56 protein-coding genes and 1 pseudogene (2 of these 57 running past the window's edge) are annotated in these 54,656 nt (G+C 67.7%); 18 read left to right on the forward strand and 39 right to left on the reverse strand.

What is annotated here, in order from left to right:
* Positions 1-780 carry the 3' portion of a tyrosine-type recombinase/integrase gene (locus AC1DMS_RS03005; RefSeq protein WP_018906962.1) on the forward strand. 243 nt of this gene lie to the left of the window's left edge, so 780 of the gene's 1,023 nt are visible here — the last part of the coding sequence; its start codon lies beyond the left edge, outside the window; it ends in the stop codon at positions 778-780.
* A gap of 3 nt (positions 781-783) precedes the next feature.
* Here AC1DMS_RS03005 and AC1DMS_RS03010 read toward each other — a convergent pair whose 3' ends face one another.
* Positions 784-1,158, reverse strand: a complete 375-nt coding sequence (locus AC1DMS_RS03010) for a YbaN family protein (RefSeq protein WP_369664630.1) — start codon at positions 1,156-1,158, stop codon at positions 784-786.
* Between the two features lie 132 nt (positions 1,159-1,290).
* Between AC1DMS_RS03010 and AC1DMS_RS03015 the strand changes: the two genes are divergently transcribed.
* Complete coding sequence (locus tag AC1DMS_RS03015; protein ID WP_062365292.1) at positions 1,291-1,641, forward strand: hypothetical protein; 351 nt, start codon at positions 1,291-1,293, stop codon at positions 1,639-1,641.
* Positions 1,642-1,651: 10 nt separating this feature from the next.
* Here the strand turns inward: AC1DMS_RS03015 and AC1DMS_RS03020 are convergent, their stop codons facing one another.
* From AC1DMS_RS03020 to AC1DMS_RS03035, 4 genes are all read right to left on the reverse strand, one after another.
* The gene (locus AC1DMS_RS03020) at positions 1,652-2,224 is read right to left on the reverse strand and encodes an RNA polymerase sigma factor (protein WP_062365291.1); all 573 of its coding nucleotides are present in this window, start codon (positions 2,222-2,224) and stop codon (positions 1,652-1,654) included.
* Positions 2,221-2,436, reverse strand: coding sequence for a YgaP family membrane protein (locus tag AC1DMS_RS03025; RefSeq protein WP_018906958.1), 216 nt, complete (start codon positions 2,434-2,436; stop codon positions 2,221-2,223). Before AC1DMS_RS03025 ends, AC1DMS_RS03020 begins: the two co-directional genes overlap by 4 nt.
* A 766-nt stretch (positions 2,437-3,202) precedes the next feature.
* Positions 3,203-4,081, reverse strand: coding sequence for a hypothetical protein (locus AC1DMS_RS03030; RefSeq protein ID WP_062365290.1), 879 nt, complete (start codon positions 4,079-4,081; stop codon positions 3,203-3,205).
* On the reverse strand, positions 4,069-5,151 hold the full coding sequence (locus AC1DMS_RS03035) for a type IV toxin-antitoxin system AbiEi family antitoxin (protein WP_062365289.1): 1,083 nt from the start codon (positions 5,149-5,151) through the stop codon (positions 4,069-4,071). The genes AC1DMS_RS03030 and AC1DMS_RS03035 overlap by 13 nt, the downstream gene beginning before the upstream one ends.
* A gap of 428 nt (positions 5,152-5,579) precedes the next feature.
* On the opposite strand from AC1DMS_RS03035, the gene AC1DMS_RS03040 reads away from it, so the two are divergent.
* On the forward strand, positions 5,580-5,954 hold the full coding sequence (locus AC1DMS_RS03040) for a TonB-dependent receptor domain-containing protein (protein WP_018906954.1): 375 nt from the start codon (positions 5,580-5,582) through the stop codon (positions 5,952-5,954).
* A 74-nt stretch (positions 5,955-6,028) separates the two neighbouring features.
* Entirely contained in the window at positions 6,029-7,801 is a 1,773-nt protein-coding gene (locus tag AC1DMS_RS03045) for a RecQ family ATP-dependent DNA helicase (protein WP_062365288.1), read from the forward strand.
* A 22-nt stretch (positions 7,802-7,823) separates the two neighbouring features.
* Here AC1DMS_RS03045 and AC1DMS_RS03050 read toward each other — a convergent pair whose 3' ends face one another.
* Positions 7,824-8,312, reverse strand: a complete 489-nt coding sequence (locus tag AC1DMS_RS03050) for a DUF2231 domain-containing protein (RefSeq protein WP_018906952.1) — start codon at positions 8,310-8,312, stop codon at positions 7,824-7,826.
* 196 nt (positions 8,313-8,508) lie between these two features.
* Between AC1DMS_RS03050 and AC1DMS_RS03055 the strand changes: the two genes are divergently transcribed.
* Both AC1DMS_RS03055 and AC1DMS_RS03060 read left to right on the forward strand, forming a co-directional pair.
* Entirely contained in the window at positions 8,509-8,955 is a 447-nt protein-coding gene (locus AC1DMS_RS03055; RefSeq protein ID WP_062365423.1) for a low affinity iron permease family protein, read from the forward strand.
* Positions 8,952-9,371: a DUF6766 family protein gene (locus AC1DMS_RS03060; protein ID WP_015866315.1), complete on the forward strand. Its 420-nt coding sequence runs from the start codon at positions 8,952-8,954 to the stop codon at positions 9,369-9,371. The genes AC1DMS_RS03055 and AC1DMS_RS03060 overlap by 4 nt, the downstream gene beginning before the upstream one ends.
* Positions 9,372-9,409: 38 nt before the next feature.
* Here AC1DMS_RS03060 and AC1DMS_RS03065 read toward each other — a convergent pair whose 3' ends face one another.
* The 11 genes from AC1DMS_RS03065 to AC1DMS_RS03115 form a co-directional block, all read right to left on the reverse strand.
* On the reverse strand, positions 9,410-9,844 hold the full coding sequence (locus tag AC1DMS_RS03065) for a universal stress protein (protein ID WP_369664631.1): 435 nt from the start codon (positions 9,842-9,844) through the stop codon (positions 9,410-9,412).
* A 13-nt stretch (positions 9,845-9,857) separates the two neighbouring features.
* On the reverse strand, positions 9,858-10,553 hold the full coding sequence (locus tag AC1DMS_RS03070; protein ID WP_015866313.1) for a TerC family protein: 696 nt from the start codon (positions 10,551-10,553) through the stop codon (positions 9,858-9,860).
* Positions 10,554-10,705: 152 nt separating this feature from the next.
* Complete coding sequence (locus AC1DMS_RS03075) at positions 10,706-12,097, reverse strand: sensor histidine kinase (RefSeq protein ID WP_062365286.1); 1,392 nt, start codon at positions 12,095-12,097, stop codon at positions 10,706-10,708.
* Entirely contained in the window at positions 12,084-12,758 is a 675-nt protein-coding gene (locus tag AC1DMS_RS03080; RefSeq protein ID WP_015866311.1) for a response regulator, read from the reverse strand. Before AC1DMS_RS03080 ends, AC1DMS_RS03075 begins: the two co-directional genes overlap by 14 nt.
* Before the next feature lie 65 nt (positions 12,759-12,823).
* A complete protein-coding gene (locus AC1DMS_RS03085; protein WP_062365285.1) occupies positions 12,824-14,653 on the reverse strand; it encodes a tannase/feruloyl esterase family alpha/beta hydrolase in 1,830 nt (609 codons plus the stop codon).
* A gap of 222 nt (positions 14,654-14,875) precedes the next feature.
* Positions 14,876-15,781 carry an ADP-ribosylglycohydrolase family protein gene (locus tag AC1DMS_RS03090; RefSeq protein ID WP_015866309.1) on the reverse strand — a complete coding sequence of 302 codons (906 nt, stop codon included), beginning with the start codon at positions 15,779-15,781 and terminating at the stop codon, positions 14,876-14,878.
* On the reverse strand, positions 15,778-16,854 hold the full coding sequence (locus tag AC1DMS_RS03095) for an NUDIX domain-containing protein (RefSeq protein ID WP_062365283.1): 1,077 nt from the start codon (positions 16,852-16,854) through the stop codon (positions 15,778-15,780). Before AC1DMS_RS03095 ends, AC1DMS_RS03090 begins: the two co-directional genes overlap by 4 nt.
* 10 nt (positions 16,855-16,864) lie before the next feature.
* The gene (locus tag AC1DMS_RS03100) at positions 16,865-18,565 is read right to left on the reverse strand and encodes an NAD+ synthase (RefSeq protein ID WP_062365282.1); all 1,701 of its coding nucleotides are present in this window, start codon (positions 18,563-18,565) and stop codon (positions 16,865-16,867) included.
* 4 nt (positions 18,566-18,569) lie between these two features.
* The gene (gene pncB, locus AC1DMS_RS03105; protein WP_062365281.1) at positions 18,570-19,757 is read right to left on the reverse strand and encodes a nicotinate phosphoribosyltransferase; all 1,188 of its coding nucleotides are present in this window, start codon (positions 19,755-19,757) and stop codon (positions 18,570-18,572) included.
* Between the two features lie 25 nt (positions 19,758-19,782).
* Positions 19,783-20,646, reverse strand: a complete 864-nt coding sequence (locus tag AC1DMS_RS03110) for a cysteine hydrolase family protein (RefSeq protein WP_062365280.1) — start codon at positions 20,644-20,646, stop codon at positions 19,783-19,785.
* A gap of 72 nt (positions 20,647-20,718) precedes the next feature.
* Positions 20,719-21,453 carry an NUDIX hydrolase gene (locus AC1DMS_RS03115; RefSeq protein WP_018906944.1) on the reverse strand — a complete coding sequence of 245 codons (735 nt, stop codon included), beginning with the start codon at positions 21,451-21,453 and terminating at the stop codon, positions 20,719-20,721.
* Between the two features lie 154 nt (positions 21,454-21,607).
* Here AC1DMS_RS03115 and AC1DMS_RS03120 point away from each other — a divergent pair, with 154 nt between their 5' ends.
* The 5 genes from AC1DMS_RS03120 to AC1DMS_RS03140 all read left to right on the forward strand — a co-directional run bounded on the left by AC1DMS_RS03120 (position 21,608) and on the right by AC1DMS_RS03140 (position 25,177).
* Entirely contained in the window at positions 21,608-22,309 is a 702-nt protein-coding gene (locus AC1DMS_RS03120) for a GntR family transcriptional regulator (RefSeq protein WP_015866303.1), read from the forward strand.
* Positions 22,310-22,366: 57 nt separating this feature from the next.
* Entirely contained in the window at positions 22,367-23,458 is a 1,092-nt protein-coding gene (locus tag AC1DMS_RS03125; RefSeq protein WP_062365279.1) for an isocitrate/isopropylmalate dehydrogenase family protein, read from the forward strand.
* 72 nt (positions 23,459-23,530) lie between these two features.
* A complete protein-coding gene (locus AC1DMS_RS03130; RefSeq protein ID WP_062365278.1) occupies positions 23,531-24,499 on the forward strand; it encodes a tripartite tricarboxylate transporter substrate binding protein in 969 nt (322 codons plus the stop codon).
* A gap of 23 nt (positions 24,500-24,522) precedes the next feature.
* A complete protein-coding gene (locus AC1DMS_RS03135; protein ID WP_062365277.1) occupies positions 24,523-24,816 on the forward strand; it encodes a putative quinol monooxygenase in 294 nt (97 codons plus the stop codon).
* A gap of 82 nt (positions 24,817-24,898) precedes the next feature.
* Positions 24,899-25,177, forward strand: coding sequence for a type 2 periplasmic-binding domain-containing protein (locus AC1DMS_RS03140; protein ID WP_162269823.1), 279 nt, complete (start codon positions 24,899-24,901; stop codon positions 25,175-25,177).
* A 75-nt stretch (positions 25,178-25,252) separates the two neighbouring features.
* Here AC1DMS_RS03140 and AC1DMS_RS03145 read toward each other — a convergent pair whose 3' ends face one another.
* From AC1DMS_RS03145 to AC1DMS_RS03200, 12 genes are all read right to left on the reverse strand, one after another.
* Positions 25,253-25,576: a hypothetical protein gene (locus AC1DMS_RS03145; protein WP_310649287.1), complete on the reverse strand. Its 324-nt coding sequence runs from the start codon at positions 25,574-25,576 to the stop codon at positions 25,253-25,255.
* 23 nt (positions 25,577-25,599) lie between these two features.
* Complete coding sequence (locus AC1DMS_RS03150) at positions 25,600-26,214, reverse strand: hypothetical protein (protein WP_155736606.1); 615 nt, start codon at positions 26,212-26,214, stop codon at positions 25,600-25,602.
* A gap of 57 nt (positions 26,215-26,271) precedes the next feature.
* Complete coding sequence (locus AC1DMS_RS03155; RefSeq protein ID WP_062365274.1) at positions 26,272-26,541, reverse strand: hypothetical protein; 270 nt, start codon at positions 26,539-26,541, stop codon at positions 26,272-26,274.
* 202 nt (positions 26,542-26,743) lie between these two features.
* On the reverse strand, positions 26,744-27,652 hold the full coding sequence (locus tag AC1DMS_RS03160) for a beta-1,6-N-acetylglucosaminyltransferase (protein ID WP_062365273.1): 909 nt from the start codon (positions 27,650-27,652) through the stop codon (positions 26,744-26,746).
* A gap of 199 nt (positions 27,653-27,851) precedes the next feature.
* Positions 27,852-29,282 (reverse strand): aldehyde dehydrogenase family protein, encoded by a 1,431-nt coding sequence (locus AC1DMS_RS03165; RefSeq protein ID WP_062365272.1) that lies wholly within the window; start codon positions 29,280-29,282, stop codon positions 27,852-27,854.
* A gap of 13 nt (positions 29,283-29,295) precedes the next feature.
* On the reverse strand, positions 29,296-30,318 hold the full coding sequence (locus AC1DMS_RS03170) for an alpha/beta fold hydrolase (protein WP_018906938.1): 1,023 nt from the start codon (positions 30,316-30,318) through the stop codon (positions 29,296-29,298).
* A gap of 140 nt (positions 30,319-30,458) precedes the next feature.
* The gene (locus AC1DMS_RS03175) at positions 30,459-31,496 is read right to left on the reverse strand and encodes a Gfo/Idh/MocA family protein (protein WP_062365271.1); all 1,038 of its coding nucleotides are present in this window, start codon (positions 31,494-31,496) and stop codon (positions 30,459-30,461) included.
* Positions 31,493-32,611 (reverse strand): ABC transporter ATP-binding protein, encoded by a 1,119-nt coding sequence (locus AC1DMS_RS03180; RefSeq protein ID WP_062365270.1) that lies wholly within the window; start codon positions 32,609-32,611, stop codon positions 31,493-31,495. The genes AC1DMS_RS03175 and AC1DMS_RS03180 overlap by 4 nt, the downstream gene beginning before the upstream one ends.
* A 52-nt stretch (positions 32,612-32,663) precedes the next feature.
* On the reverse strand, positions 32,664-33,554 hold the full coding sequence (locus AC1DMS_RS03185) for a carbohydrate ABC transporter permease (protein ID WP_015866290.1): 891 nt from the start codon (positions 33,552-33,554) through the stop codon (positions 32,664-32,666).
* A 4-nt stretch (positions 33,555-33,558) separates the two neighbouring features.
* Entirely contained in the window at positions 33,559-34,521 is a 963-nt protein-coding gene (locus tag AC1DMS_RS03190; RefSeq protein WP_015866289.1) for a carbohydrate ABC transporter permease, read from the reverse strand.
* A gap of 25 nt (positions 34,522-34,546) precedes the next feature.
* Positions 34,547-35,878 (reverse strand): ABC transporter substrate-binding protein, encoded by a 1,332-nt coding sequence (locus AC1DMS_RS03195; RefSeq protein ID WP_015866288.1) that lies wholly within the window; start codon positions 35,876-35,878, stop codon positions 34,547-34,549.
* Positions 35,879-35,943: 65 nt separating this feature from the next.
* On the reverse strand, positions 35,944-36,864 hold the full coding sequence (locus tag AC1DMS_RS03200; protein ID WP_015866287.1) for a dihydrodipicolinate synthase family protein: 921 nt from the start codon (positions 36,862-36,864) through the stop codon (positions 35,944-35,946).
* Between the two features lie 168 nt (positions 36,865-37,032).
* Here AC1DMS_RS03200 and AC1DMS_RS03205 point away from each other — a divergent pair, with 168 nt between their 5' ends.
* Complete coding sequence (locus AC1DMS_RS03205; protein ID WP_041945825.1) at positions 37,033-37,911, forward strand: LysR family transcriptional regulator; 879 nt, start codon at positions 37,033-37,035, stop codon at positions 37,909-37,911.
* On the opposite strand, the gene AC1DMS_RS03210 is transcribed toward AC1DMS_RS03205, so the two are convergent.
* The 5 genes from AC1DMS_RS03210 to AC1DMS_RS03230 all read right to left on the reverse strand — a co-directional run bounded on the left by AC1DMS_RS03210 (position 37,899) and on the right by AC1DMS_RS03230 (position 43,447).
* Positions 37,899-38,771 carry an amidohydrolase family protein gene (locus AC1DMS_RS03210; RefSeq protein WP_015866285.1) on the reverse strand — a complete coding sequence of 291 codons (873 nt, stop codon included), beginning with the start codon at positions 38,769-38,771 and terminating at the stop codon, positions 37,899-37,901. The genes AC1DMS_RS03205 and AC1DMS_RS03210 overlap by 13 nt on opposite strands.
* A 1-nt stretch (position 38,772) precedes the next feature.
* A complete protein-coding gene (locus AC1DMS_RS03215) occupies positions 38,773-40,527 on the reverse strand; it encodes an IlvD/Edd family dehydratase (protein WP_015866284.1) in 1,755 nt (584 codons plus the stop codon).
* A gap of 40 nt (positions 40,528-40,567) precedes the next feature.
* Positions 40,568-41,566, reverse strand: a complete 999-nt coding sequence (locus AC1DMS_RS03220; RefSeq protein WP_015866283.1) for a Bug family tripartite tricarboxylate transporter substrate binding protein — start codon at positions 41,564-41,566, stop codon at positions 40,568-40,570.
* A 199-nt stretch (positions 41,567-41,765) separates the two neighbouring features.
* Entirely contained in the window at positions 41,766-42,578 is an 813-nt protein-coding gene (locus AC1DMS_RS03225) for a class I SAM-dependent methyltransferase (RefSeq protein WP_015866282.1), read from the reverse strand.
* Between the two features lie 104 nt (positions 42,579-42,682).
* A complete protein-coding gene (locus tag AC1DMS_RS03230) occupies positions 42,683-43,447 on the reverse strand; it encodes an IclR family transcriptional regulator (protein ID WP_015866281.1) in 765 nt (254 codons plus the stop codon).
* Positions 43,448-43,633: 186 nt separating this feature from the next.
* On the opposite strand from AC1DMS_RS03230, the gene AC1DMS_RS03235 reads away from it, so the two are divergent.
* The 3 genes from AC1DMS_RS03235 (at position 43,634) to AC1DMS_RS03245 (ending at position 46,035) form a co-directional block, all read left to right on the forward strand.
* Positions 43,634-44,626 carry a Bug family tripartite tricarboxylate transporter substrate binding protein gene (locus AC1DMS_RS03235; protein ID WP_015866280.1) on the forward strand — a complete coding sequence of 331 codons (993 nt, stop codon included), beginning with the start codon at positions 43,634-43,636 and terminating at the stop codon, positions 44,624-44,626.
* 14 nt (positions 44,627-44,640) lie between these two features.
* Positions 44,641-45,612 carry a D-2-hydroxyacid dehydrogenase family protein gene (locus AC1DMS_RS03240; RefSeq protein WP_015866279.1) on the forward strand — a complete coding sequence of 324 codons (972 nt, stop codon included), beginning with the start codon at positions 44,641-44,643 and terminating at the stop codon, positions 45,610-45,612.
* Between the two features lie 147 nt (positions 45,613-45,759).
* Complete coding sequence (locus AC1DMS_RS03245; RefSeq protein WP_015866278.1) at positions 45,760-46,035, forward strand: hypothetical protein; 276 nt, start codon at positions 45,760-45,762, stop codon at positions 46,033-46,035.
* Positions 46,036-46,056: 21 nt separating this feature from the next.
* Here the strand turns inward: AC1DMS_RS03245 and AC1DMS_RS03250 are convergent, their stop codons facing one another.
* Positions 46,057-46,890, reverse strand: coding sequence for an alpha/beta fold hydrolase (locus AC1DMS_RS03250; RefSeq protein ID WP_015866277.1), 834 nt, complete (start codon positions 46,888-46,890; stop codon positions 46,057-46,059).
* Positions 46,891-47,144: 254 nt separating this feature from the next.
* Here AC1DMS_RS03250 and AC1DMS_RS03255 point away from each other — a divergent pair, with 254 nt between their 5' ends.
* Positions 47,145-48,233 carry a helix-turn-helix transcriptional regulator gene (locus tag AC1DMS_RS03255; RefSeq protein ID WP_015866276.1) on the forward strand — a complete coding sequence of 363 codons (1,089 nt, stop codon included), beginning with the start codon at positions 47,145-47,147 and terminating at the stop codon, positions 48,231-48,233.
* Between the two features lie 19 nt (positions 48,234-48,252).
* Here the strand turns inward: AC1DMS_RS03255 and AC1DMS_RS03260 are convergent, their stop codons facing one another.
* The 4 genes and pseudogenes from AC1DMS_RS03260 to pedF all read right to left on the reverse strand — a co-directional run bounded on the left by AC1DMS_RS03260 (position 48,253) and on the right by pedF (position 51,944).
* Complete coding sequence (locus AC1DMS_RS03260) at positions 48,253-48,708, reverse strand: hypothetical protein (RefSeq protein WP_015866275.1); 456 nt, start codon at positions 48,706-48,708, stop codon at positions 48,253-48,255.
* Positions 48,709-48,829: 121 nt separating this feature from the next.
* A pseudogene (locus AC1DMS_RS03265) lies at positions 48,830-50,489 on the reverse strand (acetate--CoA ligase).
* Positions 50,490-50,581: 92 nt separating this feature from the next.
* A complete protein-coding gene (locus AC1DMS_RS03270; RefSeq protein ID WP_015866273.1) occupies positions 50,582-51,439 on the reverse strand; it encodes a substrate-binding periplasmic protein in 858 nt (285 codons plus the stop codon).
* Between the two features lie 10 nt (positions 51,440-51,449).
* Positions 51,450-51,944 carry a cytochrome c-550 PedF gene (gene pedF, locus AC1DMS_RS03275; RefSeq protein ID WP_015866272.1) on the reverse strand — a complete coding sequence of 165 codons (495 nt, stop codon included), beginning with the start codon at positions 51,942-51,944 and terminating at the stop codon, positions 51,450-51,452.
* 280 nt (positions 51,945-52,224) lie between these two features.
* Between pedF and AC1DMS_RS03280 the strand changes: the two genes are divergently transcribed.
* Both AC1DMS_RS03280 and pqqB read left to right on the forward strand, forming a co-directional pair.
* A complete protein-coding gene (locus tag AC1DMS_RS03280) occupies positions 52,225-54,351 on the forward strand; it encodes a sigma-54-dependent Fis family transcriptional regulator (RefSeq protein WP_062365260.1) in 2,127 nt (708 codons plus the stop codon).
* Between the two features lie 159 nt (positions 54,352-54,510).
* Positions 54,511-54,656: the beginning of a pyrroloquinoline quinone biosynthesis protein PqqB gene (pqqB, locus tag AC1DMS_RS03285; RefSeq protein WP_015866270.1), read on the forward strand. 787 nt of this gene lie beyond the right edge of the window; 146 of the gene's 933 nt are visible here — the first part of the coding sequence; the start codon lies at positions 54,511-54,513; its stop codon lies off the right edge, out of view.

Genomic DNA, 54,656 nt, shown 5'->3' on the forward strand with positions numbered 1-54,656 from the left:
GACGACCTGTCGCTGTCGCCGCGCTATGCGCTGCGCCTGCTTCGGCTGATCGACCGGGTGCTGCGCCACCATGCACAGACGCACGACGTTCCCGTCAACACCGCCGCCGCGGACTGGATCGCAACGCAGCCGGAGATTCGCTATGCGGATTCGGTGCGGGCCGATCCGCTGCCGGAATTCCTCTCGGTCTCCGAGGCCCGGCATCTCATCGTCTTTCTCTCGAGCGCCCGGCCACGTCCCGGCGCGGCAGGCGACCGGCATGCCCAGGCCGCGCTGAGCTGGCAGGCGCTGCGCAACCGCACGGCCGTTGCCCTGCAGCTGGGCGCGGGGCTCACGCCCGGAGACGTCCGCCTGCTGCGGCTCGATGCGCCCACATCGCAGATGGCCGGCCGGCGCGATCGGCCCTGGAAGGTGGCGGTGCCGGGCAACGGCAATTCGCCGGCGCGCGAGGCACCGGTCGCTCCCTGGGCCGGCGAACTGCTGCAGCACTGGCTCAAGGTACGCGCCGAGCTGTTGATCGCGGGCGAGTTCCTGTTCCCGGCCACGCGCTCCGGCAAGCCCTGGAGCAAGGAGGCGCAGTACGTTGCCGCCAAGCAGGTGCTGCAGGATGCGGGCATCGAGGCCGCCGGCGGCGGCTCCTTCCTGCTGCGCCACACCTTTGCGCTGCGCCAGTTGCGCAGGGGCGCCACGCTCGATCAGGTGGCGCGCTGGCTCGGCGTGGAGCCCGAGGCGATGGGCAAGTACCAGCGCGTGCTCACCGGTCCGGCCGAGATCGTCTGACGATCAGTCTTCGGGCCGGCTCCACAGCCAGATCGCGACCGCCGCCATGAGCACCGGCGCGCCGATCTTCACGGCGATGGGTGCGGCGGCGGCCAGCAGCACGGCCGAGCTCAGCGCCATCATGGCCGTCGCGGTCCATTTCGCGCGGCGCGGCACCGCTCCGCGTTGGCGCCACTGGCGGATGTGCTTGCCATAGCGGGGGTGCCCGAGCAGCCAGTCTTCGAGCGCGGGCCAGCCGCGCCCGGCAGCCCAGGCGGCCGCGAGCAGGAACGGCACCGTCGGCAGAACGGGAAGAAAGGCGCCGATCAGGCCGAGGGCGACGAACACCAGCGCCAGCGCGCGCCAGAGCAGTCTTGCGACGGGGCCGGCCGGCCTCATGAAGAAAGGCACCCTTCGGGGCGATCCGCCGGAAGTTGCGAAAGAGGCATCGGCGCATCCTAAGCCAAGGCTGCTCGAGAGCCGCCGACGGCCATGCGTGATCTGAACCCCGTTCTCCGACAAAATCGGGGTATGAAGGAGATCGACAACCTGTTCGGCAAGGAGCCTCGCGCGCTGGAAGATTGGCGCGGCAGCGTGGCAGATGCCATGGCAAGGCGCGACGTGCAGGTCGACCAGGCCATCGACACGCTTCGCCGTGCAGCCGGCGGTGCCGCCGCCAGCGTCGCCGCCTTGATGCACGCCGTGAGCCCGGAGGCTTCGCACCGGCCGGCGAGCCCGGCCGCCGCCAGGACGGAGGACCCCGCCGGATTCACGACTCTTGCCGAGCAGCTGCACGGCATTGCGCTCCAGCTGCGCGAGCTCGAATCTTCGGTGCGCAGCCTGCTGACGCGCACGCGCAAGGACCCGGCGTTGGACGAGTGAAAAAAGAGGGCTACCCGATGTCCGCCCGCGGACCCGGCCTCGATTCGCCATCCCGCTCCCAGTAACCGCCGTTCATCAGGTTCTCGCGCACCATCGCGCGGGCGCGATGCAGCCGGCTCTTCACGGCCTGCACGCTCAGGCCCAGGCTTGCCGCGACTTCGGGGGCGGTCAGTTCCTCCACATCGCGCAGGATCAGCGCGACGCGATAGGCCTCCGGCAGCGCGGCAATCGCTTTCGCAAGGTCGAGGCGCAGGTCCGTGGGAATCGGTGGCGCGGCCAGTTCCTCTGCCAACGGCGCTGGAAGGGGCGCCTTGGCGGCACCGCGCTTGAAGATCCGGTAGCACTCGCGCTCGACGATGCGGAACAGCCAGCTGGCAAAGGCCGCCACGGTGCCGAGCGTGCCGATCTTGCGGTGCAGCTGCCACAGCGCCACCTGCACCGCATCCTCGGCGTCCTCGCTGTTCGAGCAGGTGCGGCGCGCGAATCGCCGGAGGTCGGGTTGGCAGGCGCGCAGCAATTGCGACAGCGCCCGCTCGTCCCCGGCGCAGGCGGCTTCGATCAGCGCGGCGGACGCGCCGATCATCGGGCCGGGTCCGCGGCCTTCCGGCCGAGCATTGCGCAGGCGGGACAGAACCCGACGATGGCCGTGGCCGCGAGCATTCCCGCGGTGCCGAACCCCAGCATGCGAAGCGTCCCGGCGGGCAGGAAGTAGAAAGCGCCGAGGGCGGCGATGACGCCGAGACACAGCCGAACTGCGCGCTCCCATGACGGGAGGTTGCGCTTGAGATGAAACATGGTGCGGGCTCCGGTGATTGTTGACCCTTGCATGGAGGCCACTCCAGGGCCAAAAGGATTCGGCGCCGAAAAGAATTCCGCAGGACTTTTTCTATGGCCCGGCCGTGTCCCCCGCCTGGTCCTTGCCGCCGAGGGCGCCGCGCGTCTCCAGCATGCGCCGCGTCTTCTCCAGTTCGCTCTGCAGCTGCTCGGCGTTCCAGCAGGTGCGTTAGTTCGCGGCCATGATCTTGCCGGAGAACGTAGGCGGACCAGGCAGCGTGCACATCGCGCAAGGTCTTCCAACGGTCGCGGTCCGGGAGCGCCGGCAGAATCGGCGCCGGCGAGCGACGGCCCATCAGACGCCAGCGCAGCATGTCCCGGCGGCAGTGCCGGAGATTCGCCAGACGGTGCCTGGCGAATCGGCCAGGTCAGGGAGGACGAGCGCGTCTGGCGCGGGTTGCGCTCGATCAGCTGCTCGCTGTAGCCCCGCCCGCTGGCGGCGAGTGCATCGACTTCGGATACCGACGACATCACGGCCAACTTACTAGCCATAGCGAATGTCGGCACGCCTGCCCCAAACCGCGGCAATGTCATGCCTTGGTCCACGTGCATTGCATCTGGGTCGGCCAGGTGCTGATCGATCCGGTACTCGGAAAGAACCTCATCGAGGGCTTCATCGGGCAATTCCACCTCCGCCGCCACGAGCCCGCTCAGAACGAAATGTTGCCAACCTGGTAGCGTCTCGCCCCAGGCAGACAGTGCATCGAAGATGCTGAACGTTGGTGAGTCATGGGGCCGCCTCCCTCAACCCGAGTGCGCGCAGCCAGGCGTCGACCTGACCGAAAGCATCCTGCTGCCACTGCTCCGGACTGCGATCTCCGAGGACATCCGTTTCTTCGACGAAGCGACGTACACATGTCGGCCCAAAGCCCTCGACGGTGTCGAACTTACCCGCAATGAAGCCGTACCCCTCCGCGCCGCTGGCATGACCGAGCAACGGGCGGCACTCCTCGGCGAGCGCCTCTGGGCCTCCCGGGTAGTTGCGGACGCAGTAATAGATGTCGTAGGCGTCCTTCTGTTTGTAGCGTCCTTCGATTGCATGACCCTTCATTGCCAGAAGCGCTGGGATCGAGCAGACGGCGATCTCGACGCGGTTCGTCCCGCCAGCCGGCATCGAACCGGTGATCGCCACCAACCGATAGAAGTGAAGGGCCAGATCGGCACCGTCCGCTCTTTGCACTGCAAAGTCGCTGATCAGAGGCGGCACGTTCTTGACGATCTCGGCGTTACGGGGCATCAGGAAGTCGACAATGACGTCAATCGGAGTACCGCCGTCCTGGGTAGGAACTTCGCGAACGAGCTGAAAGCGTCGGAGTTCGCGGCGCTGCTCATAGCCGTGGCCCTGTAACGCCTCAATGAGCATGGCATATTCGCCGTCGCCTAGTGCGCCTGCGTCCAGGCCGAGATCCACATCCAGCGTGCCGACGTGCGGCATGTCTTGGTTATCGAGCAGCAACCACGGTACAGCGCCGCCGACGATGGCGAACTTGCCCTTGAAGCTCCCAAGGATCTGACCAATCTCGACAAGCACCGTTTTGACGGCCGCTGTCGTGCGGTCGTCGTAGTCGGCGGCGGACTGTGGCTCGCCCTGCGTCATTTCGGCCATGTCAGCCATTCTTTTCGTAGATGCTCGGCTGCTTCCCGCCCTCGCTCCCCGGCCGCAGCGAGATCGAGGTACGTCTGGACCGGGCTGGTGCAGATGACGCCAGGTGCTGGCTCCACTGTATCGCGGAAGACACCGAGGTCCTTGAGCACAGTCACAGTCACGTTCTCGCCTTTCGAAGTCGACGACAGCTTCAGGCCCGCGAGCAAATGTTCAAGGCCCGCATCGTCCGCGTAGAAATACTGCATTCCCGTGCGGCCATATGGGGCGAGCCACTGCGCTGCAGAGAAAGACGCCAATATCGCCCGACCGGCTTCGCGATCCGCATGCAAAACCCGCCGCGCAGCCGCCTCCAACGGACCACCGTGCAAGGTCGTGTAGAAGTTCATTCGCGGGCCAGCCGGTGGTTCGTAGGCGTCGCGCCACTCGTCCAAAAGCGCGTCGGGCTCAGACAAGTGCATGCCTTCGTCGGATATTTGCGCCCACTCACGATCGAGCAGGCCGGTGCGCACATTGCTCACATGGCCCAAGCTGACATCGGCGACCTGAGCGAGCTCCGTGACGCGCCACGCTCGGTTGGGATCACGAAGCATTGCGCGCAGCACCTGTGCTGACTTCGGCTTGAACAGCGATTTGAGCTCCCGCCGCTCGGCAACTGGCTTGCTGGCAACTTGGCGCTCGATGAAGATGCCGTCAAAGACTAAGCGGGCATTGCCCTCGAAATCGAGAAACCCGACTTCCTGCTCGCGACAGAGTGCTTGGGCTTCCGGGGTCAGATACGGTGCGATAAAAACCGGCGTGGCGTCTGGTGCCTGATGAGCGATGTAATGGCGCAACTGAAGCAATGCCATTCGAACATGGCGCGGCTGCCCACTCGACTTCACTTCGCAAACCAGGACACGCCGCGCGCCCGACACGTCGATGTGCGCCACGATATTGATCCCGAAGTGGGGATCCCGGGTCCCGTGCTCAATGTCCAGCAGTTGGATCGCTGACACCTGTTCGAGCAGCGTTCGGAGGGCGTCCGCAGCTTGGCAAGCTACCTCTTTCATCGACTCGATCGCTTTCAACATTCGCTGAAAGTAGCCTTTTTGGTGAAAATGTCAAGAAATTTCATCGGCAAAGCTAATTTCAGCAAGCGCTGAAACACCCTATTGGTGAAAATTGCTTGTTCGAGGTTCGGACCTGCGTCCAAAGTGAGCGTGGCCTTTCGAGATGCCCCAGGGCTCATGGCGTCGTTAGTACGATCAGTGCTGAAGCAATCCGCTGTGGCAGGACCCGATTTCTGGCGCTCTCCATACCAGATGCGGACCTCGCCTGAATACCAACACGCACCCAGGCGTGTCCTCTCAAGCCATCCTTGACTCTCTTTGAATCGCCCCGGATTGTGGGGCTCAAAGCTCTCGGGAGAGGATTGAGCCATGAAGAAGTCGAAGAAGTTCTCACCCGAGGTGCGTGAGCGCGCGGTGACGCTAGTGCAGGAGCACCGTGGGAAAACCCATTGCGATCGGCCGCGATCATCACCAAGGCGACCACGAGTGCGCTGGAAGGCAGGAAGGCGATCGGCGTGCCGGACTGGCAGTTGAACCTGGGCGCGGAATGGGACATGCTGTTCCTTCCGGGCCTGACGCTCACGGGCCGCATGATCCACACGGGCAAGACCGCCGTCGATCCTGCCAACACCCTGCACATCCCCGGCTGGAATCGTTTCAATGCCGGCGCGCGCTATGCGACGCGGCTCGGCGGCAAGCCCGTCACCTTCCGCATGAACGTGGAGAACCTGTTCGACAAGGACTACTGGGGCACGTCGGCCGCGGGCTACCTGTTCGTCGGTTCGCCGCGCACGCTGAGCCTCTCGGCCAGCATCGACTTCTAAGACCCGGCCGACGCGGCGCATGGATGTGCGCCCACAGGGCGGCGTTCGCCCGGCGGGCAGATTGGCGCTCACGCATGCCAGAGCACCACCAGAAGCCACCGCCGAAGAAAGCGAAGCCGACGACGCGGGCCGCCGTCCGCAAGCAACGCACCCGCGCCGCCTCTGAAGCACCCGTTGACCGCGTGCTGCACGAGGTGTTCGGCCATCGGCGGCTGCGGCCCGGGCAGCGCCGCGTGATCGATCGCGTGGTCGGCGGCGAATCGACGCTCGCCGTCATGCCCACGGGCGCCGGAAAATCGCTGTGCTACCAGGTGCCCGCGGTGCTCGCGCCGGGGCAGACGGTGGTGGTCTCGCCGCTGATCGCGCTCATGAAGGACCAGTGCGAGAAGCTGAACGCGACGGGCGTGAGCGCCGTGCAGCTCAACAGCCAGTGCACCGCACAGGAGATCGACGACGCACAGGCCGCCATTGCCGACGGTTCGGCGCGCGTGATCTTCAGCACGCCGGAGCGCCTGGCCGACGCCGATTTCCTCGCGCTGCTCCAGCGGCACCCGACCTCCTTGCTCGTGGTCGACGAGGCGCATTGCATCTCGCAGTGGGGGCACGACTTCCGGCCCGCCTACCTCGAGCTGGGCGCGGCGGTGCGCGCGCTGAACCATCCGGTGGTGCTGGCGCTCACGGCCACGGCAAACGGCGAAGTGGCCGGGGAGATCATGGAGAAGCTCGGCATTCCGCGCGCCGGCCTCGTCGACACCGGCGCGTACCGGCCCAACCTGCACTACGCGGTCGAGCCGGCGATGCGCGAGGAAGACAAGCTGCGGCGCGCGCTCGCGCTGGTGGCGGGCCTCAAGGGCAGCGGCATCGTCTACACCGCCACGGTGAAGGCGGCCGAGGCGTTCTTCGCCGAACTGGCGGCCGCCGGCGAGTCCGCGGGCCTGTACCACGGCCGGCGGCGCGCCGGCGAACGGCGCGCCGCACAGGACGCGTTCATGGCGGGCAAGCTGCGCGTGATGGTGGCCACCAATGCCTTCGGCATGGGGGTCGACAAACCGGACATCCGCTTCGTGCTGCACTACCAGATGCCCTCCAGCCTCGATGCCTACTACCAGGAGTCGGGCCGCGCCGGCCGCGACGGCGAGCGCGCCGACTGCATTCTTCTGTACCTGCGGCGCGACCGCGCCGTGCAGCAGTTCTTCCTGGCCGGCTGGCTGCCCGAGTTGGCCGAACTGCGTGCGCTGCAGCAGCAGCTGCTGCCGATGCCGAACGCAGCCGCGGCACCGGGCTGGAGCGAGGCGCAGCTCCAGCAGCGCGCGCGCCTGCCGCGCGGCAAGCTTCGCGTGCTGCTGAGCCTGCTGCGGCAGCAAGACCGGGTGGCGCGCGACCGCGAGGGACGGCTGCACTGGCGCGGGAAGCCGCCCCTCGAAGACGCCGAACTCGATGCGCTTCTGGACGAACACCGCGAGAAGCGCGAGCAGGACCGCGAGGCGCTGGAACGCATGACCTTCTATGCGACGACCGGCCTGTGCCGCTGGCAGGTGCTTCTGTCGGGCCTTGGAAGCGATGCGCTCGCGCAGCGCTGCGGCGCCTGCGACAACTGCGTGCGGCTGGCCCGCCACGAGCGCGAGCGCCGCGCGGCTGCGCGAGACGCGGCAGCAAAGGAAGAAGCAGACCCGCCGCAGCACGCCGCCGCTTTTGCCCGGGGAGCGTCGGTGCGCGTGCCGCGCTATGGGGTCGGATGCGTCACGGCCGCCGATGCGGTCTCCGTGACGATCGAATTTCCCGACGGCAGCCAGCGCTGCTTCCGGCCCGAGTTCGTGCGCCCGGTGCCCGCGCTTCGCCGGGCCTGAGGCCGGCGCGCAGCGCGAAAGCCTACTTGCCCGCGATCACGTGCCGCTTGTGCAGCGAGCTCGAAGCGTTCATGCCGGCGTCTTCGTCGACACCGATGCCCAGCCGGTCCACCAGCTCTCCGCCGAGCCAGGCCGTGACCATGGCAAGGGCCGCGCCTGCGAAGGACCAGGCCATCTGGCCCAGTTGCGGCGCATAGTCGCGGTCGCGCAGCAGAAAGCTCGCAACGAACAGCAGCAGGACGAGCACGTTGCCCCCGCCGTGCATGGCGCCGATGCGCTTGGCCCTGGTGCCCGAAGGAATGGCCAGCCAGTCGAGGGTTCCGAAAGGCGCGGCGAGCACGCCGCCCACCAGGCCGGCCGCGATCAGCCAGTATGAAACGGCGGCCATGACCTGGCTGTGTCCCGCCAGGTAGATGATGTCGAACACCACCGCAGTGGCGAGCAGCCCGAGCGGAAACACCACCAGCATCTGGTGCACCGAGTGGCCAAGGAAACGGACTCTTGCATGCATGGGATCACCTCCATTGCCTGAACCCCGCCATCTGAGCGGCAGCCGCAACCGGTCCCGCGCAAGCAAGTGCCGCCAGTGCGGGTCGGTACTTTCCTACTCGCCGGCTGCCGTCTCACAAGCGCAAGGGAAAAATTCAAACTCTCTTTATCGGCGCTGGATGACGCTCTGCAGTTGGCAACGCATCAGGCTGCGCGACATGGACAAGTTCTTCGCATCCTTCGCCAATGCCACGGCGCGCGCGGCCGGCAGTCCGATTGCATTCCTGATCTGTGTCGCGCTGGTCGTTGCCTGGGCGGCGGCGGGGCCCTTCTTCCATTTTTCCGAGAACTGGCAGCTGACCATCAACACCGGCACCACCATCGTCACCTTCCTGATGGTGTTCCTGATCCAGAACACGCAGAACCGCGACGGGGCGGCACTTCAGACCAAGCTCGACGAGCTGATCCGGTCATCGAACGCCGGCGACGAGTTCATGGGCATCGAGAAGCTCACTGACAAGGAGCTGGCCGAGCTGCACGAGAAATGCGAAGCGGCCGCCAAGAGAAGCCATGCCGCGCTCGACCGCACCCGCAGCGAGCGCGCACGGCGCGGCCACGGGGGCGCCCCCCAGGAAGGCGCTCAACCAACAGAAAGCAAAGCATGAAGAAATCCATCTGGAAACTGTATGGCTATGGCTGGGTCACGCTCGGCTTCTTCCTGGTGTCGCTGGTGGGCCACTGGGTCTTCGGCTGGTTCGCCTATGTGGACGAGCAGAAGCACTTCGGCGTGCCGCCGGAGGTGTCGGGCTACCTGATCCAGATGTCGAGGGACACGCTGGAGAACTGGCAGTCGGAGTTCCTGCAGCTGCTGTGGCAGATCGGCGGCCTGGCCTTCCTGCTCTATGTCGGCTCGCCGCAGTCCAAGGAAGGCGACGACCGCATGGAAGCCAAGATCGATGCGATCCTGGCGGCGGTCGACCCGAAGAACGCCGATGTCCTGATCGACGAGATCGACCGCGAATACGCCGGCCGGCACACCGACCTGCGCTGGACCAGGATGGCGAAGAAAGACGCATCCTGACGTGACGGCGGCGCGCGCGGCGCCGCCGCCGCCATGCGTCAGGAGCCGATGACCTGCAGGTCGCCGCTCGCGCCGAGCAGCTGGCGCACCTGCTGCGCGAGCGAGCCGAAGATGCGCCCCGCAAGGCTGGGCTCGTCGCGCCCGAAGACGATGCGGTCGCAGCCGAAGTCGCGGGCCGCCGCAACGATGGTCTCGGCGCTGCGGCCGATCGCCACGGTGCTGCTGCAGGACACGCCCGACATCGCGAGCAGGTTCTGCGCGAACTGCAGTTCCTCGGCGCCCGCGCTCTGCTGCAGCTCGCGCAGCTCCTGCGGGTCGAAGAACATCGCGACGTGGCCGGAGACCACGGGTTGCACCCGCAAGAGCCGCACAGCCGCCGGCTCCTGCCGGCAGATGCGCACGACCTGCTCGATGGCCGCGCGCGTGCGGGCCGGCTCGGTCGGGTCGATGGGGACCAGAATGCGCCGTCTCACGCCGACACCTGCTTCAGGCCGACTGGTTGGCGGGTTCCGGCTGCTGTTGCCGGCTGGTCAGCCACTTGCCGATCGCCACGACGGAGATGGCGCCGATCGCGGGCACGATCGTGTGCAGCGCATGCTGGCTCGCGGCCCAGCCGGCGATCGACGGATCCGACATCGCCATTTCGCCGGCCACCCAGCCCAGCAGGGCGGCACCGAGCGTGATGATGATCGGGAAGCGGTCCATCAGCTTGAGGATCAGCGTGCTGCCGAAGATGATCAGCGGAATGCTGATCACGAGGCCGAACACCAGCAGCGGCACGTTGCCCTTGGCCGCGGCGGCAACGCCGACGACGTTGTCCAGGCTCATGACCAGGTCGGCGACCACGATGGTCTTGATGGCCGCAGCCAGGCTCGAATGGCCTTCCAGGTTCTCTTCGCCGTCATCGCCCTTGAGCAGGCCGATGCCGATCCAGAACAGCAGCGCGGCGCCCACCAGCTTGAGGTAGGGCAGCGTCAGCAGGTAGACCGCAAAGAAGGTCAGCACCACGCGCAGCACGATGGCGCCCATGCTGCCGAACAGGATCGCCTTCTTCTGCTGGGCAGGCGGCAGCGAGCGGGAAGCCATCGCGATGACGACGGCGTTGTCGCCGCTCAGGACGATGTTGATCAGGATGATCTGCGACAGGGCAATCCAGAAATCCGGACTGGTCAAAAACGACATGGGGGGTGTCTCCTCGAAGTGGACGCGGAACCACGGCGGTTCCGACGTGTTCGAGGCTACGGGCCGGCGCTGTCACCTTTCTGCCGGCTGGCTGTCAGCCACATGTCCCCCAGCTGTCAGCCAGCTTACAGGGCCGGCCTGGGCGGCACTGTTCAGGCTTGGCGCAGCGGGAAGAAGACGCTGAAGGTGTTGCCCACGCCGTCGATGTCTTCTTCCAGCGTGATGCGCGCGCCGTGCAGCGTGGCGATCTCGCTGACGATCGCCAGGCCCAGGCCGCTGCCGTCCTCCTGCGTGCCGAGCAGGCGGTGGAAGCGCTCGAAGATGCGCGCGCGCTCCTCCACCGGCACGCTGGGACCGTCATCGCTGATGGCCAGGCGGCACTGGTCGCTGTCGCTCTGGCCCACCTGCACGGTCACGCGGCCGCCCGCCTGGCTGTAGCGCACCGCGTTGTCGATCAGGTTGTTGATGAGCTCGCGCAGCCGGTCGCGGTCGGCGTTGATCACCAGCGGATGCTCGGCGCCTTCGAAACCCAGGTCGATGTCGCGCTTGAGCGCCTGCGGCACCCAGTCCATGCTGACCTCCAGCGCGTAGGCGTTCAGGTCCAGCGGCTGCAGCTGCATGGCGTCGAGCGCGCCGGGCTCGTTGCGCGCGAGCGAAAGCAGCTGGCGCACCAGCCGCGAGAGCCGGTCGGCGCTGATGTAGAGCTGCGCAAGCGAATGGCGCACGCGCTCGGGGTCGCTCTCGCGCAGCGCCAGTTCGATCTGCGCCTTCAGGCCGCTCACGGGCGTCTTCAGCTGGTGCGCGGCGTCGGCCACGAAGCGGTTCTGGAAATCGAAGGTGCGGCCGAGCCGCGCCATCAGCTCGTTGACCTCGTCCACCAGCGGCCGCACCTCGCCCGGCACGTCGTGGATGTCGATCGGGCTCAGGTCCAGGTGCGAGCGGTCCGACACCGCGCGGCGCAGCCGCTGCAGCGGCTCGAGCCCGCGCGAGATGCCGAACCAGACCACCGCCGTGGCCATCACGATCAGCAGCAGCTGCGGCACCACCACGTTGGCCAGCATCTCCCACGCAAGATGGGTGCGCTTGTGCAGCGTTTCGGCCACCTGCACCTGCACCATCGGCGCCTCGGGGTTGCCGCCGATGGGCATCGAGGCCACCAGCATCCGCACCGGCTCGCCCCGCACCGTGTCGCGGTAGAAGCGCGGCCTGGCGGGGTCGCCGGGGCGCGGCGGCGGCATTTCTTCATCGCCGCCCAGCGCCTTGCCGTCCTCGCTGGCCACGCGGTAGAAGAGCAGGTCGTCCTGGTCGAGCAGCAGGATGTTGCCCGCGGCCTCGGACAGGTCGAGCCGCGGCTGCAGGCCGTCGAGCTTCACGTGCAGCACGATCTCGCGCCCGATCTCGTACAGCGCGCGGTCGTAGGCGAGGTTGGAAAAACGCAGCGAGTTCCAGTAGGCGGCGCCGGTGTCCAGCACCAGCAGCACGGCCAGCGGACCGAGCAGCCAGGCCAGCAGCTTGCGCTGCAGCCTGGGCTCAGGTTTGCGCATCGCCGCGGTCCATCAGGTAGCCCATGCCGCGCACGGTGCGGATCTCGCATCCGAGCGGCTCGAGCTTCTTGCGCAGCCGGTAGACGTTGACCTCGATCGCGTTGTCGCCGACCTCGTCGCCCCATCCGTAGAGATGGTTGACCATCTGCTCCTTGCCCACTACGCGACCCTCGCGCATCATCAGCAGCTCCAGCACGGCGAGCTCGCGCGGCGACAGGTCCAGCGGCTTCTTGTCGTAGAACACGCGCCGGCCCACCGTGTCGAAGCGCAGCAGGCCGTGCTCGAGGTACGGCGTGGAATTGGTGCTTCGGCGCAGCAGCGCGCGCACGCGTGCTTCCAGCTCCGGCAGGTCGAAGGGCTTGGCCAGGTAGTCGTCGGCGCCCAGGTCGAGCCCGCGCACGCGGTCCTGCAGGGTGTCGAAGGCGGTCAGCATCAGCACCGGCATGGTGGACTTGCGGGCGCGCAGCCGCCGCAGCACGTCCAGCCCGCTGAGCTTGGGCAGGCCGATGTCGAGGATCGCCAGGTCGTAGATGCCGAGCGCGAGCGCATGGTCGGCCTCTTCGCCGGTGGAGACGATGTCCACCGCGTGGGCGGACTGCACCAGCGCGCGCGAGAGCGCGTCGGCCAGCACCTTGTCGTCTTCCACCAGCAGTATCCGCATTGATTCTCGCCCCGGCCGTATGCAGCCGAATATGCTAACCGCAATGCCCGGGGAGACGGGGCAACTCAGGAGCAGCTGTAGCTCGCGGCCAGGTTGGGGTCGCCCGAGGTGTGGTTCGCCTTGAGCGGATAGAGGCACAGCGGGCGCGACTTCACGGCCGGAAAGCTGGCGCTGGCCACCGTCGCCACTTCCACGCGCGCCGGCGGCTCGATGCCCTTTTCCACCCAGGCGGTCAGCAGTTCGTAGAGCTGCGCGTTGGTCGGCAGCGGAGGATTCGCATTGGCATTCGACGTGCCGTTGCTGAAGCCGTGGCCCATGCCGGGAACGAGGTAGAGCCGGTAGAAGCCCTGCGTGGCCGCCACGCCGCCCATCTGCGCGGCGACGCGGCTGTAGTAGTTGATCGTGCCTTGCGGCGGGATCAAGGTGTCGGCCAGGCCGTGATAGGAGATCAGCTTGCCCTTGCGGTCGCGGAACGCGCTCAGGTCGGCGCTGTCGGTGTTGATGTTGGCGAACGCGCCTTGCAGCGCCACGCCGCGGTCCCAGGCGTTGGCGAGCTGCGCGTACGTGAGCGATTTCCAGCGGTCGGCGCCATTGCCGGTGGCGTTGAGGAAGCTGGGCGTCGCGATCGTCGGATCCTGCAGTTCGAGCGCGACCATGTCGCTGGAGATGGGGAATGGCGTGGCGCCGGCCAGGCCCATGAGGCTGGCGCCGCGCGCCAGTCCGTACCACTTCTGCGCAGGCGCAGTGGCGGCCGCGAAGCCGTTGTCGGCCGCGGGGCTGGGCACCGAGCCGTCGGCCGTCTGGCCGTACCAGAACTTGTTGAACGCGAGCGCCTGGGCCGGGCTCACGCAGCCTGCGGTGGCGTTGCTGCCGCCATCGGCGGTGCAGATCACGGCCGCGTCGATGGTCGGGTCGTAGCGGCAGGCGGCAGGGTCCGGCACATAGCCCAGGTGAACGCCGCCGACCATGTCGCAGGCGTTGATCGCGGCATTCGAGACCGTGGTGTGCTGGTCCGCCGTGATCGCCACGCCGCCCAGGTCGCGCTGGACCACGATCTGCGGATAGAGCTCGGTCGTGATGAACCGGGTCCAGTTGTTGGCGGGCGCGCCGGCCAGGATGCCGTCGAAGTCGGCGGGGTTGGCCTGGGCCTCCTTGAGCCCCTGCCGCCCTCCTGTCGAGAAGCCGTTCCAGTAGGCGTACTTCGCGTCTTCGCCGTAGTAGGCCTTGGCCAGCGCCTTGGTCTTGACGGCCATCTCGTGGATGCCGCGCTCCGAGAAGTCCTTCCACAAAATCGTGTTGACGGTGCCGTCGGGGTTCATCGCGAAGGAGCCGTTGCTGATGGCATGGCCGGTGTCTGTGGTGGCGGAAACGGCACCCTCCACGCCCGCGGTGTCGCTGGCCGAACCGGCGCTGCCGGAGACCGGCGTGATGCCGGTGAGGATTCCATGGGTGCCGCCGGCCCAGCCGCCGCCGCCCTTCACATGGATGCGCCTGTTCCAGTTGGCCGCCGTGGGCAGCCAGATCTCGATGCCGATGCCTGGCGAGGTGGAGGGCGCGCCGGCCACGCCCGGGTTGCCCGGGCCGACATTGAGCTTGACGAAGCACAGGTCGTTCTGCGCGATGGGCGTGCTCGGCGATGCGGCGCCCGTCAGCAGCAGCGCCTCCCCTTTCTTGAAGGCCTTGACCAGCAGCACCGTGGTCGACGCATCGGGCGCGAAGCGGGTCTTCATGCTGTCGTCGCAGGCCAGCTTCTGCGCTGGCGGTGCGCCGGTGTCCGGCGGAACGCCCACGATGGGAAAGCCGCGAGGGCCACCGCTGCCTCCGCAGGCCGTGACGAGTGCTGCAATGCAGCAGAAAGTGGCGGCTTTGGAAGCGCCTGATCTTTTGACGGCCATCGTGGTCTCCAGACTGGAAATAAACTGCAGATGAAGATTCATCCGCCCGAGCCCCGGCGCGCCAGGGCTGCACGATGTTGCATCTTCAAAGCGATTTCCACGCTGGGGGAAACCACACGAAGTGAAAAGCGGAGATTCACGCTCGGCCGGGGCCGCCAAATGTCGAGCGATGGGGCGCACTTCAGTGCATGTGGATGCAGACAGTGGCCCTGCGGGGCCGGCTCAGGACGGCCCGGCGCCTTCCAGCAGTTGATCGGCGAGGCCTTCGATGTCGCCGCGCAGGGCCAATCGCTCGAGCCAGGCTGGCGGAATGGAAGACGCGCCGTAGTGCGCACCGGCCAGCTGCCCGCAGATCGCGGCCGTGGTGTCGGCATCGTCTCCCAGGTTGGCCGCGGCCAGCACGGCATCCTCGAACGACCCGGTGCCGAAGAAGCACCAAAGGGCCGCCTCGAGCGAATCGACACAGTATCCCGATCCCTTGATGGCCTCGCGCGGCTTGCCGACGTAGCCACCCGACGCGATGGCTGCGACCTTGTCGGACAGGGGTTCGGGGACTGCGGTTGCAAGAATGTGCTCCTTGCTTGCGCCCATCAACGCTGCCCGCAGTTGCAGCGCAAAGAGCTGCGAGCAATCGATGGCTTCGCGCGCGCCATGCGTGGTTCGCGTGCTTTCGCCGGCAAACCGGAAGGTGTGGTCCGCGCTGGCGCGAAAGTACATCGGGACCGGTGCGAGCCGCATCAGCGCGCCGTTGCCGGCCGTCCTGGGGTCGGGGTCGCCAGCGAACGGATCGCGGGTCACGAGGTAGCGGTCCAGCGCCGTGGCCACCGTGATGCCGATGTCGAAGCACTCGCCGTTGCTGCTCAGGTAGCCGACGCTGCGCCAGTTGCAGTAGCGGTTCATCTGGTCGACGGCATCGAAGCCGCGCCGCCAGACCAGGCTCGTTGCCAGGCACAGCGCCATCGAGGTGTCGTCGGTCCATTCGCCCGGCTCCAGCCTGAATGGGCCGCCGCCAGCCATGCCGGTGACGGGCTCGAAAGTTCCGCGCGGCATGAACTCGACGGTCGTGCCCACCGCATCGCCGCAGGCGAGCCCGAGGAGGCAGCCGCGGTATCGCTCCTGGTCTTTCATGCGGTACCGCCCTGCGCGTTGTCCGCGGTCAACCCGAAGAAGAAATCGAGGATGTGGAAGTGGTCGTCATGGAACTGGTCCTCCATGCCGGCCAGCTGGTCGATGGGCACCCACCGGGCGTCCGCGGCGTCGTCGCCGGCGGTCAGTTCGGGCGGGCGGCGCGGGCCCAGGTCGAACCAGTGCGCGTGGGTGATGACGCGGCCGCGCTGGCTGCGGTCGGGGTGGTCGAACACCTGCACCGCCTTGAAGGCGGCTTCGATGTCGCTGTCCAGAAGGCGCAGGCCGGTTTCCTCTTCCAGCTCGCGCAAGGCCGACTGCCACACGGTCTCGCGCGGCTCGAGAAAACCGCCCGGCACCGCGAACAAACCCTTGCCAGGCGAGCGGCCGCGCCGGATCAGCAGCACCTGGCGCCCGCACTGGACGACCGCATCGACCGTGACGAAGACCGGCGGGTACGGCGAGCCGGCCCACAGCGCCTTCTCGCGGCGCAGGCTCTCCCATTCCTGCGCCAGCACCGCATAAGGCGGCAGGCGGGCCCAGGCGCGCAGGAACTGCAGCGTGCTCTCCGGCGCCTGGCCGGCGAGGGCTGCCAAGGCCGGCTCCAGCGAACCATCGTGGGCCGCCCCGAAATAGGCGTCGCGCAGCGCGCTCGCATGGATGTCGCCGCGGCGCCCGGCGTCGTCGAGCGCCCAGCCGGGAAAGTCGCGCAGGTAGCTGCTGGTCGCATCCTTCAGGTGCCCGACCAGCACGACCGACGGCTGGCCGGGATGCAGCCGGGCCAGGCCCTGCTTCACCGCCGCGACCCATCGCGCGGAGTCGTAGTGGTCGCGCACCGGCAGGAACTTCAGCCGCTGGCGCTCCGCTTCCGGCAGCGCGACGCGGATCATCTCGGCGCGCTCTTGCCAGGTGAAGGGATTGCGCGGCGTGCGCGCCTGGAAGGCCGAGCCGAGCACCACCACGCACTCGGGCGCGGCGGCGAGCGCGCGGTGCAGCAGCGCCAGCTGGGCGTTGTGGAAGATCTGGAAGCGTCCGATGTAGACGGCGACATCGGGCGCCTTGTTCGTGCTTGTCATCTTGTCATCCTCAGTTCCAGCGGGCCGCAATCGGCATCTGGCGGCCCGAGCCGAATGCCCGGGGCCTGACCCGAACGATGGGCGGCGACTGCCGCCGCTTGTACTCGTTGCGCGCGACCATGCCGCGGATGCGCTCGACCAGCGCCTCGCCCCCGGGCGTGGCGCGCAGCCGGTCGACGAAGCTGCGCGCCTGCGCGTACTCCTCCGCCCCGAGCCGCTCGCCTTCGATCAGCAGCTTGAGGACTTCGTCGAGCACGTCATACGGCGGCAGGCTGTCGGCGTCCTTCTGCCCCGGCGCCAGCTCGGCAGAGGGTTCCTTGTCGAGGATGGCCTGCGGGATGAGCTCGCGTCCGGCCTGTGCGTTCAAGTGTCGCGACAACGCGAAGACCTCGGTCTTGTAGAGGTCGCCGATCAGGCCCAGGCCACCGTTGGTGTCGCCATACAGCGTGCAGTAGCCGACCGAGATCTCGGACTTGTTGCCCGTGGTCAGCAGCAGGTGGCCGAAGCTGTTGGAGTAGCCCATGAGGACCGTGCCGCGCACGCGCGCCTGCAGATTTTCCAGCGCCACGCCTTGCAGCCCTTGGCCGAAGGCCGTCTCGAAGCCTTGCTCGAACTGCGAAACGACGCCCGCGATGGCATGCGCCTTGAGCGGCACGCCGAGGTTGCGGCACAGCCTTTCGGAATCGTCCACCGAGCCCGCCGAGGAAAAGCGCGACGGCATGGTGATGGCGACGACGTTCTGCGCGCCCAGCGCCTCGACCGCCAGCGCGAGCGTCAGCGCCGAATCAATGCCGCCGGACGAGCCGACCACCGCCTGCCGGAAGCCGCAGCGCCGCGCATAGTCGCGCAGGCCCAGCACGATCTGCTGGCGGTAGAACTCCAGCGTCGGCAGGCCTTGCGGCGGCACAGGCGGCGGTGCTTCGCCGGCCGGCGTGAGAAAGCGGCCGTCCTCGAAGCGCAGGGTGCGCAGGTCCTCCGCGAAGCGGTGCGCCTCGTACACCACGCCGGCCTGCGGCTCGACGGCGAACGAGGCCCCGTCATACACCAGCTGGTCGTGCCCGCCCACCTGGTTGACGTAGAGGATCGGCAGCCCGTTGCGGCGGCTGGCCGCGCCGAAGATGCGGTGCCGCTGCTCGCGCTTGCCGATGTTCGAGGGACTCGCGTTGATCGACACCACGAGGTCGGGCGCGGCATCGCGCATGCGGTCGAAGGGATTGACGAGGTAGTCCTCGCCCTCGTCGTTCCAGCCGTCCTCGCAGATCAGGAATCCCACGCGCGCGTCGCGGATGCGCAGCACGCGTGCCACGTCGGGGCCCGGCTCGAAGTGCCGGCGCTCGTCGAAGACGTTATAGGTCGGCAGCAGCTGCTTGGCATATTCGAGCCGCACTTCGCCCGCGCAAATGACGCGCAGCACGTTGCGAAGCTTCTTGCCCGCGCCCTCGCGCCGCGCCGGCAGGCCGACCGCCCAGTGCAGCGCCGGCATCTCGCGCGAGGCCGAGAGCAGCTGCCCGAACGCCTCCTCCACGCGGTCCATGAAGCCCTCTTCCTCCAGGAGGTCGGCCGGGTAGTAGGCGGTGAGCGACAGCTCGGAGAAGACCACCAGGTCGGCCTCGTCGGCCGCGGCCCGGCGCGCGGCCTCGATCATCCGCGCGGCGTTGCCGGCCAGGTCGCCGATCATGGGGTTGAGCTGGGCGACAGTGATGCGGAGCATGGCCTCACCCCTCGATCTGGAAGACCTGGCGCAGGTAGGCCAGGAAGGTCTGGTCTTCGCACAGCGTCTTGCCCGGGCTGTCCGACAGCTTGGCCACCGGCTGGCCGTTGCAGGCCGTGAGCTTCATCACGATGTTCAGCGGCGTGAGGCCGACGTCGTTGCTCAGGTGGGTGCCGATGCCGAAGCCGGTCTGCGTGCGGTCGGCGAAGGTGCGGTACAGCCGGATCGCCGTTGGCAGGTCGAGCCCGTCGGAGAACACCAGCCGCTTGGTATGCGCATCGATGCGCAGCCTGGCGTAGTGCGCCAGCGCCTTCTCGCCCCAGGCGACCGGATCGCCCGAGTCGTGGCGAAGGCCGTCGAACAGCTTGGCGAAATACAGGTCGAAATCAGCCAGGAAGGCATCCATGCCGACCACGTCGGTCAGCGCCACGCCCAGGTCGCCGCGGTACTCCTGCACCCAGCCTTCGAGCGCGGCGTTCTGGAAGTCGCGCAGCCGCACGCCGAGCGCCTGGTAGGTCTGCAGGTACTCGTGCGCCATGGTGCCGATGGGCACCAGCTCCAGCTCCTTGGCCAGCAGCACGTTGGAGGTGCCCTTGAAATACATCGGCACCTCGCGCTTGAGCGTGCCGACCATTTCGCGCTGCCAGTCGCGGGAGAAGCGGCGCCGCACGCCGAAGTCGAAGAACTCGAATGGATGCCGCGCCGCCGGCTCTTCCGCAAAACCGCGCAGCAGTTCGATCTTGGCGTGCAGGCGCCGGCGGCCCTCGGCCAGCGCCGCCTCGGCATCGAAGCGGCGGAAGTACAGCTCGTTGACGATCGCGAGCACGAAGATCTCGAACGCCATCGTGTGCACCTGCGGGCCGACCGCACGGACGCGCAGCGCATCGCCTTCGGCCGCGGCGGTGATGAATTCGCGCTGGAAGCTGAAGATGCGCAGGAAGTCGACGAAGTCGCTCTTGATGTAGCGCAGGCCGCGCAGGTAGGCGAGTTCGCCGGGCGCAAAGCGCAGCGTGCACAGGTGGTCGAGTTGCGCGTTGACGTCCGCCAGCAGCTCGGCCAGCGGATAGGCCGGCTGGTTGCGGCACACGAAGCTGTACTCCGCCTGCGTCTGCGGGTGGCTGTGCAGCATGGCCTGCCACATCGTGAACTTGTACAGGTCGGTGTCGAGCAGGCTCTGGATGATCGGTTGCATGGTGTGCTCCTTGGGCGGGTTGGCGTCAGGCGTTGGCCGCCAGCAGTGCGCGCACTTCGGCGCTGCTGCGCAGCTGCGCGCCGCGCGCGGCCATGTCGTCGAGGAAGGCCTGGTGCTGCGCCTCGAAGCCGGTCACCGGGCTCATGCAGTCGGTGACGAGCACCAGCTTGGCGGGCCTGCCCGACGGCAGGTGGGCGGCGATGTGCTCGGTGGTGGCCTTCACGCAATGGCTGCTGGCTTCGCCCGCAATCACGATCAGGTCGGCGCGGTCGAGCGACGCGACCAGCCGCATGTTGAGCGCGGTGCCGGGATCCTCCGCATCCGGCACTTCGGCCTGGATGGCGCTGTAGTGCTCGGTCCAGGGATTGCTGCCCTTGGCGACCTTCTCCACCAGGCCGGCCTGTGCGTCTTCCCAGGCGTTGTAGGCGGCCTTGACGGCGGCATGCACGTTGTGGCCCCAGCTGCCGATCTCGCAGTGCACCGGCCACACCATCAGCGTGTAGCGGCCCCTGCGCTCGAGTTCGTCAAGGTAGGCCAGCGCGCGCGGCAGGGCCGCGGCGTCGCGGGGCCGGTAGTCGCCGCCGCGAACCTGCGCCGCGGTGATCGCGGTGAAGGGCGCCACCGCGCCGCCGCCGCGCGCCTGCCAGAACGTGGGATGCGCGATGTCGAACCTGTGGTGCGAGTCCAGCGTGACCGTGATGCCGGCGATGCCGCCTCCCCCTTCGCGGATCAGGCCGGCCAGCCTCAACATGTCGGCGTGGGCACCGGCCACCGGCAGGGCCGGCTGCAGCGGCGCGCCCGTGGCGGCGTCGATGCCGAGCCAGTCGGCCGGCAGGTCGCAGAAGTCGTTCTGCGGATCGATCACGAGGAGATGGATGTTCTGCTTCATGGCGGGGTCCTCTTGTGTTAGTTGTACTGTACAACTCTCTTTGGTTGCACTGTACAACCATGACGGAGAAAGTCAAGCCTCGGCGTCGCGCGGGCTGAAGGTGCGGGGAAACAGCGCCGCCTGGGACCGGTCGCGCAGCCGGTAGCCCATGGCCGGCCGGCCGGAGGCGCCCTCCACCATCCCCGCCTCTTCCATGAAGCCGCCATCGAGCATCCGCTTGCGGAAGGCGCTCTTGTCGACGGCTCGGCCGAGCACGACCTCGTAGGTGTGCTGCAGCTGCGGCAGCGTGAAGGGCTCGTTCAGCAGGAAGGCCGGCAGCGAGGTGTATTCCACCTTGCTGCGCAGCCGGGCGATGGCGCTGGCCAGGATCTCCGCATGATCGAACGCCAGGCGCTTGCGACCCGCGGCAGCGGCGTCCATCCATTCGACCTGCGCGGCATTCACGCCTTGGTCGGGCACCAGGTCCCGGGCCGGCATCAGCGCGAAGAAGGCGTGCGTGGCCGACCAGCCGCGCGGATCGCGATGCGCGCCGCCCCAACTGCCCAGCTGCTCGAGATACGGTGCGGCAACCCCGGTCTTCTCGCGCAGCTTGCGCAGTGCGCAGTCGAGCAGGCTGGCGTCCCTGTCGACGTCGATGAACCCGCCGGGAAGCGCCCAGCGCCCCGGAAAGGGATCGTCAGGGTTGCTCGGGCGACGTACCAGCATGACCTTCAGCGCATCTTCCAGCACGGTGAAGATGACCACGTCGACGGTGACCAGCGGCCTGGGAAAGTTCAGGCCGGCCTGCTTCTTGGGGGATGGCTTCAAGGCGCGAGCTCCTCTTGATTTGGGTTGTACAGAACAACTCTGGAGGGAGGAATATAGCGAGCGCGTGCGCGTCCGGGTTTTCCCAGGCAACGGCATTCCGATTAACGTATACATTAATTCATACGTTATTTGACCATCCGACCCGGACTCGTCCATGCCCACCCCGCGCACCACGACCCCACCCCCGGCTGCCTCGCCTGCGCTCTCGCGCACGGACGCGGCCTATGAAAGCCTGCGCCGGCGCATCCTCGACAACATATGGCCGCCCGGCCATCAGGCGCTGGAGCAGGAGATCGCGCTGGAGCTCGGCCTGAGCCGCACACCGGTGCGCGAAGCGCTGATCCGGCTCGAGCGCGAAGGCCTGGTGCAGGTGATCCCGCGCCACGGTATGCGCGTGCTGCCGATGTCGGCCACTGACATGCGCGAGATCTACGAGATCCTCACCGCGCTCGAAAGCCTGGCCGTCGAGATCGTGGCAACACGCCGCCCGTCGGACTCCGAGCTGGCGCCGCTGGTGCGCGCGACGCAGGCGATGGAACACGCATTGGCCAAGGACGATCTCGACGCCTGGGCACGCGCCGACGAGAGCTTCCATGCGCAGCTGGTCACCATGGCCGGCAACCGCCTGCTGACCGAGGCCGTCTTCAGTCACTGGGACCGCGCGCACCGCGCCCGCATGTTCACGCTGCGGCTGCGGCCCAAGCCGGTGAATTCAACGCAGGAACACACAGCGCTGGTGGAGTGCCTGCGCGCCGGCGATTCGGCCGGCGCATCGGCAGTGAACCGAGCCCACCGCCAGCGCGCGAGCCGCGAGCTGCTGGCGCTGTTCGAGCGCTACCGCCTGCAGCAGATGTAGCCCGGCTGGATGTTTTTTTCTTCTTCCCTTCTCACGCCACACAAGCCCCTCTCTCCCATGGAAAAGAACTACCGCATCGCCGTCCTGCCGGGAGACGGCATCGGCACCGAAGTCATGCACGCGGCGCAGGCCGTACTGGAAGCCGTGCAGCCGCGCGTCGGCCGTGCGCTGGCACTCGAATGGCTGCCGGCCGGCGCACAGCACTATCTCGACAGCGGCGTCGCGCTGCCCGAGACCACGCTGCGCCGCTGTGAGAGCGCGGACGCCATCCTGTTCGGTGCGATGGGCCTGCCGCACGTGCGCGGCGCCGACGGCACCGAGATCATTCCGCAGCTCGACCTGCGCATGCACTTCGACCTCTATGCCGGCGTGCGGCCGATCCGCACCTTCCGCGGCCTGCCCACGCCGTTGTCGAACCCTAAGGCCGAGCACATCGACCTGGTGCTGGTGCGCGAGAGCACCGAAGGCCTGTTCTATGCCCGCGGCCGCGGCGACGTACGCGGTGACCAGGAAGTGTTCGACACCATGCGTATCACGCGCCACGGCACGACACGCATCTGCGAATTCGCCTTCCGCCTGGCCGCACGCCGGGCCGAGCGGCTGGGCCGCGCAGGCCGCGTGACCAACGTGGACAAGGCCAACGTCTTCGCCTCGATGGCCTTCTTCCGCAAGGTGTTCGAGGAAGTCGCGGCGCGCCATCCGGCGGTGGCGGCCGACAGCGGCTATGTCGATGCGATGGCACTCAACCTGGTGATGAAGCCGTGGACCTACGACGTGCTGGTCACCGAGAACATGTTCGGCGACATCCTGTCGGACCTCATTGCCGCGCTGGTCGGCGGCATGGGCATGGCGCCCTCGGGCGACATCGGCGACAGGCACGCACTGTTCCAGCCGGCGCACGGCACCGCGCCCGACATTGCGGGCCAGGGCAAGGCGAACCCGACCGCGATGCTGCTGTCGGCCGCCATGATGCTCGAGTGGCTGGCTGAGCGCAGCGGTGACACCGCACTGGCCGACGGCGCGGCGCTGATCGAACGCGCGGTCGAGCAGGTGTTCGCCACCGGCCAGGTGCGGCCGATGGAGTTCGGCGGCATGCACAGCACGGCCGACATCACGCGCGCGGCCACCAACGCCCTGCGCGCGGCCTAGCTGCGCGACGCGGCAGTGCTGCCGGCGGCCACGCCCGCCGTCCCGTTTTCCAAACAACGCGGAGACAAAACCATGAAGCGCTTCCTGAACGCCGCCCTGCTCGCGACCGCGGCCCTCGCCGCACCGCTCGCCGTCCATGCCCAGGCGTGGCCCGCCAAGCCGGTCAAGATCGTCGTGCCCTCGCCGCCCGGCGGCAGCACCGACCAGATCGCCCGCGCCATCGGCCAGAAGCTGTCGCAGGCGTGGGGCCAGCCGGTAGTGGTGGAAAACCGGCCCGGCGCCGGCCTCACGTTGGGCGCCGACTATGTGGCCAAGTCGCCGGCCGACGGCTACACGCTGCTGATGGGTGCGGTGCACCACTCGATCGCGCAGTCGGTCTACAAGAAGCTGCCCTACGATTTCGGCAAGGACCTGGCGCCGATCACCGTGCTGGCCATCGTGCCCAACGTGCTGATCGTATCGGCCGCCAACCCTGCGAAGAACGTGGCCGAGCTTATCGCGCAAGCCAAGGCGAACCCCGGCAAGCTCAGCTACGGCAGCACCGGTGCCGGCACCGCGCACCACCTCATCGGCGAGCAGTTCAACGACATGGCCGGCACCGACATCCTGCACGTCGCCTACAAGGGCAGCAGCCCGGCGCTGGTCGACCTCATGGGCGGACAGACGACGATGATGTTCGACACGGTGGCCTCCTGCTTGCCGCTCATCAAGGGCGGCAAGCTGCGCCCGCTGGCGGTGGCCACGGCCAGACGCTCGTCGGCACTGCCCGAGGTGCCGACGCTGTCGGAAGCGGGTCTCACCGGTTTCGACATCGCGACCTGGTTCGGTCTGATGGCGCCGGCCGGCACGCCCAAGGCCGTGGTCGACAAGATCCACGCCGATTCCACCCGAATCCTCGCGATGCCCGAGATGAAGAAGCAATGGCTGGAGATGGGCGCGGAGCCGATCGGCAACACGCCCGAGCAGATGGCCGCTCAGATACAGGCGGAGATCGCGAAATTCGCGGCGCTCGCCAGCAAGGCCAAGTTGAGCCTCGACTGACGCCGACGGAAAGATTGAAAATCATGACCCACGCACTGCTCGTCGACTTCCAGATCCACCCCGAGCGAGCCGAAGCCTTTGCCGAAGCCATCGCACACAATGCGCAGCGTTCGCTCGGCGACGAGCCGGGTTGCAGCCGCTTCGATGTATGCCGCGACCCGGCCGACCCTGGCGCCTTCTTCCTCTACGAGCTGTACGACGATCCAGCGGCCATCGAGGCCCACCTGGCTGCGCCGCACTTCCTTGCGTTCGACGCGATGACGCGCGACTGGGTCGTGCGCAAGTCGGTGCGAACCCGCGTGCTGGTGGGTGCGTAACCCTCGGGCATGGAGCGATCGCGGAACTGCTCGCGAAGCCTGCCTTTATTTCATCCTTGCCAAGGCCCCGTCGCATCCCGCCTTGAGATGGAACGGGGCGTGCGTCAAGCCAGCGACGGATGCTGAACCCGCAAGGCCCCACCGCCGCCTGGACGTCGACCTCGAAGCGCTTGATGAACTCAGGCGAGTCGTTGAGCGCGTGGCCGAAACCTTGCTGCGGATCGCTAAAGTGGAGGTGTTCAAGCCGCCCTTCACGCTGCCGGGGTTCGCCGTCAAGCAGCACTGGCACGAGCGGTATCAGCAGGACCCTTCCAACAGGTGGCTGAGGTCGGTGATTGCCGATCTCTTTCTGGAGCGTTAGCGCGGGAGCACCGGCTGTGACGCTCAGGCGCGTGCGGAAATCGCAAGTGAGTCGTCGGGATGATTGCTTTCGCCGTCACCTGCCGCCGGCCTTGCCCACCTTTTTGCCCACATCGCACACTCTCTCGCGCAAGCCATCGAAATGGGCCGCGTCTACCACTGCGACGGGCGCCGAGAGGCCTCCTTGGAGCAGCAGACTACGCAGCTGGAGCCGCTGCTGGTCCTTTCGGATGATCTCGTGCACATCCTCACTGCTTGTGCCGTGGCCGCATTCGAACATTTGCTCGTCCACGAACGACTTCATGGCTTCCGGCAGGGATACGTCATGGTGCTCATGGGAGAAGTTTATGCTGTTTGCAAGCAGGTCTCGTCCAGGTGGATTCATTTCTGCAGAGTCCATCTACCCCGCCGCAGCAAGACGGATCACATGCCCTGCAGCTCGAGCCACTCCCAGGGCTTGTAGGCCCACTCGTATTTTTCGCACGCATAGGACACCAGGATGCCGACGGCTTCCTCGGCGCTGACCGGCTCGGCCGCGCGGTAGTGCGCCCCGGGAGTGACCAGCTGATGCTCCAGATGAAAGCCCTCGGCGTCGGCGAACACCTGCATGTAGGTTCCGCCGCGCCGCTCAACGATTGCGAACGCCGACGGGCTGTCCTGCAGCAATGGAATCCAGTGGCGGATGTTGGCTTCGTTCGCCGGCTCGGCCACACCGAGCTCGGGGCACTCCAGCATGGGCTCCTGGTATTCCGCACCGATGTCGAAAAGAAGATGTTCCTGTGCGGTGGGCGCACCGTTCCTGAAGATGGCGATCAGGAAGCAATCGCGGATGTCGAGGGGCACATGGACCAGCAATGCATCCTGCGCCTGCGAGCGGCGGGCAAAGACCTGCGCCAATGGCGGAGCCGTCCATGCCTTCAATTGCAGGGGGCCGCGAAGGCTGTGCGCAAGCGCCATGGCGCCTTGCTTGACCGCATCGCTTCCGGCGTGATCCTCGGTGCCTCCGTGGAGCAGGTCGATGTATTCGTGGAGTTGCATGAGCCTCGAGGAAGGCGGCGCCGGTTTGCGAGAAAAGAACATCCGATGCAGTTCCTGTCACTGTTTGAGCGATGCCCGGCGGGCCAGCCATGGCTTGACGATGGCGTACCACGCGCAGAGCGGCCAGAGCACCACAGCCGAAGCCGCGGCGAGAAGCAGCATGTCGATCAGGAGCTCGGCGCCTGGCACGTAGCAATCCGGTGTGGCGGGGCACCCGATTGCGCGGCGGTAGCTTTCGTGGAAACGGTATTGCACAACCGGCAGGGCCGCTGCCACGGCCCACCACAGCACGCGCAGAACGCTGCGCAGCAGTTCCAACCATCTCATGGCAAGTGCTCTACTGCAGCCACCGCAGATTGGCCCAGAAGCTGTCGCCAAACCGAGTGGCGCAGAAACCGCAGGCGGCGACGGCGAGCGCCGCGTGGTTCGATCTTCATGCGCTGCCCTCCTGCGGCCGGACGACCGCTCCCGGCTCGTATTCTGCCTTCGGGACCGACGAGGATCGCCGGGCCGAAGCCGGCGCCCACGGCTAGGCCGCCTCCTCGCCCGCTTCCGCAACCAGGTTGTGATTGCCGTTGCGGTCCAGCCTGTCGCACAGATCGCTGGAGACGCCGCTGCCAACCTTGCGCACGAACCACATGCCCGACGCGACGATCTCCTCGTAGTCCGACGTGTGGAACCACCGCGACAGCGAGGGATCGATCAGGTGCAGGTTCGCCGCGTCCCAGACGCCGCTTCCGCTGACGGGCTCCACGGTGTGCTGCAGCGGGGAGTTTGCAAGCAGCGTATGAAAGTAGATTTCGTCGGGCGCCTTGGAGAACCGAAGGAATCGCTTCACGGACGTTTCATGCGGATACGACACGAGGTAGCTCACGGCTTCAGGGGTCAGCGCCCACCATTGGGAACCGAAGTGCCACTGCGCAAAGAGCGGGAACGACCGGCGCCCGAGCTTGCCGACGAATTGCAGAAGGCCGCGCGACAGCCGCACCAGGGTGAATTTCCGTCCATCCACGGGAAGGTCCTGGTAGAACCAGAAGTGGCGGACTCGCTCATGCAGTTTGCGCGTGCTTGCCAGCGGAATCATCTTGATGAAGTTCGTGTCGACATGCAGCTGCGAGAAGGTGCGGAATTCTTCCAGCGGGCGCAAGGGATAGCAGTTGCCCGAAAGCAGCATGAAATGGCTCACCTGCGACACCTCGCATTCCGCGAGCGCGGTGCGCATGAGCTTCAGGGTGGCATCGACCTGGGAGATGGCGCCCCAGCGCACATCGACACGGTCCTTCACGTAACTTACGCGCGGATCGTCGATCCGGAACGCGGAAAGCTCGGCCTTGGCATCGACATGGACAATGCAGCGGCCGACCGAAACCAGCCGCCGCAGCAAGCGCTTTGCCTGCTGTGGATCCGCATGAACAAGCAAAAGGAATACCGGGCTCATGTCACGATGGCAGTACGTCTGATCGGCTGCTGCCTGACCTGGCGAATGGCCCTGGAGAGTTCTCTCAAAGCCGCAGCGGCCAGCAGCTATCGTACGACAAGCGCCCGGTCGAGCGCATCGGATGGGTACCCAGGTGGCGGCCTGGCCATGTCGGCATCGGCAACAGCCAGCACGCGGCCCGCCACCGGCACCCACCTTTTCACGCAATGCCGTCCGCGGCGGCAATGGTCTTTGGCTCCAGGAAAGCCTCCATGCCGAAGACACCGAACTCCCTGCCGACGCCCGACTGCTTGACGCCGCCAAAGGGCGCGGCCAGCTCGGGCGCGATGCGATTGACCAGCACGGTGCCGGCCCGCAGCCGCGAGGCCACGCGCAGGGCACGCTGCGCGTCGGACGAGAAGACGTAGGCCTGCAAGCCGTACGGCGAGTCGTTCGCGATGCCGATGGCTTCGTCCTCATCGCCATAGCCGATCATCGAGAGCACCGGCCCGAAGATCTCCTCGCGCGCAATGTCCATGTCGTTGCGCACCTCTGCGAACACGGTAGGCCGCACGAACCAGCCCCGCTCGAAACCGTCCGGCCGGCCCTCGCCGCCGGCCACGAGGGTGGCGCCCTGCGCCAGGCCGCGGCGGATGAAGTGCTGCACGCGATCGAACTGCGCCTGGCTCGCGAGCGGTCCGACCGCGGTGGCAGGATCGCGCGGATCGCCCACGCGCAGGGCGGCCGCCGCCGCTCGCACCTGTTCAATGGCGGCTTTCATGTGCACGCGCGGGATCAGCAGGCGCGTGCCCGCCACGCAGGCCTGGCCGTTGTTCATGAAGGCGGCGTTCAGTGCCAGGGGCAGCGTGGCGGCCAGGTCGGCGTCGTCCAGCACCAGGGTGGCCGACTTGCCCGAGAGCGCGAGGCTCACGCGCTTCATGGTGTCGACGCCCGCGCGCGCAATGAGCTTTCCGGTCTGCGTGGAGCCGGTGAACGAGATCTTCGCGATGCCCGCACTGGTGGCGATCTCGTCGCCCACATCGCTGCCGCGCCCGAGCAGCACATTGAAGACGCCAGGCGGCAGGCCCGCGTCGTGCAGCGCCTCGGTCACGGCCTGCGCCTGCAGCGGGCCCAGCTCGCTCGGCTTGACGACCGAGGCGCAGCCCGCGGCAATGGCCGAAGCCAGCTTGCTGCAGATGCTTCCGGCGGCGGCGTTCCAGGGCGCAATGAGGCCGGCGACGCCGACCGGTTCCATCACCACGGTGGCCTCGCCCAGGCGGCGCTCGAAGGCGTAGTCCCGCAGCGCCTGCGCCGTGGTGGCGAAGCATTGCGAGGCGTAGTTGCTGACCCACTGCGAGCGGGCCAGCGGGCCGCCGTACTCCTCGATGGTGGCTTCGCGGATCCGGTCGGTGCGTGCCAGCACCGCGGCCTCGAGGCGCCGGAGCATGTCGATGCGCTGCGCCCTGGTGCTTCGCGCGAGCGCCGGCTGGGCGCGGTTCGCCGCGGCAATGGCGCGCTTCGCATCCTCGCGGTTCGCCAACGTCACCGTGCCGATGGCCCGCTCGGTCGCGGGGTTGCAGATCTCCAGCCGCTCGCTGCCCTGCACGGGCACGAAGGCGCCATCGATGTAGGCCTGGTCGATGTTCCACATGGGGTCCGCCGCCTCAGCCGCGCGCCACGTCGAGCACCGCCTTGGCAAAGGCCTCGGGCGCTTCCTGCGGCAGGTTGTGGCCGATGCCGCCGCTGACCAGCCGGTGCTCGTAGGTTCCCGAGAACTTCTTCGCGTAGGTGCCGGGCTCCGGATGCGGTGCGCCGTTGGCGTCGCCTTCGAGCGTGATGGTCGGCACGCCGATCACCGGCGCCTTGGCCAGCCGGTCCTCGAGCGCCTGGTACTTGGCCTCGCCGTCGGCCAGGCCCAGGCGCCAGCGGTAGTTGTGGACCGTAATGGCCACGTGGTCGGGGTTCTCGAAGGCCACGGCGCTGCGCTCGAAGGTGGCCGCATCGAAGTTCCACTTCGGCGAGGCCAGCTGCCAGATGAGCTTGGCGAAGTCGTGGCGGTTCTTCTCGTAGCCCAGGCGGCCGCGCTCGGTCGCAAAGTAGTACTGGTACCACCACTGCAGCTCGGCCGCGGGCGGCAGCGGGGCCTTGCCGGCCTGCTGGCTGCCGATGAGATAGCCGCTGACCGACACCAGCGCCTTCACGCGCTCCGGCCACAGCGCGGCCATGATGCAGGCCGTGCGCGCGCCCCAGTCGCAGCCGGCCACGGTGGCGGCCTTGATCTTCAGCGCGTCCATCAGCGCGATGATGTCCACGGCGACCACCGACTGCTGCCCGTTGCGCGGCGTGCGGGCCGACAGGAAGCGGGTGCTGCCGTAGCCGCGCAGGTACGGCACGATCACGCGAAAGCCCGCGGCCGCAAGCTGCGGGGCGACGTCGACGAACATGTGGATGTCGTAGGGCCAGCCGTGAAGAAGAATCACGGGGGCGCCGTCGGCCGGGCCGGCCTCGTAGTAGCCGATGTTGAGCGAGCCCGCGTCGATGCTCTTGAGCGGCTCGAGGCGCCGGAGGCTCGGCGTACCCGCGGACTGGGCGAAGGCGGGAACGATCGGGGCCAGCTGGGCGGCGGCCATGCCGAGCGCCGCCTTGGCAAGGAAGGAACGGCGGGGCAGCAGGGGAAAAGCGGTCATCGGGGGCTCCATGGTTGCGAAGTGATGGAGCCATTGTTCGGCGCACCGGCAGCCCTGCGACCGGCTTGCGTATCCCTCTGTATCTGGGCCGGGTGCGCCAACAATAAATTTCAATTGCGGGCGCGCGGCCGGGTGCCGATTCAGGCCCCGATCCGCGGCGTCCGTTCCAGGAAGGCTTCGCTCGCAGTTTCCCCTTGCCGATACACCGCCTCGACCAGCGCCAGCGTGCGCAGGTTGTCGGCCGGCTCGGTCTCGAAGGCGCGGCCATTGCGTACGCTGTCGACAAAATGCGCGATCGTTGCCGCGTAGGAGGCGAGATAGCACGCGGGCAGGTCGTAGCGCAGCTCAGCAGGCTGTGCACCCAGGCAGCGCAGCGTGTCGTCCTCGAGCTCGATGGTCCCCTTGGTGCCGACCAGGGTCAGCCGGTCGGCCTGGGCCGGCGCGCGGCCGTGCACCGACAGGTTGGCCAGCAGCGCCACCGGGGCCTGCAACGTGGTCTCGAAGGACAGGAAGGCCCGGTCCTCGCCGCGCATCACCGGGCTCGCGCGCCCGAGCCGCGCATGCACCAGCGTCAGTTCGCCCAGCAGAAAGCGCAACGTGTCGATGTGGTGGATCAGTATCTCCATCACCAGTGCGCGCTCCAGACCCGCGATGAAGGGCTGGCGCTCGAGCGCAGGCAGCCTGCCGGCCTCGTCGGGCAGCAGGCCGGAGGTCATCAAGGTCATGCTCGCCTGGACCACGTCTCCGATGCGGCCCTCCGCGAGCCATCCCGCGAGGTCGCGGTAACAGCGACGGAAGCGCCAGTTCTCGTGGACCATGAGCCGGCACCTGGGCGCCACTTCGTCGGCCAGTGCACGGGCTTCGGCGAGCGTGGGAGCCAGGGGCTTCTGGCACAGCACGGCCAGGCCACGCTCTGCCGCGGCGCGCACGATGGCCGCATGGAATTCGCGCGGCGCCGCCACGTCGACCGCATCAAGAGGCATCGCGTCAAGCATCTCCTGCGCGCTCGCAAAGACCCGGGCGATGCCGAACTCGCGTGCACGCGCCTCGGCGTTGGCGATGTTCGGGTCGGCGATGGCCACGACCACGGCCTGCCTTTCGAGCGCCCGCCAACCCGCAAGATGGTGCGAGCTGACCCAACCTGCGCCGACCAGGCCCACGCGCAAGGGCTTCGTCATGGCGCGCCCACGTCGGCGGCGGGGATCGCCTTCTCCGTGAAGGCATCGAACAGATAAAGCGCCTCGTCCGGAATGGTCAGGCCCACGCGATCGCCGATGCTGCTTTTCACATCGCGGTGCAGGCGGGCCATGACATCGCCGGCATCGCCCTCCAGCGAGACCATGAGGAGCGTCTCCGCACCCAGCGGCTCGATGGCCGAGACCACGCCCCGCAGCGTGCCGACGCCCTCGCGGGCCTCGTGCAATTGCAGTTCCTCGGGCCGCACGCCAACCAGCAGTTCACTCGCCGGAGGCAGCGCGGCGCGGGCCCAGCGGGCCAGTGGAAGTTCGCTCCCGCCCAGTGCCGCGACAGCAGAGGACGGGCCCTGCACGATGCGCGCCTTCAGGATGTTCATCGGCGGGTTGCCGAGAAAACGGGCGACGAAGGCATCGGCCGGCGCGCGGTAGACGTCCAGCGGCTTGCCGACCTGGGCCACCTTGCCCTTGTTCATGACGCAGATCCGCTGGCCCATGGTCATGGCCTCGACCTGGTCATGCGTCACATAGATCATGGTCGCGCCCAGCCGGCGGTGCAGCCGCACCAGCTCGTTGCGTGTGTTCACCCGCAGCGCCGCGTCGAGGTTCGACAGCGGCTCGTCGAACAGGAAGACCTTGGGCTCGCGCACGATCGCGCGGCCGAGCGCCACGCGCTGCCGCTGCCCACCCGACAGCGCCGCGGGCTTACGCGCCAGCAGCTCGTTCAGGCCCAGGATGCCGGCGGCCGACTTCACGCGTGCGGCAATCTGCTGGCTATCCACCTTGCGCCTTCGAAGTCCGAACGACAGGTTGTCGGCCACCGTCATGTGCGGATAGAGCGCATAGGACTGGAACACCATGGCAATGTCGCGGTCCTTGGCGGGCACCTCGTTGACCTTGCGCGTGTCGATGGCCAGCGAGCCTTCGCTGATCGCCTCCAGCCCCGCGATCATGCGCAGCGTGGTCGACTTCCCGCAGCCCGAGGGGCCGAGCAGGACCATGAATTCGCCGTCCTGCACGGACAGCGACACGTCGTCGACGGCGGGCTGCGCCGTGCCCTTGTAGCGCTTGAAGATGTTTTCGAGATGGACTGCTGCCACGGTTTGTGCCCCGGTCGTTGGAATTGGGAAGAGAAGAAGAAAGGCCCGGCGCTCACTTGACGGCGCCGGCCGTCATGCCCTGAATGAGCTTCTCGGAGAAGAAGGCGTACAGCACCACCACCGGAATGACCGCGATCATCATGCCGGTGGCGATCATCCCGATGTCCTGGAAGTAGTCCCCCATGTACGCACGGATGCCGATGGGGAGCGTGCGCGAGCCTTGGTCGCTCAGCAGCACCACCGCGAACAGGAACTCGTTCCAGAGCTGGATGAAGTTCAGGATGATGGTGGTCGCGATGGCCGGCATTCCCACCGGCAGCACGATGCGCCAGAAGATCTCGAAGTCGGAATACCCGTCCATCTTGGCGGCGTCGAAGAGGTCCTGCGGAATGCGGGCGAAGAAGCCTTCGAGCAGGTACACCGTCAACGGCAACTGCAGGCTCACGTACACGATCATCAGGCCGAGCCGCGAGTTGTAGAGCTCGTACTCCACCAGCACCTGGAACAGCGAGATCAGGATGATCTGCGGCGGGAAGACGATCGAGCTGAACAGGATGAAGTAGACCAGCCGGTTGCCGCGGAAGTTGTAGCGCGCCAGGCAATGCGCCGCCGCCGCGCCCAGCAGCGTGACGATGGCTACCGCGGAAACGACGATGAGCGAGCTGTTCCAGAAGTACTGCGCAAAGTTCGAATCCACCCATGCGATGCGGAACTTCTCCCAATGAAAGGTTTCGGGCCATGCGAAGTGGTTGGCGCTGATCTCGGAGGTCGTGCGCACCGACATCGTCCCGATCCACAGAAAAGGCAGCGCGGAGTAGAGCGTGTACAGCACCACGGCGGCCATGAGCCCGCCGTTGCGCAGCATGCGCGAAAGCGCGGCCGTCAGCGGTTCGCGATGATCCACCGCGGCGGGTGGTTTCAGGGTGGTGGAAGCCGAGGTCATGAAATCAGTACTCCATGCGCTCGCGGCGACGGAACAGCAGGTTGAAGAAGACGACGAAGCCGACCACCACGAAGAACCACACCACGGCAATCGCCGAGGGATAGCCGAGGTCGAAGGTGTTCCAGTTGAAGGCCCGCTTGTACACATAGGTCGACACCGTTTCGGTTGACCACACCGGGCCGCCCTCGGTCATGATCCAGACCAGGTCGAAGACTTTCATCTTGCCGATGAAGGCAAGGATGTAGAGGTTGAGCAAGGTCGGCCAGAGCATGGGCACGATGATGTCGGTGAGCTTGTGCCACCAGCCGCAGTTGTCGAGCTCGGCGGCCTCGAGCACCTCCGACGGCAGCGAATGCAGCGCGGCCAGGCAAACGACCATGTTGAAGCCTGCCCACTTCCAGGCATGGGTCACGATCAGCGAGCCTAGCGCGAACCGCGGGTCGCCCAGCCAGGCCTGCGCCCAGCTCTCGAGCCCCATGGCGCGCAGCATGCCGTTCACGACGCCCCAGTCGTAGTTGTAGATCCAGACCCACATGATCCCCACCACCACATAGGACAGCAGCACGGGCGTGAACCACGCCACGCGCAGGAAGCGCGAGAACGGCACGCCGGCGTACAGGCACAGCGCAAGCAGCAGCCCGACCACCACGTCGAGGATGGGTCCGATGACCGACCAGGCGGCGGTGTTGCGCACCGCCGCCCAGAAAGTCCTGTCCTTGAAGACCTCGGCATAGTGGGCCCAGCCGACGAACTCCGACGAGGCCAGGTCGGCCACGTTGAAGAAGCTGTTGTAGAAGGTGCGCAGCACCGGATAGGCCGTCAAGGCCGCATACACGAGCAATGCCGGCGCGAGGAACAGCATCACGGTGGGCAGCGAAGCGCGCCGGGAGTCGGCCTCCGGCGCCGAAAGCCAGGAGGCGAGCGTGCGGCGCATCGCCGCTGCGACGCCGGAAGAAGGATCTGTCATGTCGAATCGCTCCGAGCCTGCCGGATCAGCCCGAGGCCTTGCATGCCGCATCCATCTGCGCGGCGGCGTCGTTCACGCTCACCAGGCCACCGGGGAAGGCCCGGTTGAGCACCTGCGCGAAGGTGTCGCCGCACTTGCCGCTCATGTAGTGCAGCGGCGTCCCGATGAAGTACCTGGCGCCGGCCCCGCGCTCCTGCAGTTCCTTGAAGTACGGTGCATAGATGCTGGTGATGCGGGACGGGTCGGTCCTGACGCCCGTCTGCAGCAGCACGCTCTCCATCCACTTGTTGCCGTTCTCCACGGTGGCGAGCGACGAGAGCATCTTGCCCGCGCATTCCTTGTTCTTGCTTCGCGAATACATCACGTAGCTGCCGCCGACCGCCAGCGTCTTGCATTCGGGGCACTTGCTGCCGTCCATCGCCGGGTACTTCATCAGGCCGAGCGCAAAGTCCTTGGGCTGCCCGCCCTTCTCCGGTGCCACGAAGGCGCGCCCGGTGTACCAGCTTGCGATCGGGAACATCAGCGCGCCCGGGTTGGTGTGGAAGTAGTAGTGCGACTCGCCCAGCTTCATCGTGGCCATGCTCCTGGGGAACATGCCGGCATCGACCAGCTGCTTGACCCAGGTCATGGCCTCGATCACGCGCGGGTCCTGGAACGGCAGCTTGCCGGTCAGGAGCTTCTCGTAGTCTTCGGTGCCCAGCTTGCGCAACAGGATCTCCTGCAGGAAGTAGGCACCCGGGTAGGGCCGGTCGCCCACGCCCGTGGCTGTCGGCGTGATGCCGGCGGCGACCGAGCGCTTGACCATGTCGGCGAACTGGGCCTGCGTCATCTGCATGCCGGCCGGCGGCGTCACGCCGATCTTCTTCATCAGGTCGCGGTTGTAGTAAAGCTCGACCGAGTAGGCCTCCTGCGGCATGGCGTAGACCTTGCCGTTCCAGGTCCATGCGCGCTTGGCCCAGTCCTCGAGGTTGGCCAGGTCGATGTACTTGTCGAGCGGCTCGAGGTAGCCGCTCTTGGCGAATGCGATCTCGTCGGGCTCCAGCCAGAAGATGTCCGGTGCCTGGCCGGTGCGCACGGAGGTTTTCACGGACGTGTAGAGGTCCGCCTTCTGAACGAACTGCAGATTGACCTTGCACTGCGGCGTAGCCGCCTCGAACTGCTTCACCCGCTCTTCGATGAAGCTGCGCTTCGAAACCTCGTCGGGCCAGTGGCTCCACATCGTGAGCGTCTGCTGCTGCTGCGCCATGGCAGGCGCGCCGATCAATGCGAGCACGGTGCCGGCCAGGGCCAGCGCTGCCGCGCTTCGTCGGGCGCTGCAAAGGCCTGGCCAGGCCGCGGGAAGAGAAAAATGCGTCATGTGTGTCTCCTTTTTTGTATGAATCCGAATCGGGCATCGAGGCGGTCTTCGCCGCCGCAGTGGACTCAGGCGCGCGGATAGCCCGGCATGCTGAAGTCGATGGCCTGAAGCTGCGCGTCGATTGCATCGCGCGTCGAGCTGTCCAGGGGCGCGAGCGGCGGGCGCACCATGCGCCATGGCGCATCGTTGGCGTACGTGGCCAGCGCATGCTTCATGGCGGGGATCATGTAGCCGCCCTGGAACACCTTGCGGACCGCATCGGCCCTGGCCTGCAGTTCGGGAGCGTCTGCACCCTGCCATCCCGCATAGACCCGGTGGATTCCCGCGGGATTCATGTTCACCGTTGCGCTGATGCAGCCGGCGCCACCGAGCGGCATCGCCATTGAGAGCAGCGACTCGCTGGCGGGAAACACGTCGAAGCCATCGGCGGCGAAGTTGTCGATCATGGCCTTGGTGTTCGCCCAGTCCCCCGAGGAGTCCTTCGCGCCGGCGATCACCGTCGGATAGCGCTTGCGAAGCCGCTCGATCAGGCCCAGGGTGATCGGAACGTGGCTGAACTGCGGGATGTGATACAGGTAGATCGGCGCACAGCCGGGCCCCACTCGTTCGATGATCTCGGCGTAGTAGGCGAACACGCCGTCGTCGGACACGCCCTTGAAGAAGAACGGCGGCAGCGTCAGCAGGCCGGCTGCGCCGAGTTCGGACGCATGCCGCGAAAGCTCGACCGCGTCGGGGAGCGCGCAGGCGCCGGTCCCCGGCATCAGCTTCGCCGCGGGAATGCCCGCTTCCACCAGTGCTTCGGTCAACGACTTGCGCTCGGCCACGCTGATCGAGGCGGCCTCGGAGTTGGTGCCGAAGATGGCCAGGCCCGCGTTGTTGCCGACGAGCCATTCGCAGTGCGCGATGAAGCGTTCGACATCGGGCGCCAGGCTGCCGGTGAAGGGTGTCAGGACGGGCGCAATCACGCCGCGTAGTCTGGTGGTCATGCTGTGATGTCTTCCGAAGGTGGCACCGATCGACGGATTCGAAGCGGGCCCTTATTGCTTGTGCGGGCCGAGTTTGAAAGCGCGGGCCCTTCGGAAGAAGCGATGGCGGCACCGTCAGAGCAAAATAATTTTTTGTTCCGGTTCATCCGCAAAGTTACATTCCTTCGCATGGACACCCGCTACCTGCAGAGCTTTGTTGCCGTCGTCGAGCTGGGATCGATGGCCGAAGCGGCACGCCATCTGGACCTGACGCCTGCGGCCATTGCGGCGCGCGTCAAGGCGCTGGAGGAAGAGATGGGGCTCTCCCTGGTGCAGCGGGCGGGGCGCTCCGTTCGCCCCACCGCAGCCGGCCTGAAGATGCTCGACCGGGCGCGCACCGTGCTGAGGGAAATCCGCGACCTGCGGGCCGCCGCCGGCGACGGCTTCGCGCTCGGCGAATTGAAGCTCGGCGTGTTCGGCTCGGCGCTGACGGGCGTGCTGCCGCCCCTGCTCAAGCGCCTCTACGATCGGTACCCGGACCTGTCGGTGTTCGTCGCTCCCGGGAATTCCGTCGAGCTCTGCCGCCAGGTGACCCTCGGCGCGCTGGATGCCGCCATCGTCGTCGAGCCCCAGTTCGCCGTGGGGAAAGGCTGCGCATGGCACGCGCTGCTGGAGGAAGGGCTCGTGGTGGTGGCGCCCGCAGGCCTGGCGGACCGCACTGCCCACCAGTTGCTGGAGACCGAACCCTTCATTCGCTACGACCGCTCCGTGCTGGGTGGCCAGCTTGCCGATCGCTATCTTCGCGACAACGGCCTGGTCGTGAAGCAGCGGCTCGAGATCGACAACCTGATGGCGATCGCCGCCCTCGTCGGGCAGGGCCTGGGCGTGGCGCTGCTGCCGGACTGGTCGCCCATGTGGCACGTCGGCTACGGCATCGTGCCGGTCCCGCTGCCCTCGCGCGCGCCCGTGCGGCGCGTGGGCCTGGTGTGGGCCACGCACGGCCCACGCGCTGCCTTGTCGCAGGCGCTGCTGCACGAAGCGCAGGCCATGTACGCTCAGGAAAACTGATACAGCCTGGCCGGGTTGTCGACCAGGATCGACTTGCGCGCGGCCTCGCTCGGCACCGCATCGGCAAAAGCATCGAGCAAGGCCGCATCGTTCGGGATCTTGTGCGGCTGCTCCGTCGGATGCGGCCAATCGCTTCCCCAGAGCACATGCTCCGGCGCTTCGCGCGCGTAGGCGGCGGCCACCGCCACGGCATCCGCATAGCCCGGCGCGCCCACCGCCGATTCGTTGTAGAACCCGGACAGCTTGACACAGGCCCTGCCCTGCTGGAGCAGGCCGCGAACCATCAGGAAGGCCGGGTGCTGTGTCGCGTTCGGTTGAGGCACGCGCGCCAGGTGGTCGAACACCACGGGGACCGGCAGGTCCGCCCAGATCGCACGCGCCTCCAGCAGAAAGGCCGCGGGCGCGTTGACCTGGACATGCCAGCCCATCGGCGCGATCCGCGCGGCCAGCGGCTTCACCATGGCCAACGTGGTCGCACCCGGCGGTGCGAGATTGAACCGGATGCCGCAAACGCCCGCGCTGTGCAGTTCGCGCAGCTGGGCATCCGTCACGTCGGTGTCCACCACGGCCACGCCGCGCGCTTTTTCGCCGAACTGCGCGATCGACTCGAGCAGCAGGCGGTTGTCGGTCCCGTAGCTCGACGGCTGGACGATCACATTGCGCGTCGTGCCGATGCGCTTCTGCAAGGCCTGGTAGTCGGCGATCGATGCATCGCCAGGCCGCAGTGCCGCGCCCCGCGCGAACGGGTAGCGTGCATCGTAGATGTGGTGATGGCAGTCGCAGGCATCGGCTGGAACGCGCGTGTTCGGCGGCTCCGCGCCTTCGGACCACCTCACCGCATCGGCAGGCCGGCGGTCCATGCTAGCGCGGCACCTTGCCGACCATCCGGGCCGCTCGCAGAAAATCGAAGTCCACGCCCAGGTCGGCCTGCGTCACCGTCTGCAGGAACAGCTTGCGGTAGCCGCGCTCGGCGGTCGGTACGGCGACCGGGGACTCCTGCGCGCGCCGGGCGAGTTCTTCCGCGGAGACCAGCAATGCGATCTCGCGGCGCTCGACGCTCAAGCGGATGCGGTCGCCATTGCGGACATGGGCCAGTGGACCGCCGGCCGCGGATTCGGGCGTGACATGAAGCACGATGGTGCCGAACGCCGTACCGCTCATGCGGCCGTCGGAGATCCGCACGATGTCCTTGACGCCGGCGCGGGCCAGCTTGCGCGGGATCGGAATGTAGCCGGCCTCGGGCATGCCCGGCGCGCCCTTGGGGCCGATGTTCTTGAGCACGAGCACGTCCTGCGCCGTGACATCGAGCTCCTCGCTGTCGATGCGGTGGACCAGGTCCTCGATGTTCTCGAACACCACGACCCGTCCTTCGTGTTCCATGAGCTTCGGGTCCGCGGCGGACTGCTTGATGATGGCGCCGCCCGGGGCGAGATTGCCTCGCAGCACGGCAATGCCGCCTTGGGGATAGATCGGGTTGCCGATCGACCGCACCACCGTCTGCTGAAAGCCCGGGCCCGCCCGCTCCATCTCCTCGCCGAGCGTGCGGCCGCTGACGGTCATGGCGCCAAGGTGCAGCAGCGGCTTCAGTTCGCGCAGCAGGGTCGCCATCCCGCCCGCATGATGGAAATCCTCCATGTACCACTGGCCCGATGGCTTCAGGTCGAGCAGCACCGGCGTTTCCCGCCCCATGCGGTCGAGCGCGGCCAGATCGATCTCCAGCCCCATGCGCCCGGCGATCGCCGCGAGGTGCACGATGCCGTTGGTCGAGCCCCCGATCGCCAACAGCACCCGCATCGCGTTCTCGAAGGCCTCGGGCGTCAACACCTTGTCGATCGTCAGGCCGGTGCGCGCCATCTGTACCGCCTGGGCGCCGGTCTGCTCGGCGATGCGGATGCGGTCCGCCGTCACGGCGGGCGGCGATGCACCGCCCGGCACGGTCATGCCCAGCGCCTCGGCAATGCACGCCATGGTGCTGGCCGTTCCCATCACCGAGCAGGTGCCCACGCTCGCGACCAGCTGGTTGTTCACGTCGGCGATTTCCTCCGCATCGATCTCGCCGGCGCGGTACTTGCCCCAATAGCGCCGGCAGTCGGTGCAGGCGCCAACCCGTTCGCCGCGATGGCCGCCCGTGAGCATCGAGCCCGTGATCAGCTGGATCGAGGCAATGCCGGCCGAAGCCGCGCCCATCAGCTGGGCCGGCACGGTCTTGTCGCAGCCGCCGATCAGCACCACGGCGTCCATGGGCTGGGCGCGCACCATCTCCTCGGTGTCCATCGACATGAGGTTGCGCAGGTACATGCTGGTCGGCGCGGCAAAGCTCTCGTGGATCGAGATCGTCGGGAAGTCCATCGGCAGCCCCCCTGCCAGCATCACGCCGCGCTTGACGGCCTCGACCAGCTGCGGTGCGTTGCCATGGCAGGGGTTGTAGGCGCTCCCCGTGTTGGAGATGCCGATCACCGGACGGTCGAGCGCCGCGTCGGTGAAGCCCGCGCCCTTGATGAAGGCCTTGCGCAGGAAGAGCGAGAAGCCCTGGTCGCCGTAGCTGGTGAGGCCCTTGCGCATGCCGGATCCGTCGGCTGCATCGTCGGGCTCGAAAGGAGATTTCTCGTCGGTCATGCTTGCGTTACCTTTGTTCTGTGCATCGGGACTGCTGGCCTCATTCGTCCGCCTTGATGTGGGCCGTGGTGATCAGTTTCTCCCAGCGGGCCACCTCGAGCTCGATGCGCTTTGCCGTTTGCGCCGGCGTCGTCGGCTCTGCCACATAGACGCCCTGCTTGAGCAGCATGTCCTTGACCTCGGGCGATCGAACCAGCCCGGCCAATGCTTCGTTCAGCCGCGCAACGATGGCCTCGGGCGTGCCGGCGGGAGCGAGCACGCCGAAAGTCGATGCGATGTCCAGCGCCGGCATCCCGGCTTCGACCGCGGACGGCACCTCCGGGAGCATCGAGATGCGCCCCTGCATCGTTACCGCCAGCGCACGCAGCTTGCCCGAGACGATGAACGGCAGCGCCGCGGGCACCGTCTCGACCATCATGTTCACCTGCCCGCCCACCAGATCCGTCATCGCGGGACCGCTGCCCTTGTAGGCGATGTGCGTCATGCTGATCTTCGCATCGCTGCGGATGATCTCGGCGGCCAGGCGCTGCGGCGCGCCCGCGCCCGACGACGCGTAGTTCAGCTTTTCGGGGTTGGCCTTGCCATAGGCGACCAGCTCCTTGAGGTCTTTCACCGCAAGCCTGGGGTTCACGACCACCACCAGCGGCACCGACCCCACCACCATGACGGGCGCGAAGTCCTTGGTGATGCTGTAGCGGATCTTTCCCTTCTCCAGCGTGGCCATGGTTGCATGGGAGGTGAGCGCACCCATCAGCAAGGTGTAGCCGTCCGGCGCAGACCTGGCAGCGGCTTCGGCGCCCACGTTGCCGCCGGCGCCGCCCCGGTTGTCGACGACCACCTGCTGTCCGAGCTGCTCGCCCAGTTTGAGCGCGATGATCCGGCCGATCACGTCGGTCGCGCCGCCCGGCGGATACGGCACGATCAGCTTGATGGGCTTGTCGGGGTAGGCCGCGAAGGCACTCGCGGCGCTGATGGACAGGACGGCCGAGGCACCGGCCTTGAAGATCAGGCGGCGCAGCCGCGAAGTCGTGAGGGGCATGGTCTGTCTCCGGGCAAGGGGCGAGCGGATCGCCGGTGCGAGCGGGCGATGTCCGGACGCGTTTTTGTTGCCGCTAGTGTTGCCAACGCCCTCGCCGCGTTGAAGCGCCGCCCGCATGGACAGACCATAAAAAGATTTTTGTCTGCTCTCGAGCGGGGCCAATTGTCCGCGCTGATCGCAGACGCCTGCTGGGCCCGCGCTATCCCGCTGCCACGATCACATGCGCCTGGATCTTGCCTTCCACCGGCCCTTCACCATGGCGGCTGGCGATCGCCTCCGTCGCGCGGTCCGTCGCGCGCTGAAGCAGGCTGGCGTCGCGCGCCTCGATTTCGCTGCGCAGCGGCGTTCCCTGGCAATAGGCCGTGGCCACCTCGCGCGCCGAGGGCGAGCGGCTGCGCTTCTCGCGCGTCTCGATCTCGATGCCGGTGAATCCTGCGCGGCTCAGATCCTCGCGGATCAGCGCCACATCGTGATAGCCATGCGGCGTGCGGGCGAGGAACCGCGGCGGGTCGTGCGGAAACACCGCGGCGACGGCCTGGGTGACCTCATCGGCAAAGGCGTTCTCCTCGATGCGGTCCCAGACATTGAAGACGAATCGCCCGCCCGGCTTCAGCACGCGGCGCGCCTCGGCGTAGCCGGCACTGCGGTCGGGAAAGAACATGGCGCCGAACTGGCAGCAAACGACGTCGAACGAGGCATCGTCGAACGGCAGGTGAAGCGCATCCGCCTGCCGCCACTCGATGCGGCTGTCGGCACCCTGCCGGCTGGCGGCGTAGTCGAGCATGGGCTGGTTGAGATCGGTCACCACGTAGCGTGCACCGGCCCCCAGCTTTGGCGCCAGCGCCCGCGTGACCACGCCGCTGCCGGCCGCCGTCTCGAGCACCGCGCCGGGCGAGAAGGTCGCGACACGCTCCGCCATGTCGGCGGCATAGGCCTCGAAGATCAGCGGGACCATCAGCGTGTCGTAGAACTTCGGGATCGAACCCGAGAACACCTTGTCGCTCTCAGCCATGAGATCTCCTTGAAGTTCCGGATGGTGGCCTGGCCATGGTGGACCTGCACGCCAGCCCCGTCAACGCCGTCCTACAGGCTTCTCGCCATCATCTGGCGAATGGCCTACGCCAGACTGCCGCCGCGCGCGATGAATTCGCGGGTGATCTGCTCGCCGAGCGCCAGCAGCGGCGCACCCAGTTCGAGCGCCACCTCGTTCGCCGGATCGCTGGTGGACAGGCTCGCATTGAGCACGTGCACGGGCTCGTTCGGAAGCGCCAGCGGCATGGCCAGCGCAACGATCTCGGGCTGCCACGAGGCCACGCACCAGCCGCGGCGGCGCACGCTCTCGATGGCCCTGTCGATCTCCCTGCGAAGCCGCGGCCAATTGCTGCGGCGCGCCTCGAACTCCTTCGCCAGTTCGGCGCGCCGCGCCGGCGGCGCCGTTGCCAGCCAGGCACGGCCGAGCGAGGTGAGCTCGATCGGCACGCGCTGTCCGCTCACCACGCTGCGCAGCGACGCCTTCTTGTTGTAGCGGATCGATTCGAGGTACAGCATCTCGGAACGGTCGGCGACCGCGAGCCCGACGTTGATGCGCAGTTTCTCGGCCAGCGCCCGCATCCGCGGGGCGGCCACCTGCAGCACGGTGGAGCCGGTGCGCATGGCGTGCGCGAAGCTCAGCACCGGCGCCGCGAGCCGGTAGGCGCGCGCGCGCCGGTCGTGCTCGAGCAGTCCCGCGCCGACCAGCGTCTGCGTCAGGCGGCTCACGGTGGCTGGCGCCAGGCCGGTGCGCTCCGCGAGCTCACCGTTGCCCAGCAGCGTGGAGCCGGGCCGGAAGGCACGCAGGATCTCGATTCCGCGTTCGAGCGAACGGTTGGATGGGGTGGGCATTCGGTGTCTCCTTGCGGCAGCCCTCCAATTCCACGCAGTGGAAGAAGGCAGGTGCGCTGGCGGAGTATGCGTCCTAAGCTCGGACACACCGGCAAGCGGGAAAGAGAGACATACATCCGTGCGCAGCGCCGACGGCATGGCCGTGCTCGCCCCTTGATCCGGTGCATGACAAAAAATGGAGACACCATGAACCTCAATCGCATGTCGCGCCGAGGCTTCCACGCCGCTGCGGGCGCCGGCCTCGCGCTCGCGGCCCTGAGCCCGCTCGCAAGCGCGCAGTCCGCCTTTCCGTCGAAGCCGATCCGCATCGTCGTGCCCTTTGCGGCCGGCGGCCCGACCGACCTGATGGCGCGCGCCATCGCCAAGAACATGGCCCCCGGCCTCGGCCAGCCCGTGATCGTCGACAACAAGCCCGGCGGTGGCGGCGTGATCGGCATGAGCGAGATCGCGCGCGGCCCGGCCGACGGCTACACGATGGTCTTTCCCTCGATCCTCGCGGTCACCAATCCGGCGCTGATGCCGAACTATCCTTTCGATACGCTGCGCGACTTTGCGCCGCTCACGGTGGTGGGCTTCATTCCGCATGCGGTGGTGGTGAAGCCGGACTTCCCCGCCAGGAACCTGCAGGAGCTGGTCGAGATGGCCAAGGCCAAGCCCGGCAGCCTTTCGTACGGCTCCTCCGGCAACGGCACCTCTGCGCACCTGGGCGCCGCATTGTTCGTGCAGCGCGCCGGCATCCGCGCGGTGCATGTGCCCTACCGGGGCGCCGGCCCGGCGGTGCAGGACCTGCTGGGCGGCCAGATCCAGTTCATGTTCCTCGACATGAGTTCGGCGCTCGCGCAGATCAAGGCGGGCAAGCTGCGCGCGCTCGCGGTCGCGCCCAAGTCGCGCTTCGCCGGCCTGCCCGATGTGCCGACCGTCGCCGAGCAGGGCTATCCCGGCTTCGACGTGCATGGCTGGTACGGGCTGCTGCTGAAGGCCGGCACGCCCGCGCCGCTCATGCAGCGGCTCTATGCCGAGGTCAAGCGCTCGCTCGATGCGCAGGAAGTGCGCGAGATCTTCCAGGCCCAGGGCATCGAGCCGGGCGGCATGCCGCCGGCCGACTTCACGGCGCTGATACGCGACGACCTCGCGCTGTGGAAGCGCACGGTCGAGCAGTTGAACATCACCTTGCAATGAAGGAGCGCCGCCCGATGCGCATCGTCATCCCCGACGACTACCAGGACTGCGTCCGCACGCTCGACTGCTTCGGCAAGCTCGCTGGACACGATGTCCGCATCTTCAACGACACGGTGAAGGGCACCGATGAACTCGCGGCGCGTTTCGCGGATGCCGAGGCCATCGTGCTCACCCGCGAGCGCACGCGCATCGATGCGGCGCTGCTCGAGCGGCTGCCCCGGTTGCGTCTCATCAGCCAGACCGGCAAGCTGGCGGGCCACGTCGATCTCGCGGCCTGCACCGCCCGCGGCGTGGCGGTGGCCGAAGGCAGCGGCGCGGGTTCGGCCACTGCTGAACTGACCTGGGCACTGACGCTGGCGAGCCGCCGGCATCTGGTCGAGGAAGCCACGCGCCTGCGCCAGGGTCGGTGGCAGGGCCACCTGGGCCAGCAGCTCGGCGGCCAGCGTCTGGGCGTGTGGAGCTACGGGCGCATCGGCCGCCAGGTGGCCGCCTACGGGCGCACGTTCGGCATGAAGGTCTGGGTGTGGGGGCGCGAGGGCTCGACTGCGGCGGCACGCGCAGACGGCTTCGAAGTCGCGCCCTCGCGCGAGGCCTTCTTCGCACAGAGCGACGTGGTCAGCCTGCATGTGAGGCTCGACGAGCACACCCGGGGCATGGTCTCGGACGAAGACCTGGCCCGCATGAAGGCCAGCGCCCTGCTGGTGAACACCAGCCGCGCCGAACTGGTCGCGCCCGGTGCGCTGGAACGCGCGCTGGCGGCGGGCCGGCCGGGCTTCGCGGCCGTGGACGTGTTCGAGGAAGAGCCCGTACGCGCCGGCGAACATCCGCTCCTGCATCTGCCCAATGCGCTGTGCACGCCGCACATCGGCTATGTCGAGCGCGACAACTACGAGCGCTACTTCGGCATCGCCTTCGACCACGTCAACGCGTTTGCCGCGGGGCGCCTGAAGGACGCGCTCAACCCCTCGGTCCTGCGCCCGGGCTAGGACCTGTCTGCGAGGCGGCGGTGGCGGACACGGCCGATCGACTTATTCTGACTCGGGTGGCGGCTTTGAATGTGACAAATTCACATTCAACCAATTCCAAACGGACGGCATTCGAGGCATCCCTCGAGCCGGCCATCGGAGAACCAAATGCCGCTCTTTCTGCTGTTGAGGCTGCACCGTGTGCAGTTGCCTGTCCGCGTCACCGATCCGGAGGAAGTCCGGCAGGTCTCGCTGCTCGTGGCCACAGGCCTGATCGAGGCCGAGTTCGCAGCCATCAGATCGCGCGCGCGGCAAGCCGTATGGCAGGTGGCCACCGTGACCCGCATCACGGAAGAGGGCTTCGCGGAGATCGCCAGGGCGGGCAAGATGCCCGAACCGGCGCAGGCCTTCATTCGATTTCCCCGGGGATTGCGATTGCTGTGACCTGCGGCCGGCACCCGGCAATCATCGATCGACCGCCGCCCACAACCGCAAGGCCGCAGCCACGATCGCCTCGGGCGCATCTTCCTGCATCAGGTGCTTGGCACCGGGCACCGGCGTGAAGGACGCAGTGCCCATGCGCCGGGCCAACTCGCGCCCGTCGGCCATCGGAATCCACTCGTCTTCCTCTCCCCACAGAATGGCGACGGGGCAGCGCATCTCGCCATAGCGCCACTCGACTTCCTCGGTGTATTTGTCGTCCATCTGCGCGACCTGCCGCCAGAATGCCTTCTGCCCCTCATCGCCGAGCCAGGGCGCGAGGTAGCGCTGCATCTCGTCCTCGTGCAGCGCGCTCCCCACGGCCGTGCCGATGTACGCCCGCAGCATGGCCTCGTGGATGTAGGTTGGCAGGCTCGCGAACACCTCTTCATGCTTCCTCGCCGCCTGCACCAGCGGCGAGCCTTGCGGGCTGATCGCCACCGGATCGATCAGGACCAGCGAGCGATAGTCCAGGCCGTTCAGCAGGTGGCCGCGCAGCGCGTTCGATCCGCCGAAGTCATGCGCCACCACGTCGGGACTGCCGAGCCCCCAGTGCCGATACAGCGCGGCGAAGAGTTCGCTCTGCACGCCGCGCGAGACATCTGCATCCGGCTTGTCGGAGAGGCCATAGCCCAGCATGTCGAAGTAGAAGACGCGCCGCTCGCGGGCAAGGCATGGCGCAATCCGCCGCCACTCGGCCGAGGAAAACGGCGTGCCGTGAAGAAGCACGGCCGGAGGTCCCTCGCCGATGGATCCCCACGCAACCGCGTGTCCCTTGAAATCGAAGCGTTCAGGCAGATTCAGTTCATTGCTGGACATCAGGTGCTCTTTCTTCCTCGGCAGATCCCGACCGGTCGAATCATCTGGCGAACGAGATTGTCATGAGATGAATCGCAGCGGAAGGCAACGGCTGGATGGCCCTGGCAAAGAGAGGGGTTCGGGCGCCGATCTACGTCATCACTCAAATGAGTGATATCCAGTCGGGGCCGTTTCCACGACATTCCCAGGTGCGGGTTGCCTCGGGCGGCGCGGGCGCGCAGATCGAGGCAATCTTTCCTTCAGGAGGAAAGCCCATGCAGCCTGACGCCGTATTGCGCAGCGCGCTCGAGGCGGTTCACCACCTCTCGGACCCCGATCCTCCGTGGTCCGCCATTCTTTCGACGGCCAGCCGGCTGGTGGGAAGCGATGCGGCCGTGCTGATCGTCTTCGAGGGCACCGGCGTGGTCGACGTCCAGCAGTCGGGTGCCGATGCGGCCGCGGTGCGCGACTACGCGGAGCACTTCCATACGGAAGACGTCATGACCCAGCCGAACGTGGCGAAGCCCGAGGGCTCATGGCTGGATACGCAGGCCCTGCTTCCGAAGCCGCTGCGCGAGCGCAATGCCTACTACGTCGACTTCATGTGCAAGCACCGCATGAGGCAGCTCTACTCCTTCATCATCGAGAACGGTCCGGACCGGAGAACGAGCTTTGGATTCCAGCGCGCGTCGGCATGGGACGGGCTGTCTTCCTTCCTCGCGAGCGATCGGATCCGCGCCTACAGCCAGGCGGTGCAGCTGGCGGCGGAACGGCGCCGGGCGCAGGCGGCTTCGTGGCTCGCAGCCACCGACAGCGCCTTCGACGCATTGGGCGAGGCCAGCTGCCTGGTCCACGGCACGGGCCATGTGGTGCACGCTTCTCCGGCCGCGAAAGCCATCTTCGACACGCGGGGAACCGTCGTCGTTCAGGGTGCGCGGCTCTCGCATCCGAATGCCGGGGAGCGCGAACGATTGCTGGCGGCGGTGCTGCGCGCCGCAGGGGCTGGCCGGGTCGAGCGGCTCGCTTTCAGGGACAGCCGCTGCGGCGGCCCGCTGCACGTCGAGCTGACGTGTGCCAACCCCGCGCTGCGCTTCGGCAGGGAACCGATGGTCTTCATCCGGCTGCGGCGCGCGGCCGCGGGCCCGCTGGCAAGCCCCGACCTGCTGTCGCAGGCGCTCGACATCACGCTGGCCGAGGCGCGCGTGCTGCATGCGTTGGCCACCGGCGTTTCGTTGAACGACTTTGCGCTGCGCCGCGGCGTGTCCATCCACACCGTGCGCAAACAGGTGGCAATGATGATGGTGAAGATGGACTGCACGAGGCAGGTGGACCTGGTGCGGGCCGCCCTGCGCGTGGGACCATGACCGGCAGGCCGCCGTTGCGCTAGGAGCTTGCCCGGGTCAAGGTCGCGACCGCCGTGAACCCCCTGGACTGCGACTGCGCCTCGAGGGTGCCGTCGGGCTGCAGCTGGTAGGTGAACGTGATCGGCGAGCGCTGGTCGAAAGTGAAGCTCAGCTTGCCGTCCGCGATGCGCGCGGTGGTCCGCCGATGGAAGGACCGAAAGCGGCTGTGGTCGCCCTGCGCGTAGACGACCGTTGCGCCGTCGGCCGTCACGCTTTCCACCACGAGCACCGTTTCCTGCTGCTGCCCGCCCGCCAGGCCTCGCCACTTGCCGGACCATTTGCCGGAGAACGCGCGATGCTGTGGCGCCAGTGTGGCGTCGGGAGGCGTGATGGCGACGTCGGGCGGCAGTGGCACCGATGAAGACGACGTGGAGGAAGTGGCGGCGCATCCCGACAGGAGCGCAAGCACCAGCGCGAACGTGAAAAGGTGTTGCACGGCCGATCCTTTCTTTTGCCAGAGAAATTCTCGGCGTCCGCGGATGCGGCCGCATCACCAGTTCGCGTGATGCCTGCCGATGCACCGGACGGCAGGGATCGGCGCGCGAGGCGGCTTCGGCTCAGTTCTTCTGCGCGAGCTGCTCCAGGATCGCCGGATTTTCCAGCGTCGAGATGTCCTGCGTGATGGCCTCGCCCTTGGCGATGCTGCGCAGCAGGCGCCGCATGATCTTGCCGCTGCGCGTCTTGGGCAGGTTCTCGCCGAAGCGGATGTCCTTGGGCTTGGCGATCGGGCCGATCTCCTTGGCCACCCAGGCGCGCAGTTCGTTGGCGATCTGCTTGGCCTCCTCGCCGGAAGTAGCCGCGGTCKKCRCTGCGCACCGCGCCGTCGCCGGCCAGGTAGATGGTGCCGCCCATCTCCTCGGGGAAGTAGCTCTTCCTGAAGCGCTCGGGGTCGTTCCAGATGGTGCGGATCATCGAGGGCCAGGGCCGCTTGATGACCAGCATGCCGCCCGCGCCGTTGGGCAGGTCCTTGCCGGTCTCGTCCACGATGGCGGCCATGATGCCCGGCAGCGGCAGCGTGCACGAGCCCGGCACCAGCGGCGTGGCGCCCGGCAAGGGCGTGATGACGTGGCCGCCGGTCTCGGTCTGCCAGAAGGTGTCGACGATCGGACATTTCTCRTGGCCGATGTTCCGGTGGTACCACATCCAGGCYTCGGGGTTGATGGGCTCGCCGACCGAGCCGAGGATGCGCAGGCTGTCCAGGTTCCAGTTCYTSGGGTGCACCTTCTCGTCCGATTCGGCGGCCTTGATGAGCGAGCGGATGGCGGTGGGGGCGGTGTAGAAGACGCTGACCTGGTGYYKYTCGATCATCTGCCAGAAGCGCCCGGCGTGCGGGAAGGTGGGGATGCCCTCGAACACGACCTGGGTGGCGCCGGCGGCGAGCGGSCCGTAGGCGACGTAGGTGTGGCCGGTGATCCAGCCGATGTCGGCGGTGCACCAGAAGACGTCCTCGGGCCGGATGTCGAAGGTCCAGTCCATGGTGAGCCGGGCCCACAGCAGGTAGCCGCCGGTGGCGTGCTGCACGCCCTTGGGCTTGCCGGTGGAGCCGGAGGTGTAGAGGATGAAGAGGGGGTGCTCGGCGTTGACSGGCACGGGCGGGCAGTCGGTGCTCTGGCCCTGGAGCGCYTCGGCGAAGGTCTTGTCGCGGCCTTCGACACGSGSCCAGGCGCTGGGGGTGCGTTCGTAGACGAAGACGGTGCGGATGGATTCGCAGCCGCCCAGGGCGATGCCGTCGTCGACGATGGCCTTGAGGGGCAGCTCCTTGCCGCCGCGCAGCTGGTAGTTGGCGGTGATGACGGCCACGGCGCCGGCGTCGATGATGCGCTCCTGCAGGGCCTTGGCGGAGAAGCCGCCGAACACGACGCTGTGGGTGGCGCCGATGCGCGCGCACGCCTGCATGGCGACCACGCCCTCGATGGTCATGGGCATGTAGATGATGACGCGGTCGCCCTTGCCGATGCCGGCGGCCTTCAGGGCGTTGGCGAACTGGCTCACGCGGGCGAGCAGTTCCTTGTAGCTGACGCGGGTGACGGCGCCGTCGTCGGCTTCGAAGACGATGGCGGTCTTGTGTTCGACGGGGGTGCCGATGTGGCGGTCCAGGCAGTTGGCGCTGGCGTTGAGTTCGCCGTCGCCGAACCACGCGCCAGCGCTGGCGCGGGCGTCAGGAGGGAACACGCGGTTCTCGACCAGGACGGATTCGATGGGGTTGGGCAGGCTCATGGGTGGTTCGGACGCGTCGTCCGTCGTTGGGGGTGGTGGTTGTGGGTATCCGCTGCTGGAATGCGCAAGGTCGAGTGCCATGGCTCGCCGGTTCACGGCGCCTGCCAGGCGACGTTTCCTCCTTCGAACAGCGTGCGCAGCCGCCCGCTCTGGACCAGCGCGTTGACGCCGGCCTGCAGCGCCTGCGCCAGGTCGGTGGCGTCCTTCTTGACCGCCATGCCCACCGCCCAGCCGTTGCGCTGGAGGCGCGGCGAGGGCAGCGGCGCAATCGCAAAGCGCGCGTCGCCGCGCAGCACCGACTCGATCTCGGACGCGAGCCCCGCGGCCGCGGCCACTTCGCCGCGCTGCAGGGCGCGCGCGGCCTCGGCGCCGTCCTTGGGCTGGGTGTCGAGCTGGTCGCGGTAGGCGCCGTTGTCGGCGCCGATCATGAGCCAGCCCGCGAGCGTCTTGCCGGACACGGCCACCTTCGCATCGCCGAGCGCCGAGAGCGTATCCAGCTGCGGCAGGCGGTCAAGCCGCCGCGCGAGCACCACGCGCTCGCGGTAGTACGGCGCAAAGATGAGCGCCTGCGGCGTCTCGTCCATCAGCGGGCGGTCCACCGGCACGTGCAGCAGCACGTCGGCCGGGCCGAAGCCCAGGTAGTGGCCGCGCCACACCATGTTGCGCAGGTCGTCGCCCATGTTCTCGTCGGCCAGGAAGGGCAGCAGCGAGAGCTTCACGTCGAGCGCGCCGGCCAGCGCGCGCGCCAGCTCGATGTCGATGCCCTCGCCGGCCACGTGGAACGGCGGCATGTCCTGGTAGATCGCCACGCTCAGCGTGCCGCGTGCGCGGATCCGTTCGAGCGCGCCCGCGCGCGCCGTGCCCGCGAGTGCGGCCACGCCGGCGGCCGCGGCCCACTGCAGGCAGGCGCGGCGCGAGAGCCGCGAAAAAGAAGAAGGAGGTGTGTGCATGGCCGCGGGCTCACATCGGCTTGTCGCGCCGCGTCTCCAGGTAGGACTTGATCGACCAGATCGCCTCCTGGTTCATCGTTCCCTCGAACGGCGGCATGTAGACGGCGCCGTTGCGCGTGCGGCCGCGCCGCACGGTGGTGAGGAAGTAGTCGTCGATCTCCTTCACGCAGGCCGCCTTGCGCACGGCGTCCTTGAGCGAGGCGCAGTCGTTGTCGATCTTGCGCAGGTCGGGCGCGATGCCGCCGGAGATGGCGTCGATGCCGTGGCAGCGCGCGCAGTTCTGGTTGTAGGCGGAGGTGCCGACCGTGACGGCCCCGCTGTTGCCGCGGAACGGGTTCTCGGCGCGCCACTGCTCGCCCAGCTTTGGCAGCGAGGAGGTGTCGACGGCCTGCGGCGTGACGTCGCCGTGGGCCCGGGCAGCGCCGGAAAGGGCCATGCCCAGCATCGCCGCGGCCAGCACGGCGCGGGCCAGGGGCCGCAGGGTTCGTGGATCGGGATTCATCATGTCGGGTCTCCGTTGTGGTGATGGGGAACCCGCACAAATTCGCAATCGCTGTGCCAAGGGGCCATTGCTTCAAGCGGGAACACAACTTGCCTTCCCTGTAGCGTCCCGGTCGCGGGACAGCGCCCACAAGGGCCGGTTGCTGTGGCATCCTTGCTGTGGCAGCGTCGGCACGGAACACCTGGCCCACGAGAGGTGTTCCAGAATGAAGCGACCAGTGAACAGCATTCGAAACTGGCCAGAGACAAGCCGCCCGCAAAAAAAGCGGGCCAGGAGACAGCAGATGGTTGATGCCTTTCATGCCCCAGCCAGCCCTCCCCATGGCTGGACCGCGCCGTCGGCGCTGGCCGTCGCGCCCCCCCGGGCCGGCCGCAGCGAGCTGATCCAGCAGTGGCACGAGCGCTGCGCCGCGCTGGGCCTGTCGCGCGTGGAGCGGCCGGACTTCGATCCGCTGCAGCACAGCGACCTCGCGGTGGCGCGCGAGCGCAACCAGCGGCTGTTCACGCATGCGGCGCCGGTCATGGAGATGCTGCTCGAGCAGATCGTCGACACCGACAGCATGATCGTGCTGGCCGACACCACCGGCACCATCCTGCACTCCGTGGGCGACGACAGGTTCCTGCAGCGCGCCAACAAGGTGGCGCTCACGCCGGGCGTGAGCTGGGCCGAGCATTCCAAGGGCACCAACGCCATCGGCACCACGCTGGTCGAGGAAACGCCGACCGTCGTGCATGGCGGCGAGCACTTCATCCACGCCAACAACTTCCTCACCTGCTCGGCCGCGCCGATCTTCGACCCGCGCGGCGAGATGCTGGGCGTGCTCGACGTCACCGGGGACCAGCGCTCCTACCATCAGCACACGATGGGCCTGGTGCGCATGTCGGCGCGCATGATCGAAAACCAGTGGTTGTCGGACGACTACGGCAACCGCCTGCGGCTGCACTTCCATGGCCGCGCGGAGTTCATCGGCACGCTGCTCGAGGGGATCATCGTGGTGGGCGTGGACGGCAAGATCCTGGGCGCCAACCGCAGCGCGCTGGACCAGCTCGACATGAGCATTGCCGCGCTGCGCATGCAGAGCCTGCCGAGCCTGTTCGGCATCACGGCCTCGGCCGTGTTCGACCATTTCCGCACGCCGCTGCCCACGCCGATGATGCTGCATGCGGCCAACGGGCAGCAGTTCCACGTCAGCGCGCGCTTCAACGGGCCGCAGCGCGCGGTGGTGCTGGACATGCCCGTGACCTCGGTGGAAGCGCGCATGCCCACTCCCGCCCGCGACGCGGCCGCCGCCGCGGCCGCGCGGCCGCCCTGCCCTTTGGCGCAGGCCCCCTTCTCCGGCCTGCGCTACCTGGACACCGGCGACGCGCAGATCGCCGCCACGCTGCAGAAGGTGCGGCGCGTCATCAACCGCGACATCCCGCTGCTCATCCTCGGCGAGACCGGCACCGGCAAGGAGCTGCTCGCGCGCGCCGTGCACCAGGACTCGAACCGCGCCCGGCAGCCCTTCGTGGCGGTCAATTGCGCCTCCATCCCCGAATCGCTGATCGAGGCCGAGCTGTTCGGCTACGAGGACGGCGCCTTCACCGGCGCGCGCCGCAAGGGCGCGGTCGGGCGCATCGTGCAGGCCAACGGCGGCACGCTGTTCCTGGACGAGATCGGCGACATGCCGCTGCCCTTGCAGGCGCGGCTGCTGCGGGTGCTGCAGGAACGCAACGTCACACCGCTGGGCAGCCTCAAGTCGATCCCGGTGGACATTGCCGTCATCGGCGCCACGCACCGCAACCTGCGCGAGATGATCGATGCGGGCACCTTCCGCGAAGACCTCTACTACCGCCTCAACGGCCTGGTGGTGCGGCTGCCGGCGCTGCGCGAGCGCAGCGACCTGGACGTGGTGGCGCGGCGCATCCTGCTGGCCGAATGCCCGCAGGACACGCCCGCGATCGACGCCTCGGTGCTCGCGCTCTTCAAGGCCTATGCCTGGCCCGGTAACCTGCGCCAGCTGGCCAACGTGCTGCGCACCGCCGCTGTGATGGGCGCGGGCGAAAGCCACATCTGCGAGCACCACTTGTCGGACGACTTCCTGGAGGATGTGCGGCGCGTGCGGCCCCAGGCGGCGGCCATTGCGCCGGCATTCGCACCCGCACCCGCGCCCTCTCCCGCGCCGGACTTCGCTGCAACGCAGGCGGCCTACGCCGCCGCCGCGCCCGAGCCCCTGCCCCCACCCTCGCAAGACGCCGAGCCATCGTCCGCCGCCGCCCCGAGCGCGCCACGCACGCTCGGGGAAGCCGAGATCGAGATGATCCGCAGCGCCCTTGCGGCGGCCGACGGCAACATCTCGGTCGCCTCCAAGCGCCTGGGCATCAGCCGCAACACCATCTACCGCAAGCTGCGCTGGAACAAGGCCGGCTGACACAGGCCCTGTGGCGGCCAGGGGAAACCCTGTGCCAGGGCTGCACGGTGCTGTACCAGCCTGGAGCAGTTCGCGCAGGCATGCGACTTGCGCCATGCCACTCGTGCAGCCCACACGAGGAGACTTCATGCAACGGCCGGCCACCGCGTTCGAGGATTCATGAAAGTCCTGGTCCTCGGCTCCGGCGCGGGCGGCGGTTTTCCGCAATGGAACTGCAACTGCCGGCTGTGCGCGGGCCAGCGCCAGGGCGTGCTCGACGCCTGCGCGCGCACGCAAAGCTCCGTCGCCGTTTCCGCCGACGGCGA

This window comes from Variovorax sp. 05T418 (assembly GCF_056396385.1).

What these genes read in the sequence shown, in the direction of transcription:
- AC1DMS_RS03010 (WP_369664630.1), bottom strand. Translation starts at nt 1,158, where the DNA reads ATGAGGCCGGCCGGCCCCGTCGCAAGACTGCTCTGGCGCGCGCTGGCG.
- AC1DMS_RS03015 (WP_062365292.1), top strand. Translation starts at nt 1,291, where the DNA reads ATGAAGGAGATCGACAACCTGTTCGGCAAGGAGCCTCGCGCGCTGGAA.
- AC1DMS_RS03020 (WP_062365291.1), bottom strand. Translation starts at nt 2,224, where the DNA reads ATGATCGGCGCGTCCGCCGCGCTGATCGAAGCCGCCTGCGCCGGGGAC.
- AC1DMS_RS03025 (WP_018906958.1), bottom strand. Translation starts at nt 2,436, where the DNA reads ATGTTTCATCTCAAGCGCAACCTCCCGTCATGGGAGCGCGCAGTTCGG.
- AC1DMS_RS03030 (WP_062365290.1), bottom strand. Translation starts at nt 4,081, where the DNA reads ATGGCCGAAATGACGCAGGGCGAGCCACAGTCCGCCGCCGACTACGAC.
- AC1DMS_RS03035 (WP_062365289.1), bottom strand. Translation starts at nt 5,151, where the DNA reads ATGTTGAAAGCGATCGAGTCGATGAAAGAGGTAGCTTGCCAAGCTGCG.
- AC1DMS_RS03045 (WP_062365288.1), top strand. Translation starts at nt 6,029, where the DNA reads ATGCCAGAGCACCACCAGAAGCCACCGCCGAAGAAAGCGAAGCCGACG.
- AC1DMS_RS03050 (WP_018906952.1), bottom strand. Translation starts at nt 8,312, where the DNA reads ATGCATGCAAGAGTCCGTTTCCTTGGCCACTCGGTGCACCAGATGCTG.
- AC1DMS_RS03055 (WP_062365423.1), top strand. Translation starts at nt 8,509, where the DNA reads ATGGACAAGTTCTTCGCATCCTTCGCCAATGCCACGGCGCGCGCGGCC.
- AC1DMS_RS03060 (WP_015866315.1), top strand. Translation starts at nt 8,952, where the DNA reads ATGAAGAAATCCATCTGGAAACTGTATGGCTATGGCTGGGTCACGCTC.
- AC1DMS_RS03070 (WP_015866313.1), bottom strand. Translation starts at nt 10,553, where the DNA reads ATGTCGTTTTTGACCAGTCCGGATTTCTGGATTGCCCTGTCGCAGATC.
- AC1DMS_RS03075 (WP_062365286.1), bottom strand. Translation starts at nt 12,097, where the DNA reads ATGCGCAAACCTGAGCCCAGGCTGCAGCGCAAGCTGCTGGCCTGGCTG.
- AC1DMS_RS03080 (WP_015866311.1), bottom strand. Translation starts at nt 12,758, where the DNA reads ATGCGGATACTGCTGGTGGAAGACGACAAGGTGCTGGCCGACGCGCTC.
- AC1DMS_RS03085 (WP_062365285.1), bottom strand. Translation starts at nt 14,653, where the DNA reads ATGGCCGTCAAAAGATCAGGCGCTTCCAAAGCCGCCACTTTCTGCTGC.
- AC1DMS_RS03090 (WP_015866309.1), bottom strand. Translation starts at nt 15,781, where the DNA reads ATGAAAGACCAGGAGCGATACCGCGGCTGCCTCCTCGGGCTCGCCTGC.
- AC1DMS_RS03095 (WP_062365283.1), bottom strand. Translation starts at nt 16,854, where the DNA reads ATGACAAGCACGAACAAGGCGCCCGATGTCGCCGTCTACATCGGACGC.
- AC1DMS_RS03100 (WP_062365282.1), bottom strand. Translation starts at nt 18,565, where the DNA reads ATGCTCCGCATCACTGTCGCCCAGCTCAACCCCATGATCGGCGACCTG.
- pncB (WP_062365281.1), bottom strand. Translation starts at nt 19,757, where the DNA reads ATGCAACCGATCATCCAGAGCCTGCTCGACACCGACCTGTACAAGTTC.
- AC1DMS_RS03110 (WP_062365280.1), bottom strand. Translation starts at nt 20,646, where the DNA reads ATGAAGCAGAACATCCATCTCCTCGTGATCGATCCGCAGAACGACTTC.
- AC1DMS_RS03120 (WP_015866303.1), top strand. Translation starts at nt 21,608, where the DNA reads ATGCCCACCCCGCGCACCACGACCCCACCCCCGGCTGCCTCGCCTGCG.
- AC1DMS_RS03125 (WP_062365279.1), top strand. Translation starts at nt 22,367, where the DNA reads ATGGAAAAGAACTACCGCATCGCCGTCCTGCCGGGAGACGGCATCGGC.
- AC1DMS_RS03130 (WP_062365278.1), top strand. Translation starts at nt 23,531, where the DNA reads ATGAAGCGCTTCCTGAACGCCGCCCTGCTCGCGACCGCGGCCCTCGCC.
- AC1DMS_RS03135 (WP_062365277.1), top strand. Translation starts at nt 24,523, where the DNA reads ATGACCCACGCACTGCTCGTCGACTTCCAGATCCACCCCGAGCGAGCC.
- AC1DMS_RS03145 (WP_310649287.1), bottom strand. Translation starts at nt 25,576, where the DNA reads ATGGACTCTGCAGAAATGAATCCACCTGGACGAGACCTGCTTGCAAAC.
- AC1DMS_RS03150 (WP_155736606.1), bottom strand. Translation starts at nt 26,214, where the DNA reads ATGCAACTCCACGAATACATCGACCTGCTCCACGGAGGCACCGAGGAT.
- AC1DMS_RS03155 (WP_062365274.1), bottom strand. Translation starts at nt 26,541, where the DNA reads ATGAGATGGTTGGAACTGCTGCGCAGCGTTCTGCGCGTGCTGTGGTGG.
- AC1DMS_RS03160 (WP_062365273.1), bottom strand. Translation starts at nt 27,652, where the DNA reads ATGAGCCCGGTATTCCTTTTGCTTGTTCATGCGGATCCACAGCAGGCA.
- AC1DMS_RS03165 (WP_062365272.1), bottom strand. Translation starts at nt 29,282, where the DNA reads ATGTGGAACATCGACCAGGCCTACATCGATGGCGCCTTCGTGCCCGTG.
- AC1DMS_RS03170 (WP_018906938.1), bottom strand. Translation starts at nt 30,318, where the DNA reads ATGACCGCTTTTCCCCTGCTGCCCCGCCGTTCCTTCCTTGCCAAGGCG.
- AC1DMS_RS03175 (WP_062365271.1), bottom strand. Translation starts at nt 31,496, where the DNA reads ATGACGAAGCCCTTGCGCGTGGGCCTGGTCGGCGCAGGTTGGGTCAGC.
- AC1DMS_RS03185 (WP_015866290.1), bottom strand. Translation starts at nt 33,554, where the DNA reads ATGACCTCGGCTTCCACCACCCTGAAACCACCCGCCGCGGTGGATCAT.
- AC1DMS_RS03190 (WP_015866289.1), bottom strand. Translation starts at nt 34,521, where the DNA reads ATGACAGATCCTTCTTCCGGCGTCGCAGCGGCGATGCGCCGCACGCTC.
- AC1DMS_RS03195 (WP_015866288.1), bottom strand. Translation starts at nt 35,878, where the DNA reads ATGACGCATTTTTCTCTTCCCGCGGCCTGGCCAGGCCTTTGCAGCGCC.
- AC1DMS_RS03200 (WP_015866287.1), bottom strand. Translation starts at nt 36,864, where the DNA reads ATGACCACCAGACTACGCGGCGTGATTGCGCCCGTCCTGACACCCTTC.
- AC1DMS_RS03205 (WP_041945825.1), top strand. Translation starts at nt 37,033, where the DNA reads ATGGACACCCGCTACCTGCAGAGCTTTGTTGCCGTCGTCGAGCTGGGA.
- AC1DMS_RS03210 (WP_015866285.1), bottom strand. Translation starts at nt 38,771, where the DNA reads ATGGACCGCCGGCCTGCCGATGCGGTGAGGTGGTCCGAAGGCGCGGAG.
- AC1DMS_RS03215 (WP_015866284.1), bottom strand. Translation starts at nt 40,527, where the DNA reads ATGACCGACGAGAAATCTCCTTTCGAGCCCGACGATGCAGCCGACGGA.
- AC1DMS_RS03220 (WP_015866283.1), bottom strand. Translation starts at nt 41,566, where the DNA reads ATGCCCCTCACGACTTCGCGGCTGCGCCGCCTGATCTTCAAGGCCGGT.
- AC1DMS_RS03225 (WP_015866282.1), bottom strand. Translation starts at nt 42,578, where the DNA reads ATGGCTGAGAGCGACAAGGTGTTCTCGGGTTCGATCCCGAAGTTCTAC.
- AC1DMS_RS03230 (WP_015866281.1), bottom strand. Translation starts at nt 43,447, where the DNA reads ATGCCCACCCCATCCAACCGTTCGCTCGAACGCGGAATCGAGATCCTG.
- AC1DMS_RS03235 (WP_015866280.1), top strand. Translation starts at nt 43,634, where the DNA reads ATGAACCTCAATCGCATGTCGCGCCGAGGCTTCCACGCCGCTGCGGGC.
- AC1DMS_RS03240 (WP_015866279.1), top strand. Translation starts at nt 44,641, where the DNA reads ATGCGCATCGTCATCCCCGACGACTACCAGGACTGCGTCCGCACGCTC.
- AC1DMS_RS03245 (WP_015866278.1), top strand. Translation starts at nt 45,760, where the DNA reads ATGCCGCTCTTTCTGCTGTTGAGGCTGCACCGTGTGCAGTTGCCTGTC.
- AC1DMS_RS03250 (WP_015866277.1), bottom strand. Translation starts at nt 46,890, where the DNA reads ATGTCCAGCAATGAACTGAATCTGCCTGAACGCTTCGATTTCAAGGGA.
- AC1DMS_RS03255 (WP_015866276.1), top strand. Translation starts at nt 47,145, where the DNA reads ATGCAGCCTGACGCCGTATTGCGCAGCGCGCTCGAGGCGGTTCACCAC.
- AC1DMS_RS03270 (WP_015866273.1), bottom strand. Translation starts at nt 51,439, where the DNA reads ATGCACACACCTCCTTCTTCTTTTTCGCGGCTCTCGCGCCGCGCCTGC.
- pedF (WP_015866272.1), bottom strand. Translation starts at nt 51,944, where the DNA reads ATGATGAATCCCGATCCACGAACCCTGCGGCCCCTGGCCCGCGCCGTG.
- AC1DMS_RS03280 (WP_062365260.1), top strand. Translation starts at nt 52,225, where the DNA reads ATGGTTGATGCCTTTCATGCCCCAGCCAGCCCTCCCCATGGCTGGACC.